Genomic DNA, 54490 nt, shown 5'->3' with positions numbered 1-54490 from the left:
GCCTATGCCCACCCACCACCCGAATCACTCGGCCAGGAGCTGCTGTCGCCCCCGAAGCTGTCGGCCGGGAGCCGCTGTCGCTGCGAAGCTGTCGCCTCGGTCGCAAACCCCGCCCCAAAACCCCTACGGCCTTGTCACTCCCCGTCGTACCCTGGGAGTCGCGAGGCCGCCCTCAGCTGTGCGGCCGTGACGAGGAGGAACCGCAGGCCTTCAGCGCCGGCCCATGACTCAATCATCGACAGCTCACACCCCCGCGCATGAGCAGGCGAGAGCACAGTTCACTGTCCCCGCCCAGCACCCCATGGTCACCGTCCTGGGGTCCGGCGACTCCCTCCTGCGCGTGATCGAGAAGGCTTTCCCGGCGGCCGACATCCACGTCCGGGGCAACGAGATCAGCGCGGTCGGCGACCAGAAGGACGTCGCCCTCATTTCGCGCGTGTTCGACGAGATGATGCTGGTGCTCCGCACCGGGCAGCCGATGACGGAGGACGCAGTGGAACGCTCGATCGCCATGCTCAAGGCGAGCGACAACGGCGAGAGCGACGGCCAGGAGACCCCCGCCGAGGTGCTCACGCAGAACATCCTGTCCTCGCGCGGCCGCACGATCCGCCCCAAGACGCTCAACCAGAAGCGCTACGTCGACGCCATCGACAAGCACACCATCGTGTTCGGCATCGGCCCCGCGGGCACCGGCAAGACGTACCTGGCGATGGCCAAGGCCGTGCAGGCCCTGCAGTCCAAGCAGGTCAACCGCATCATCCTGACCCGCCCCGCGGTCGAGGCCGGAGAGCGCCTCGGCTTCCTGCCGGGCACCCTCTACGAGAAGATCGACCCCTACCTGCGCCCGCTCTACGACGCGCTGCACGACATGCTCGACCCGGACTCGATCCCGCGCCTGATGGCGGCGGGGACGATCGAGGTCGCGCCGCTGGCATACATGAGGGGCAGGGCGCAACCGCTCTTCACCAAAGTCCTCACACCGGACGGCTGGCGCCCCATCGGGGACCTTCAGGTCGGTGACCTGGTCATCGGGTCCAACGGCGAGCCGACACCGGTCCTCGGCGTCTATCCACAGGGCGAGCGGGACATCTACCGGGTCACGGCCCAGGACGGTTCCTGGACGCTGTGCTGCGGTGAGCACCTGTGGACGGTCCGCACCGCCGCCGACAAGCGCCGCGGCAAGCCATGGCGGGTCCTGGAGACCCGGGAGATGATCGGCAACCTGCGGGCGGCTCACGCTCGCCGGTACGAACTGCCGATGCTCACCGCGCCGGTCCAGCTGCCGGAGCGAGACGTCCCCATGGACCCGTACGCCCTGGGACTGCTGCTCGGTGACGGCTGCCTCACCGGCTCCACGACCCCCTCCTTCGCGACCGAGGATCCGGAACTGGCCGACGCTCTGGAGGCCTCGCTGCCCGGTGTCGCCGTGCGGCACAAGCGCGGACCGGACTACGTTCTCAACCGGATCAAGTCCCCGGGCGACGTGATCACCCTGGAGAACCCCGTCACGCGTGCCCTGCGTGAACTGGACCTGCTGCGTACTCGCTCGCACTCCAAGTTCGTCCCGGACGGCTACCTGTACAACTCGGCTGAGGTACGGCTGGCGGTCCTCCAGGGCCTGCTGGACTCCGATGGCGGCCCGGTGACGCAGAAGCACCGCACCTGCCGGATCCAGTACACGACGACGTCGGCTCTGCTCCGCGACGACGTCATCGCCCTGGTGCAGTCGCTGGGCGGTGTGGCGTACACCCGCCGCAGGGCCGCCGAGGGGCGCAGGCCCGGCCTCGCCAGGGGGCGGGAGGTCCGATACCGGTACGACGCTCATGTCATCGACATCCGCCTCCCCGAAGGCATCGAACCCTTCCGCCTCCCCCGTAAGCGCGACAAGTACCTCGCTGCCGGAGGCGGCGGGCGCCCGATGCGGTTCATCGACAGCATCGAGCCCGCAGGCCGGGAGGAGACCGTCTGTATCCAGGTGGCGGCCGAGGACTCGTTGTACGTCACGCAGGACCACCTGCTGACGCACAACACGCTCAACGACGCCTTCATCATCCTGGACGAGGCCCAGAACACGAGCCCCGAGCAGATGAAGATGTTCCTCACCCGCCTCGGCTTCGAGTCGAAGATCGTGATCACGGGTGACGTCACGCAGGTCGACCTGCCGGACGGGACGAAGAGCGGGCTGCGGCAGGTGCAGGACATCCTGGAAGGCTTGGAGGACGTGCACTTCTCCCGGCTCTCCTCCCAGGACGTCGTCCGGCACAAGCTGGTGGGCCGTATCGTCGACGCGTACGAGAAGTACGACACCACGCACGGCACCCAGAACGGCGCGCACAAGAGCCGCGGCAAGTCCGGGCACAAGGGGAAGTAGACACACACAGCACCATGTCGATCGACGTCAACAACGAGTCAGGCACCGAGGTCGACGAGCAGGCGGTCCTCGACATCGCCCGCTACGCGCTCGCTCGGATGCGCATCCACCCGCTCTCCGAGCTCTCGGTGATCGTCGTGGACGCCGACGCCATGGAGCAGCTCCACATCCAGTGGATGGACCTCCCGGGTCCGACGGACGTCATGTCCTTCCCGATGGACGAGCTGCGCCCGCCCTCCAAGGACGACGACGAGCCGCCCCAGGGGCTGCTCGGCGACATCGTGCTGTGCCCCGAGGTCGCGCAGAAGCAGGGCGAGGAAGCCGACACGCAGCACTCCATGGACGAGGAGCTCCAGTTGCTCACCGTCCACGGCGTGCTGCACCTGCTGGGCTACGACCACGAGGAACCGGACGAGAAGGCCGAGATGTTCGGCCTCCAGGCGGCCATCGTGGACGGCTGGCGCGCGGAGCGGGGCCTGACCGGCCCGTCCCCGGCGCCGACGGTCTCCTGAGCCCGCCGATGAATCCGCAACTCGCCCTGGGCGCCGTCGCCCTGGTCGTAGTGGCCTGGCTCGCCGCCTGTGCGGAGGCGGGCCTCGCGCGCGTCTCCAGCTTCCGCGCCGAGGAGGCCGTGCGCTCCGGCCGCCGCGGCAGCGCCAAGCTCTCCCAGGTCGCCGCCGATCCCACCCGCTACCTCAACGTGGCGCTGCTGGTCCGCGTCGCGTGCGAGATGGCCGCCGCCGCGCTGATCACCTACGGCTGCCTCCAGGCGTTCGACGGCACCACCGAGGCCCTCCTGGTCGCCATCGCGGTCATGGTCCTCGTGTCCTACGTCGCCGTCGGCGTCTCCCCGCGCACCATCGGCCGCCAGCACCCGCTGAACACGGCGACGCTCTCGGCGTACGTCCTGGTGCCGCTGGCCCGGATCATGGGCCCCGTCCCGTCGCTGCTGATCCTCATCGGCAACGCGCTCACGCCCGGCAAGGGCTTCCGCCGCGGACCCTTCGCCTCCGAGGCGGAGCTGCGCGCACTGGTCGACCTCGCCGAGAAGGAGTCCCTCATCGAGGACGAGGAGCGCCGCATGGTGCACTCAGTCTTCGAGCTGGGCGACACCCTCGTCCGCGAGGTCATGGTCCCGCGCACGGACCTGGTGGTCATCGAGCGCTTCAAGACGATCCGCCAGGCCCTCACACTCGCCCTGCGCTCCGGCTTCTCGCGCATCCCGGTCACCGGCGAGAGCGAGGACGACATAGTCGGGATCGTGTATCTGAAGGACCTGGTCCGCAAGACGCACATCAGCCGTGACGCCGAGTCCGAGCAGGTGTCCACGGCCATGCGCCCGGCGTTCTTCGTCCCCGACACCAAGAACGCCGGTGACCTGCTGCGCGAGATGCAGAAGGAACGCAACCACGTCGCCGTCGTCATCGACGAGTACGGCGGCACGGCCGGCATCGTCACCATCGAGGACATCCTCGAAGAGATCGTCGGCGAGATCACCGACGAGTACGACCGTGAACTGCCGCCGGTCGAGGAGCTCGGCGAGGACCGGTTCCGCGTCACGGCCCGCCTCGACATCGGCGACCTGGGCGAGCTGTACGGCCTGGAGGAGTACGACGACGAGGATGTCGAGACGGTCGGCGGCCTGCTGGCCAAGGCGCTGGGTCGCGTCCCCATCGCGGGAGCCTCCTCCGTGGTGGACCTGCCCGACGGCCGGGTGCTGCGCCTGACCGCGGAGGCCGCCGCCGGCCGCCGGAACAAGATCGTGACGGTGCTGGCGGAGCCGGTGGACGCGGCGGCCCCGCCTTCGAAGGCGGAGAAGCCGGCGTGACCCCGCAGGAACTGCGTGCGTTCTGCCTGTCCTTCAACGCGGCGGTGGAGGACTTCCCGTTCAGCCCGGAGATCTCGGTCTTCAAGGTGCGGGGGAAGCTCTTCGCCCTGTCGTACCTGGACGCGCGCCCCCTGAGGGCCAACCTCAAGTGCGACCCGGAGGAGGCGATCCGGCTGCGCCGCGAGCACGAGGGCCTCATCGTCCCCGGCTGGCACATGAACAAGCGCCACTGGAACACGGTCACGGTCGACGGCGAACTCCCGGACGGACTGGTCCGGGAGCTCATCGAGGACTCGTACGACCTGGTCGTGGCGGGCCTGCCCCGAGCGGACCGCCTGTGCCTCGACCGCCCATGACGCTTCCGTATGCTCGGATCATGACCGACAGCAGCGCGCTCGACCCCGAGGACCGCAAGATCGTCACCCTGGCCCGTGCCGCGCGGGCCCGCAACGGCGTGCCCGAGGGCGCTGCCGTACGGGACGAGACCGGACGCACCTATGTCGCGGGCACCGTGGCCCTCGACTCCCTGAAGCTCAGTGCCCTGCGGACGGCGGTGGCGATGGCGGTCGCCTCGGGCGCGCGGTCGCTGGAGGCGGCGGCGGTCGTGACCGAGGCGCAGACCGCGTCCGCGGAGGACCGGGCGGCGGTGCGTGACCTCGGCGGTGCGGAGACGCCCGTGCTGGTGGCGGGGTTCGACGGTGTCGTCCGGCTGACGGTCAGGGCGGGCTGAGGCCCCGGGGCCTGCGCCCCACGGACCCTCATCGGCCCGAACGGCCCGGCCCTCAAGCGCCGGACGGCCTGGACCGCGAGCGCCGGTCGGCCTGGACCGCGAGCGCCGGTCGGCCCGGTCCTCAAGTGCCGAACGGCCTGGACTTCAAGCGCCGGACGGCCTCGTCCTCAAGCGCCGGACGGCCTGGTCGGTGGCCGGCCGGCCCGGTCCACTGTCACCACTGGCCGAACTTCGCTGTAACCGCCGGTAATTAGGCCAGTTTTCAACCTTGCCGCCCCCTGCCCCAGGCGCATCAATGGAACCGTAAGTTCCGACGGACCGTCAGGTTCGGCTCTCGCGCAGCGTGCCCGCACTCACCTGCCGAGCGGTCCCCCCACACGGAAACGGAGCCGGAATCCCATGAGATGCAAGCGAATCGGAGCAGGCGCGGCACTGGCGGCCGGGGCCCTCGCGGTCACCGGGCTCGCCTTCGCCCCCGCAGCCCTCGCCGTCACCCCCCAGACGGCGACGATCAGCGCGGACTGCGGCAGCTTCGGCAGCGGCGAGGCCACACTCACGGCCACGCAGAACGGCACCGCCGCCACCCTCACCGTCAAGTCCTCCGCCATCACGGCGCCCATCGCGCTGGGAGAGGACTCGATCACGTCCGCCCTCACCCTGGTGAAGAGCGGCGGCGGCACCGTCGACTTCACCGGCACGGAGAACCCGGCGATGGCCGCCGGCGCCCCCGTCGAGGTCGGCCCCCTCAGCGGCACCGTGGCCTCCGGCGACAGCCTCGATGCCTTCGGCGGCTCGCTGAGGATGACCGTCTTCGGCATCACCATCACCTGCACGGCGAGCGGGCCGCAGTCACCGGGCCCCTTCGTGTTCGACTGAGAACGAAAGGCGACGCGGCCCCGGCGTCAGAGCGCGTCGGGGCCGCGCTCGCCCGTCCGCACGCGCACGACCGTGTCCACCGGCAGCGCCCACACCTTGCCGTCCCCGATCTTGCCCGTGTGCGCGGCCTTCACGACCGCGTCGATGACGGTGTCGGCCTCCGCGTCCTCGACGACGACCTCGATCCGGACCTTGGGCACCAGGTCGACCTGGTACTCGGCGCCTCGGTACACCTCGGTGTGGCCGCGTTGCCGGCCGTAGCCGCTGGCCTCGCTGACGGTCAGGCCGTGCACGCCGAGTGCCCGCAGGGCGTTCTTGACCTCGTCGAGGCGGTACGGCTTGACGATCGCGGTGATGAGCTTCATGCCTGGGGGGTGACCTTCCGGGCGTGGGGGACGACGGAGGAGGAGACCGGGGCACCGTGGCCCAGGACCCCGTGATCGTAGGCCGTCTCCGCGCGCGCCGTAAGGTCCGGGCCGGTCCGCTCCCGCTCCTCGTTCGACCGTCCACGTCCGATCCGGTATCCCGGGGCGTGGAGGACCCCGCTGCCGCATTCCCGGACCACGGACACGGTCCGTGCGCGCCGGATACGGAGCGAAAGCGGGAGACCGGGAAACCCACGAGGCACGTCCGGTGCGGGGCGGCTCCGTGGATCAGGGACAATGGGCGCCATGAGCGTTCGTACCCAGTCATCCGAAGAGCCGGCCGGAGCTGTCCACAGGGCTGGCTTCGCCTGCTTCGTGGGCCGTCCCAACGCGGGCAAGTCCACCCTCACGAATGCTCTGGTCGGCCAGAAGGTGGCGATCACGGCGAACCAGCCGCAGACGACGCGGCACACCGTACGGGGCATCGTGCACCGCCCGGACGCCCAGCTGATCCTGGTCGACACCCCGGGCCTGCACAAGCCGCGCACGCTGCTGGGTGAGCGGCTCAACGACATCGTGCGCACGACGTGGGCCGAGGTCGACGTGATCGGCTTCTGTCTGCCGGCGAACGAGAAGCTCGGCCCCGGTGACCGTTTCATCGCCAAGGAACTGGCGTCCATCAAGAAGACGCCGAAGATCGCGATCGTCACGAAGACCGACCTGGTGGACGGCAAGACGCTCGCCGAGCAGCTCATCGCGATCGACCAGCTCGGTCAGGAACTGGGCTTCGAGTGGGCGGAGATCGTCCCGGTCTCCGCGGTCGGCGACAAGCAGGTGGGCCTGCTGGCCGACCTGATCGTCCCGCTCCTGCCCGAGGGCCCGGCCCTCTACCCCGAGGGCGACCTGACCGACGAGCCGGAGCAGGTCATGATCGCGGAGCTGATCCGCGAGGCCGCGCTTGAAGGCGTCCGCGACGAGCTGCCGCACTCCATCGCGGTCGTCGTCGAGGAGATGCTCCCGCGCGAGGACCGCCCCGCCGACAAGCCCCTCCTCGACATCCACGCCTTCGTCTACATCGAGCGCCCCAGCCAGAAGGGCATCATCATCGGCCCCAAGGGCAAACGCCTGAAGGAGGTCGGCATCAAGTCCCGCAAGCAGATCGAGGCCCTGCTGGGCACGCCCGTGTTCCTGGACCTGCATGTGAAGGTCGCGAAGGACTGGCAGCGGGATCCGCGGCAGTTGCGCAAGCTGGGGTTCTGAGGGCCTCACCGCCTATAACGGCGACCCGAGGCTCGCCCACACCGCGTTGCCGCCCGTGAGGGTCGAGCGGGTGATGCCCCAGCTGTCGGCTATCTCCCGTACGAGCAGCAGGCCGCGGCCGTTCTCGTCATCGGGGCCGGGGCAGCGGTCGGGGATGCCGCGGCCCGTGAGGTCGCCGTCGTGCACCTCCAGCCGGAAGCGCGCGTCCGTCATCAGCTGGACCCCGCACAGGATCCGCTCGCTGAGCGTGTGCAGCACGGCGTTGGTCACCAGCTCGGACACGAGCAGCACCGCGTTCGCGCACGCCTCCTCGGGCACCCGCCACGCGGCCAGCCGCGCGCGCATGGCATGACGGGCGACTCTGACACTGGTCCGCTGCGGCGGCAGCTCCAGCCAGTCGGTGCGGTCCGGGCGCACCGCGTCCAGGAACCGGGGAGTGGATGTCGTGTGGGGGGACACGGCGATCGCCTTCCGTGGGGGGTGGGCGAAGTCAAGGAAGGGGCGAGCGGACAACGGACCGGCCGGCTGTGGGGGTTGGTGCTTCCGGAACCCTGGTCACACAAGTAACTATGCGCGGAGAGCAGTTCACGCTGCAACCATCTCCCTGATAATTTCAGATGGACGGTATCGCCCAGGCCCAACGATTCGATGAATCGTTCAAGTCCTCGCAAAACCAGCGGCGGTGACGACCCCTCAGGAGGCACGGCGTGAGCGACCCGCGACCAGGAACCGGCGCCGGTGCCCCCACCGTCCTGCGCATGATCCTGGGCCGCCGGCTCCAGGAGGCCCGGCAGCACGCGGGCCTGTCCCTCGACGACGCCGCCAAGGCCCTGCGCGTCACCCCGCTGACCATCCGCCGTCTGGAGAAGGCCGAGGTCGGCCTGAAGATCCTCTACGTCGAGAAACTGCTGGAGACCTACGGGGCCGGCCGGCAGGAGATCGACGAGTTCGTCACCCTGGCCGAGCGGGCCAACGAGCCCGGCTGGTGGCACCCGTACCGCGATGTGATGCCGTCCTGGTTCACGGCCTACGTGAGCCTGGAGACCGGCGCCAGAACGCTGCGCACCTACGAGCCGCACTACGTCACGGGCCTGCTCCAGACGCCCGGCTACGCCCGTGCCGTGCTGCGCGGCGGCTTCCCGAACGACAGCGAGGACGACCTCGACCGGCGCGTGGAGCTCAGGCTGCGCCGCCAGGGCCTGCTCACCAAGCCGGACGCGCCCACCCTGTGGGTGGTGATGGAGGAGGCCGTACTGCACCGGGTGGCGGGCGGTCCCGAGGTGATGCGGGACCAGATCGACCGCCTCCTGGAGGCGTCCGAGCTGGAGCACGTCAGCGTCGACATCGTGCCGTTCGCCGCGGGTGCCCACGTCGGGGCGTGCGCGCCCTTCACCTACTTCCGGTTCGAGGAGCGGGAGCTGCCCGACATCGTCTACAGCGAGATCCTCTCCGCGTCCGTCTACCTCGACCAGCGCGCGGACGTCGTGGCCCATCTGGAGGCGCACAACCGGCTGTCGCTGAAGACCTCGTCCGCGGACAGCAAGGCGCTGCTGAACCGCATGCGGAAGGAGTACTCATGACCGTCACCGAGGGTGCCGTGTACAACGGCATGCCCGCGTCGGACCTCGGCGAGCAGGGCTGGGAACGTCCGTGGAGCGGCCCCAACGGGGGTCAGTGCGTGGAGACGAAGCAGCTCACCGACGGCCGCGTGGCCGTGCGCCAGTCGGCCGATCCCGCCGGTCCCGCGCTGATCTACACGCCCGAGGAGATCACCGCGTTCGTCACGGGGGTCAAGCAGGGCCTCGCCGACCATCTGACGGCCCGCTGAAGCCCTGGCGGACCGACTCGCACCACCACCCCCACCGAGAGGCACCCCTCATGAGCACCTCGCACGCCGCGCGGGACATCGACACCAGCAGGCCGCACTCCGCCCGCATGTACGACTACTACCTCGGCGGCAAGGACCACTTCGACGTCGACAAGCAGGCGGCCGAGCGGGTCGCCGAGGCCTACCCCGCCATATTCGTGTGCGCCCGAGAGAACCGGGCCTTCATGCACCGCGCCACCCGGGTCCTCGCCCGGGAGCACGGCATCCGCCAGTGGCTGGACATCGGCACCGGCATCCCCACCGAGCCCAACCTGCACCAGGTCGCCCAGTCCGTGGTCCCGGACGCCCGGGTGGTCTACGCCGACAACGACCCGCTCGTCCTCAAGTACGCCGAGCGTCTGATGCGCAGCACCTCCGAGGGCCGCACCACGTACATCGAGGCGGACGTCAACGACCCGCAGTCGCTGCTGAACGCGCCCCAACTGGCCGACATCCTGGACCTGGACCGCCCGGTGGCGCTGTCCCTGAACGCCCTGATGCACTTCGTCACCGACGCCCAGGACCCGTACGGCATCGTGCGCCGCCTGCTGGACGTGCTGCCCTCGGGCAGCGCCCTGGCACTGAGCCACTGCACGCCCGACTTCGACCCGGCTACCTGGCAGAAGGTCACCGACATCTACACCTCGGCCGGTACGCCGGTGCGGTTCCGCTCGCGCCAGGACGTCGCCCGCTTCTTCGACGGCCTGGACCTGCTGGAGCCGGGCGTCGCGGTCGGCCACCGCTGGCGCCCGGACGCCGTGCAGGGCGACGCCCCGACGGACGCCGAGGTCAGCCTCTGGACCGGGGTGGGCATCAAGCCGTAGCCGTCTGCCCCCGCAGCAGCTCCCGGTACCAGTGGTACGACGCCTTCGGGGTCCGCTCCAGCGTGCCGAAGTCGACGTGGACCAGGCCGAAGCGGCGTGCGTAGCCCTCCGCCCACTCGAAGTTGTCGAGCAGGGACCACACGAAGTAGCCGCGCACGTCGACGCCGGCCTCCACGGCCCGGTGCAGCGCCCGGATGTGGCCGTCCAGGTAGGCGATGCGGTCCTGGTCGTCGACGCCCGGGTACGAACATCCGTTCTCGGTGATGACGACGGGCGGGAGCCGGTCGCCGTAGCGGTCGCGGAAGGTGGTGAGGAGCTCGCTGAGGCCCTCGGGCACGACCGGCCAGCCGAAGTCCGTGACCGGCCGGCCCTCGATCTCCCGGACGGAGAAGGGGAGTTCGGCGGGCATGGTGACCCCGCCGAACTCGATCTCCGCGCCCTGGGGGGCACCCACCCTGGTCGGGGCGTAGTAGTTGATCCCGTACCAGTCCAGCGGCTCGGCGATCACCTTGAGGTCGGCCTCGACGTCCCCGGGCATCAGCTCGCCGATGCCGTCCGGGTACCGGCCCAGCAGCAGCGGGTCCGCGAACAGGCGGTTCAGCAGCAGGTCGTAGAAGTCCGCCGCCTCCACGTCCGCCGCCTCCTGCGACGCCGCCCAGGTCGGCCCGTGCGAGTTGGCGACGCCGATGTCCGTGGCGCCCGCGGCGCGCAGGGCCCGGACGGCCAGGCCGTGGGCGAGCAGCTGGTGGTGGGCGACCGGCAGCGCGTCGAACAGCAGCCGCTTCCCCGGTGCGTGCACGCCCAGGGCGTGGCCCAGCAGGGTGTGCTCGGCGGGCTCGTTCAGGGTGATCCACTTCGTCACACGGTCGCCGAGGCGGCCGGCCACCAGGGACACGTACTCGGCGAAGCGCTCGGCGGTGTCCCGCTCCAGCCAGTCCAGCTCCGCCGGCAGGTCCCAGTGGAACAGGGTCGGCACCGGGCGGACGCCCGCCGCGCACAGGTCGTCCACCAGCCGGTCGTAGAAGTCCAGGCCCTTCCCGGAGCGCACCCGCGGCCAGGAGACCGAGAAGCGGTAGGCGTTCACGCCCAGGCCGGCCAGGAGCGCCACGTCCTCGCGGTGGCGGTGGACGTGGTCGCAGGCCACATCCGCCGTCGAGCCGTCCTTCACCCGCCCCGGCGTGGCCGTGAAGGCGTCCCACACGGACGGCTCGCGTTCGTCCGCGCCGCCCTCGATCTGGTGCGCCGAGGTGGACACGCCCCAGAGGAAGCCGGCCGGGAAGCGGGGGATCGGGTTGCCTGCGTCAGTCGCCATGCGCTGGATCATCCGTACCGGCGGTAACGGAAGTCAACGGCCGGGCGGGAAGGAGCCGTCAGGCCCCTTCCTTCAGCACCCGCGAGATCAGCTTCCGCTGCTCGTCCGTCAGCCGGGGATCCGCGCAGTACACCGTCCTCCCGTCCACGGTGAGCTGGTAGCTGAACCCGTCCGGGACCCCGACCGGAGGCGTGCTGCGGCCGGCGGCGACTGCCTGCTCGGCCAGCGCGTGCCACTCGGAGGCATCGGAGCGGCCCGAGGTGTCCACCTCGGCATGCCGCTCGATGCCCGCGAAACCGCCCGTGCGCCGCACCTGAATACGCATGACACCTGTCTAGTACGGAACTACAGGGTCCGCACCCCGACCTGCTCCCAGCCCTTCGACACGGCGTCCAGTTCCTCCCCGTCGCCGAAGCGTTCCCGGGCGGCCTTGACGGTGAGCGTGGCGAAGTCGGTGAACATCGCGTCCTGCCTCAGCTCGCCGCCGGTCAGCACGTCGTACCAGACCTGCCCGGCCCGCTCCCAGGCGTGGCCGCCGAGGGCCGTGGCCGCGAGGTGGAAGGCGTGGTTCGGGATGCCCGAGTTGATGTGGACACCGCCGTTGTCGCGGCCCGTGCGCACGAAGTCGTCCATCGTCGCCGGCTGCGGGTCCTTGCCGAGGACGTCGTCGTCGTACGCCGTGCCCGGCTCCTTCATGGAGCGCAGCGCCGTGCCCGTCACCCGGGGGGCGAGCAGGCCCGCGCCGATCAGCCAGTCGGCCTCGGCGGCGGTCTGGCCCAGGGTGTACTGCTTGATCAGGGCGCCGAAGACATCCGACAGGGACTCGTTGAGCGCGCCGGGCTGGCCGAAGTAGGTGAGGTTGGCCGTGTACTGCGTGACGCCGTGCGCGAGTTCGTGGCCGATGACGTCGATCGGGATCGTGAAGTCGAGGAAGATCTCCCCGTCCCCGTCGCCGAAGACCATCTGCTCGCCGTTCCAGAACGCGTTGTTGTAGTCGCGGTCGTAGTGCACCGTCGCGTTCAGCGGGAGGCCGTTCCCGTCGATCGAGTCGCGCCGGTAGGCCTGGAGGAACAGCTCGAAGGTGGCGCCGAGACCGGCGTAGGCGCGGTTGACGGTGGCGTCCTTGCCGGGCTTGTCGCCCTCGCCGCGGACCTTGTGGCCGGGCAGGTCGGTGCCGTGCCGGGCGTCGTGGACGGTGCGCTGCGGCCTGCCGTCGGCGACCGCGGCGGCGGCGGTCGCGCCGATGACCGTGGTGAGGCGGCGCTGGGTGCGCTCGAAGGCGTCACGCTGCAGGGTGCGGCGGGCGGGACGGGCGAGTGCGGGGTCCTCGGCCTGGGCGAGCCGGTCGAGGACATGAGGCGGAACGATGGTGCAGAAGACGGGCTCGAAGCCCCCGTGGGTCGTCATGCCCGGCACCCTTGCACTGCGTGACGGAACTGTCACTAGTCGCCACCATGATTGGTGAAATACCGGGACACAGGCCCTCACGCTCCGTGGTGGGTGCTATGGGGAAGTGGCGTAGCGCACTTTTTGTCCCCTATGTGCGCCCGGTCCCGCATACTGATACGACCCCACGCGCCGGGAGAGGCTCCACTAGCATGCTGCGCATCATGCGTTTCGGGCTGCTTCTCCTTAGCTGCCGCGGCGAGGGCCTGTAGAGGCCGACTCCCTCCCCGCGGAGCTTGGTGCTGCGTCGTCGGCCGTCCTTCCGGACACCCTCTGAGGAGCCCTAAGCATCATGGCGAACCGCCAGCAGCCCAGTTCCATGCCGACCCACAAGTACGGCCGCTACGAGCAGGTCGACATCCCGGACCGCACCTGGCCGGAGCAGCGCATCACCACCGCCCCCCGCTGGCTCTCCACCGACCTGCGCGACGGCAACCAGGCCCTGATCGACCCCATGTCGCCCGCCCGCAAGCGCGCCATGTTCGACCTGCTGGTGAAGATGGGCTACAAGGAAATCGAGGTCGGCTTCCCGGCCTCCGGCCAGACCGACTTCGACTTCGTGCGCTCCATCATCGAGGAGCCCGGGGCCATCCCCGACGACGTCACCATCTCCGTACTGACCCAGGCCCGCGAGGACCTGATCGAGCGCACGGTGGAGTCGCTGAAGGGCGCCAAGCGCGCGACCGTCCACCTGTACAACGCCACCGCGCCGGTCTTCCGCCGGGTCGTCTTCCGCGGCTCCAAGGACGACATCAAGCAGATCGCCGTCGACGGCACGCGCCTGGTCATGGAGTACGCGGAGAAGCTGCTGGGTCCCGAGACCGAGTTCGGTTACCAGTACAGCCCCGAGATCTTCACCGACACCGAGCTGGACTTCGCCCTGGAGGTCTGCGAGGCGGTGATGGACGTCTGGCAGCCCGGCCCGGGCCGCGAGATCATCCTGAATCTGCCGGCGACCGTCGAGCGCTCCACGCCCTCCACGCACGCCGACCGCTTCGAGTGGATGGGCCGCAACCTCTCCCGCCGCGAGCACGTCTGCCTGTCGATCCACCCCCACAACGACCGCGGCACCGCCGTCGCAGCCGCCGAGCTGGCCCTGATGGCCGGCGCCGACCGCGTCGAGGGCTGCCTGTTCGGGCAGGGCGAGCGCACCGGCAACGTCGACCTGGTCACCCTGGGCATGAACCTCTTCTCGCAGGGCGTCGACCCGCAGATCGACTTCTCCGACATCGACGAGATCCGTCGCACGTGGGAGTACTGCAACCAGATGGAGGTCCACCCGCGCCACCCGTACGTGGGCGACCTGGTCTACACGTCCTTCTCCGGCTCCCACCAGGACGCCATCAAGAAGGGCTTCGACGCCATGGAGGCCGACGCCGCCGCCAAGGGCGTCACCGTCGACGACATCGAGTGGGCCGTCCCCTACCTGCCCATCGACCCCAAGGACGTCGGCCGCTCCTACGAGGCGGTCATCCGGGTCAACTCGCAGTCCGGCAAGGGCGGTATCGCCTACGTCCTCAAGGACGGCCACAGTCTGGACCTGCCGCGCCGTATGCAGGTCGAGTTCTCCAAGGTCATCCAGGCCAAGACGGACGCCGAGGGCGGCGAGGTCACACCGAAGGACATCTGGTCGGTCTTCCAGGACGAGTACCTGCCCAACCCCGAGAACCCGTGGGGCCGGATCCAGGTCAAGAACAACCAGTCGACGACCGACACCGACGGCGTGGACACACTGAAGGTGGAGGCCACACTGGACGGCCAGGACACCGTCCTGACCGGTTCCGGCAACGGTCCGATCTCGGCCTTCTTCGACGCCCTGCAGTCCGTCGGCATCGACGTACGCCTGCTGGACTACCAGGAGCACACGATGAGCGAGGGCGCCTCCGCGCAGGCCGCCTCCTACATCGAATGCGCGATCGGCGACAAGGTCCTGTGGGGGATCGGAATCGACGCGAACACGACGCGGGCCTCGCTGAAGGCGGTCGTCTCGGCCGTCAACCGCGCGGCTCGCTGACCAGCCGTACGGGTCGGCGGCCCGGGGCCGTTCGCGGCCGCCGCAGGCGCTCCGTCCGCCGACGTCCGGCGGGCGGAGCCCCGTCGCATACCGGCCATTGTCTGTGGAGGTCACGGAAAGGTCTCCTCCGGGGTGCTGACTCCACGTCTCCGATGTGGCTAACATCACGCAAGCACGGCGGCGTTGCCGTGCGGCGTGACGGAGGTGCGACGTGCTGCCAGGACGGGGACGAAACGGCCGTGCCGCCAGGCTTTCTCACATCCTGGGCACCCGCACCGCGTGGACGGCCGCCGGTGACGGCGAGTTCTTCTGCCCCGGCTGCGGCGGCGACCGCAACTACCAGCGGCTGACCGGACAGCGCCGCTTCACCCTGCTCGGCCTGCCCGTGCTGCCGCGCGGCGAGACCGGCCCGGTCGTGGAGTGCGCGGCCTGCCGCCGCCACTTCGGCATGGACGTCCTCGACCATCCGACCACCATCCGCTTCTCCGCGATGCTCCGCGACGCCGTACACACCGTCGCCCTCGCCTTGCTGGCCGCGGGCGGCGCCGGATCCCGCACGGCACTGGAGGCCGCCGTGCTCGCCGTGCGCGCGGCCGGCTTCGACGACTGCACGGAGGAGCAGCTGGCCGCGCTCGTCGAGGCGCTGGAGGCCGACACCGGCCGGATCACCGGCGAACCCTGCGGGGCCGGGCTGGCCATAGAGCTGCACGAGGCGCTGGACCCGCTCGCCCCGCACCTCGCCACCGTCGGCCGCGAGTCGATCCTGCTCCAAGGTGCCCGCATCGCCCTGGCGGACGGGCCGTACACCCCCGCCGAGCGGGATGTGCTGGCGACGGTGGGGGCGGCGCTCACCATCTGCTCCGACGACGTCACCCGGCTGCTGGCTGAGGCCGCGCGCATGCCCTCGTAGGGTGCCGGCGTTACTCCCCGGGGAGTAACACGCGCACCGGACCACCCCTCGCAGTAGGCCCCGACTCGACCTCACGCCCGACGAACCGGCACCCGCCCGGCGGGAGTCTGGAGACCGATCCAGACACCGACCGGAGGGAGCCGGACCCATGGGGGCCGTAAGGACGCGTACCGGGCGGAAGCGGGCCGTGCCCTGGGTGGTGGTCGGGCTGTGGCTCGCCGCACTCGTGCTGGTCGGGCCGCTCGCCGGCAAGTTCGCCGACATCCAGCAGAACCGCGCCGTCGACTACCTGCCCGACAGCGCCGACTCGACCCAGGTGGCGCGGATCCAGGACGAGTTGCCGGGCGGTGAGGCTACCGACCTGGTGCTCGTCTACCACCGGGACGGCGGCCTGACCGACGCCGACCGGCGCACCGCCGACGAGCAGATCACCGAGGTGAGCGGCGCCTACGACCTGACGGGAGAGCCGCGGGGTATCCCCTCGAAGGACGGCTCCACCCTGATGTACCCGGTCACCAGCACCCAGCCGGGCCAGGACGAGAAGGCCCGCGACGCCTTCGTCGACGGGGTGCGGGACATCGCCGACGGCGAGGGCGGACTGAGCGTCGAGGTCGGCGGGCCCGGCGCGCTGAACACCGACATGAACAAGGTGTTCGAGACGCTCGACGCCACACTGCTGCTCGCCACCCTCGCCGTCGTCACCGTGCTGCTCATCCTCATCTACCGCAGCCCCTTCCTGTGGCTGGTGCCGCTCGCCGTGGCGGGGGTCGCCGCCGCCGTGGCGATGGCCGCCGGGTACGGGCTGCACGAACTGTTCGACGTCACCGTCACCGGCCAGAGCGGCGGCGTGATGACCGTGCTGGTCCTCGGCGCCGGCACCGACTACGCGCTGCTCCTCATCTCCCGCTACCGCGAGGAACTGCGGCGTCACGAGCGGCCGTACGACGCAATGCGCGCCGCCCTGCGCGGCTGCGGGCCGGCGATCCTCGCCTCCTCGGGGACCGTCGCGGCCGGGCTGCTGTGTCTGCTCGCCGCGGACCTCAACAGCAGCAGCGGCATGGGGCCGGTCGGCACCATCGGGGTGCTCGCCGCGCTGGTCGCCATGACGACCCTGCTGCCGGCCGTTCTCGTGCTGCTGGGACGGCGGGTGTTCTGGCCGCTGATCCCGGCGTTCGGGAGTGAGCCGAAGGCCCGGCGGTCGCTGTTCGCCGCGATGGGCACCTCGGCGACACGGCGGCCCGTGACCGTGCTCGTCACAGGGGGCGTCCTGCTCGGAGCGCTCGCGCTCGGCACGCTGAATCTGTCCGGGTCCATCAAGCAGGAGGACTCCTTCACCGAGCGGCCCGAGTCCATCACCGCCATGCAGACGCTGGCACGGGAGTATCCCGAGCGCAGCAGCCGGCCCCTGACCGTCATCGCGCCCGGGGAGCGGGCCGAGGCGGTGGGCGAGCGGGCCCGGGCGACCGAGGGGGTCGCCGAGGTGATTCCCGGGCGGAGCGGGGCGGGATGGACCGAGATCGCCGTCTTCACCACGGCGGTGCCGGAGACCCCGGCCGAGACCCGCACCATCGAGGCGCTGCGGGCCGGGGTCGACTCCGAGGGCGCGTACGTCGGCGGGCCCAGCGCACAGCTGATCGACCTGGCCGAGAGCGAGGCACGGGACCGGAAGCTGATCGTGCCGCTGGTACTCGGTGCGGTGTTCGTCATCCTGGTCGGGCTGTTGCGCAGTCTCGTCGCGCCGTTGCTGCTGCTGACGGCGGTGGTCGCGGTGTGGGGAGCGGCGCTCGGCATCGGGGGGCTGGTGTTCGAGCCCGTCCTCGGGTTCGGCGGGAACGACCCCGGACTCGGGCTGCTGTCCTTCGTGTTCCTGGTCGCCCTCGGCGTGGACTACGGGATCTTCCTGATGCACCGGATGCGGGAGGAGTCCGTGCGCGGGGCCGAGCCGGAGGCCGCGGCGCTCACCGCCCTGCGGACGACCGGCGGGGTCATCGCCTCGGCGGGAGTGGTGCTCGCGGCGACGTTCGCGGTGCTGACGACGCTGCCGATGGTGGGGCTGGTGGAACTCGGGTTCGTCATCGCGGTGGGAGTGCTGCTGGACACCTTCCTGGTGCGTACGTACCTGGTGACCACGGCGAGTGTGCTGCTCAAGCGGCGGATGTGGTGGCCGGGCAGGCTCTCCCGCGCACCGCGGCAAACGGCCCCACCGCCGGAGCGGAAGCCCATGACCGCGAACGCCCCCTGACCGACCCACGGCGTCCCTCCTCTCCCGGAGGGACGCCTTCCGCACCGAGGATGACACCTGTGCAGGCATCCACCACCACGACGGCGACCTGGTCGCGTCCCGCGGAGCGGATCATGGCCGCGATCAACCGCGATCCGCTGACGGCCCCGCACGCCCTCCGCAACGACGCGGTCCTCGCCCTCCTCGTCGCCGGCTTCTCCGCCGTCCTCGCGCTCCTGGTCGACGACGGCCGCCGGCCCGACGCGCTCGGCTGGGCCCTGCTGCTCACCTCCCACGTGCCGCTCGTGTGGCGCCGCCGCCGTCCGCTGCTCGTCCTGCTCGCCGTGATCGTCTGTGTCTTCCCGTACCACTTCCTCGACTACCCGCACACCGCGGCCACCCAGGCCGCCTACGTCGCCCTCTACACCGTCGCCGTCACCGGCCGGCCGCTGCGCACCGTCCTGGTCGGCATCGGTGTCATCGCCCTGGCGGTGAGCGTGATGCTCACCATCAGCGCCCACGAGGCACTGGGGTTGCTGAAGGCGTCCGGCTGGGTCGTCGCCGTGCTGTTCTGCGGAGTCGACGTGCGCTTCTACCGCCAGTACGTCACCTCCATCGTGGAACGCGCCGAGCGCGCCGAACGCACCCGCGAGGAGGAGGCCCGGCGGCGCGTCGCCGAGGAGCGGCTGCGGATCGCCAGGGACCTGCACGACCTGCTGGCCCACAGCATCACCCTCATCGGCGTGCAGACCTCCGTCGCCGCCCACGTCCTGTCGGCCGACCCCGAGCGGCTCGACCGGGAGACGGTCGCCAAGGCCCTCGACGACATCGCCGAGACCTGTCGCAGCGCCCGCGGTGAACTCCGCACGACGCTGGAGGTGCTGCGCGAGCACAACACCCCCGACGCCCGCGGCCCGCTGCCCGGCCTCGACGGCCTGCCCGACCTGGCGGAGGCCGCGCGGCTCGCCGGTGCCCGGGTCGAGCAGAGCGTACGGATACGGCAGGCACCGCCCGCCGTGGGCGCCGCCGCGTACCGCATCGTGCAGGAGGCCCTGACGAACGCGGTACGGCACGCGGGGCCCGAACCGGCCGTCCACGTCGAACTGGCGGAGCGCCAGGGCGTCCTGCACCTGTCGGTCCGCGACGACGGCACCGGCCCGGCCCCGGGCGGCACCCCGGGCTTCGGGCTCGTCGGAATGCGGGAGCGGGCCCGCAGCGTCGGTGGCACACTCGACGCCGGACCGCGCACCGGGGGCGGGTTCGAGGTCACCGCGGTGCTGCCGCTGGCCACGACGGGGGAGAGGGACGGATGACCATACGGGTGCTGCTCGCGGACGATCAGACCCTGGTGCGGGAGGCGTTCGCGATGCTCGTGGAGTCCGCCCGGGACATGGAGGTCGTCGGCCAGGCCGCCACCGGGCGGCAGGCCGTGGAACTGGCCCGCGACGCACGCGCCGACCTCGTGGTGATGGACATCCGCATGCCCGACCTGGACGGCATCGAGGCGACCCGGCTCATCGCCGCCGACGAGGACCTCGCGGGCGTCCGGGTGCTCGTCCTCACCACCTACGACACCGACGAGAACATCGTCGACGCGCTGCGTGCCGGCGCCTCCGGCTTCCTGGTCAAGGACACCAGGCCGGCCGAACTCCTCGACGCCATCCGCACGGTCGCGGCCGGGGACTCCCTGTTGTCGCCCGGGCCCACGGCACGGCTGATCGAGCGGTTCCTGCGCAGCCCCACCGCTCCGGCGACCGGCGGGCCCGAGTGCCTGTCCGGCCGGGAGCGGGAGGTGCTCGCGCTGGTCGCGCGCGGCCTCAACAACACGGAGATCGGCGACGCGTTGGGCCTGAGCCCGCTCACCGCGAAGACCCACGTCAGCCGCATCATGGGCAAACTGGCGGCACGGGACCGGGCTCAGCTGGTCATCGTCGCCTACGAGTCGGGGATGGTGACACCGGGGAGCGTCTGAAGGGTGCGCTTCAGATCAGCCCGGCCGCCGCGAGGTACTTCCCGACCTGCTCCACCTCGTCCGGTGACAGCGGGATCTGCGGTTCCGCCGTCGCCGGGCAGTCGATCACGCCGCGCAGGTGCAGCGCGGTCTTGAAGGCGCCGATCGCCGAGGAGTTCGGGCCCATCCGGGCCGGGGCGCCGACGTTCACCATGCCGAACAGCGCGCACAGGCGCTCCTGTTCGGCCCGGGCCGCCTCCCAGTCCCCGGCGCGGCACAGGCCGTCCAGGCGGACGTAGCCGTGCGGATCGACGTTGCCCAGGCCCGGCACCGTGCCGTCCGCGCCGATCGCGAGAGCCGCGTCGACGATCAGCTCGGATCCGGTCAGCACGCTGAAGCCGGCGATGCCCCGGAGTTCCCGGGCGCCGGTCACGACCCGGCGGAAGGCGGCGAGGTCACCGCTGGAGTCCTTGAGCCCGGCCACGACACCGTCCGCGGCCAGCTCCAGGACCACGTCGGCCGGCAGCTTCGTGTGGACGGCGACGGGAAGGTCGTAGGCGATCACCGGGACCGGGCTCGCCGCGGCGACCGCGCGGTAGTGGCGGGCGATCTCCGCCGGGTGGGTGCGGGTGTAGAACGGGGCGGTGACGACGACCGCGTCCGCGCCCGCCGCCGTCACGGACGCCACGTGGTCCAGGACCCGGGGCGTCGTCATGTCGATCGCCCCGGCCAGTACCGGGAGCTGCCCGCCCACATGCCCCGTCACCGACTCGACTACCAGCCGGCGCTGCCGGTCCGGCAGAAACGCGGCCTCCGAGGTCGAGCCGAGCACGAACAGTCCGTGCACTCCGCCCGCCACCAGATGGTCGACGAGCCCGATCAGCGAGGGGACGTCCACCTCGCCGTCCGGTGTCAGGGGCGTGCAGACGGGCGGGATGACACCGGTCAGCGGGGTGAACGTCATGGGGCCTCCATCGGGTTGCGCCGGTGGACGAGGTCACGGGTCGACTCGTCCTCCCGGACAGGATGGTGGCACCGAAGCGGTGTGCGGGCGCCGACGCGGCGGAGATTCCCGGCGTCTGCTCCGCGCCCGTCCAGTCCGCCGTCCGGCAGCGGCTGCGGAACGGGCAGCCGCCCGGCGGCCGGGGTCTCCTCCACGATCCGGCCCGGGTACGAGGTGATCACCCGGTCGCTCGTCCGCCGTACCGTCCGGAGGCCGGACCGGCACCGCGTACGGCACGGGTTGACGGGCTGTCAGGGAAAGTCCGCCACCGGGCGGGCGCACGCGGAGCATGATGAGGGGTGTGAGCCAACAGTGGAGCGAGAGTGATGCCGGTACCCTGCGACTGCCCTCGGGCCGGCTGGTACGAGGCCGGGGCCTGCGGCATCCGCTGGACCCCGAGGCGCCCCTGCCCTCCTACGGCGTCTACCTGCTCGGCCGGCGGCCGCCCGAGGTCCCCTGGGACTCCGCCTGGATCCGCTGGCCCGACTTCCGCCTCCCGGCGGAGCGGGCGGCCGCCCGCGCGGTGCTGGCCGGCGTGTGGGAGCGGGCCGCCGGGGAGCGGGTGGAGATCGCCTGCGGCGGCGGACGCGGCCGCACGGGCACGGCCCTGGCCTGCCTGGCGGTGCTGGACGGCGTGCCGGCACAGGAGGCGGTGGAATACGTCCGCCGGCACTACGACCGGCATGCCGTGGAGACGCCCTGGCAGCGGCGGTACGTACGCCGGTTCGGCGAGGGGCGAACCTGATGAACCCGACGTGACGGAGCACTACCAGTCGCAGTACACATCCCGGCCGGGGCGCTCGCCCGTCGCCAGGAAGCGGGAGACCGTGGCGTCGCCACAGGCGTTGCCGTTGGCCAGATAGGCCTCATGGCCGGTGGAGTTCACGGTGACCATGACCGCCCGGTCGCCGAGGGCCCGCCGCAGTTTCCGGGCGCCCGCGAGCGGGGATGCGACATCCCGCTCGTTCTGCACGAGAAGGATGTTGGAGGGGCCGCGGTCGGTGACCCGTACGGCCGGCTCCTTCGGCTCGTACGGCCACGCGGCGCACACCATCGGTCCGCGTGGCATGCCCGCGGTCAGCGGATACGCGGCCCGGCTCGCGGCGACGCCCTTCTGGTACGCCGCGGCCGAGTCGGGCCAGTCGACGTCGTTGCAGATGGTGCCGACGCCGACCGCGGCGAGGTTCTGCAGGACCGACTCGGGCGGGTTCTCGGGCGCGGGCGGCACGGTGCCCGCGCGGGCGGCCCGGATGGTCTTGGCCAGGGTCGGGTAGTCGTCGGGGTCGTAGAGGCTGGACAGCATGATCTGGCGGAGGGCGTTGCCGTCCAGCCGCGGGGGGTGGGCGCCGGGCCAGGGGAGGGGATCGCGGTCCAGCCGGGCGGCGAGCCGCAGGAAGCCGGACCGGACCTCGGCGGGCGTCCGGGCGACCCGGTGCGGATTGCCGGGCCTGGACGCCCACTTGGCGAACTCGGGGAAGTTGTCCTCGACGCCGGTCTCGAAGGCGGCGAGCCAGTTGCGGGTCGCGCGGGTGTGGTCGGGGTCGTTGTTGCTGTCCAGCACGATGCGGTCGGTGCGGTGCGGGAACAACTGGGCGTAGACGGCGCCGACGTAGGTGCCGTACGAGACACCCCACGCGCTGATCCTCTTCTCACCGAGGGCGGCCCGCAGACGGTCCAGGTCGCGGGCCTCGTTGGCGGTGCTGATGTGCCGGATCAGCTCACCACCGTTACGGGCGCAGGCCTCGGCCGTACGCCGGGCGGTGGCCATGTTCGCGTCGACGGAACCGTCCGTGGCCGGCCAGGGCAGACGCTTGGTCATGCTGATGTCGGCGGGGTCGAGCTCGCAGTCGACGGAGGTGGAGGGCGCCATCCCGCGCGGTGCGAACCCGACGAGGTCGTAGGCGTCCCGCACCTTCCGCGGCAGCTTCTGCCCCTTGCCGGAGGGGTCGCCGAGACTGTCCCCGCCGGGACCGCCCGGGATGAGTAACAGCGCGCCCCGCCGCGCGGACGGCTTCTCAGCGGGGATCCGGGAGACGGCGATCCGGATCTCCGGGCTGTCCGGGTCGGAATAGTCCATGGGGACGTCGAGCGTGGCGCACTGCTGTCCGGGGTCGAGGCCGGGGCCGGAGCACCGGGTCCAGTCGAGGGAGTCGGGTGCGGCGGCGGATGCCCCGCCGGGCCCGGCGAATCCGAGTATCGCACCGGCGGCGACGGCCAGCGCCACATGTTTCGTGATCTGCTTCATGCCGAACAGCCTGGCGGACTTCGGCGGACAGCCACATCCGGGTAACTCCCGGTAATTCGGGGGGATTACCTCAGGGTGGCGGTAAGGGCCGAAGCTCTGGGGCCGGCCCCCGGCGGTCGCAGCATGAAGATGTCGATCGCGTCCTGCGTCTCCACCGTGAAGCCGTGCCGTTCGTAGAGATGGCGGGCCGGGCTGCCCTGGAGGACGTTCAGCCGGACGAGGTGGCCGGAGGCGTCCGTCCCGCTCAGAAGGGTTCGCAGGACCGCGGAGCCCAGACCCCGGCCCTGGAGCGCCGGGGCGAGGTAGAAGTGCTCCAGCCAGTGGCCGGTTTCGGACGGGCGCAGTGTGACGCTGCCGGCGAAAGCGCCGGCGGCCGTGATGACCGACGTGTGCCGGGCGGAGAAGCCGTCCCGCAGGCGCTGCCTGACCCGGTGCCCGTCGTAACGGCCCAACCGCTCCAGGTCCGGGCGCATCACCACGGCCCGTAGTTCCGCTATGGCCTCGACGTCCGCCGGCCGCGCGGGGCGCATGCCCCATTCCGGCTGCGGAATCCCCTGTGATTTTTCCACCGTTGGATTGTCTCAATGGACCGCGGCATACCGCTCGTCGCCACCGGCCTCCCGCAATGCGTTTCCCGTCCGGGCGTTTTGCGGCACGCCGCACCGAACCCCTTTGTGTCGCGCCGCAGTTGTACGGCACAGACCCTTCCCGAGTATAGACGCGGAGCGTGACCGGAAAGATGCGAAGAGTGAAACCGTGAAAGGAGGGGGAGCACGGTGGAGGCACGACACTCGGCGCTTCGCGCCGAAGAAGCGGAGGACGTGGTGAAAGAATTGCGGGCAGAACTCGTCAAGGCCGGAATTACCCCGCCCTCGCCGGGGCTTGGCCCGGTGAGTTTTGTGCGGGAAGCGCCCTGCCCGCTCATCAAGGGGAGCCGATGTGCAGGGGACGCCGCCCGGCGGCACGCGGCGGTGCCGCGATGAAGCCTCCGGTCGGCGCGTATGTCGTGGACACCCGCATCGGCCGCATCGGCATCGTGATGGGGCATGAGGGGCCCTACGTGCAGCTGAGGCCGTACGGGGGTGGCAGGGAGTGGGACGCCGACCCCGGATCCGTCCGGCACGCCACCCCGGCCGAGCGGCTGCGCGCTGCGACCGCGTACGCCAACGCCCGCAGCAGGGGCGAGGTCCCTTGACGTGACGACCCTGCCAGAATGGCTCCATGAGTCTGTTCCGCGACGACGGCATCGTGCTGCGCACCCAGAAACTGGGTGAGGCGGACCGGATCATCACGCTGCTCACGCGCGGTCACGGACGGGTACGCGCGGTGGCCCGGGGCGTGCGCCGGACGAAGTCGAAGTTCGGTGCGCGTCTCGAACCCTTCTCCCACGTCGACGTGCAGTTCTTCGCCAAGGGGAGTGAGCTCGTCGGCCGGGGGCTGCCGCTGTGCACGCAGAGCGAGACCATCGCGCCGTACGGTGGCGGGATCGTCAGCGACTACGCGCGGTACACGTCCGGCACCGTCATGCTGGAGACCGCCGAGCGGTTCACCGACCACGAGGGGGAGCCGGCCGTGCAGCAGTACCTGCTGCTGGTCGGAGGCCTGCGGACCCTGGCCCGCGGGGAGCACGCGCCGCACCTCGTGCTCGACGCGTTCCTGCTCCGCTCCCTCGCCGTCAACGGGTACGCCCCGAGCTTCACCGACTGCGCGAAGTGCGGGATGCCCGGGCCCAACCGGTTCTTCTCCGTCGCGTCGGGCGGTTCCGTCTGCGTGGACTGCCGGGTGCCCGGCAGCGTCGTACCCTCGCCCCAGGCCCTGGAGCTCCTCGGCGCCCTTCTTACGGGAGACTGGGAGACCGCGGACGCGTGCGAGGCGCGCTACGTCCGGGAGGGCAGCGGGCTGGTGTCCGCGTATCTGCACTGGCACATGGAGCGCGGACTGCGCTCCCTGCGCTACGTCGAGAAGTAGCGCGAGCAGCGCACAACAGAGCAAGCGAGCACGAGGAGACGAGAAACACATGGCCGTACGCGGGATCCTGGGGCGCCAGCGCCGGGAGTACAGGACGCCGGAGCCGCACCCGTCCGGCGCGCGGCCCCCGAAGGTCCCCGGGGAGTTCGTACCGCAGCATGTGGCGATCGTCATGGACGGCAACGGCCGCTGGGCCAAGGACCGGGGCCTGCCGCGCACCGAAGGGCACAAGGTCGGCGCCGAGCGCGTGCTGGACGTGCTCCAGGGGGCCATCGAGATGGGCGTGGGCGCCATCTCCCTGTACGCCTTCTCCACCGAGAACTGGAAGCGCTCGCCCGACGAGGTGCGCTTCCTGATGAACTTCAACCGGGACTTCATCCGCAAGACCCGCGACCAGCTCGACGAGCTGGGCATCCGGGTGCGCTGGGTGGGCCGTATGCCCAAGCTGTGGCGCTCGGTCGCCAAGGAGCTCCAGGTCGCCCAGGAACAGACCAAGGGCAACGACCGGCTGACCCTTTATTTCTGCATGAACTACGGGGGCCGGGCCGAGATCGCCGACGCCGCCAAGGCCATGGCGGAGGACGTGAAGAGCGGCAGGCTCGACCCGTCAAAGGTCAGTGAGAAGACCTTCGCGAAGTACATGTACTACCCGGACATGCCGGACGTGGACCTGTTCCTGCGGCCCAGCGGTGAGCAGCGCACCTCGAACTACCTGATCTGGCAGAGCGCCTACGCCGAGATGGTCTTCCAGGACGTGCTGTGGCCGGACTTCGACCGGCGTGACCTGTGGCGTGCCTGCCTGGAGTACGCCTCACGCGACCGCCGCTTCGGCGGGGCCGTCCCGAACGAGGAACTGCTGGCCGTGGAGGGCGAGCAGCCGTAACGCGCGAGCGGCCCGGCATCGCCTCCGGTGACAGCCGGGCCGCCTCAGCTGCTGAAAACGAGGCCGACGGGCACCTGCCTCAGGGGCGCGGGGAACTGCGCGAACACCCCCACGCACCCGCAGCCGGCCACGAAGCCTGCCCCAGGGGCGCGGGGAACTGCGCGACCAGCCACGGATTCGGCCGCAGCCGTCAAACCGCGCCACCCCCACGGCGATCACCGGCTCAACCGCCGGAGGCCCCCGCACAGTCCGCACACGTCCCGAAGATCTCCACCGTATGGGCCACGTTCACAAACCCGTGCTCCGCCGCGATGGCCTCCGCCCACCTCTCCACGGCCGGTCCCTCGACCTCGACGGCCTTGCCGCAGCCGCGGCACACGAGGTGGTGGTGATGGTCGTCGGTGGAGCATCGGCGGTAGACGGACTCGCCGTCGGCGGTCCGCAGGACGTCGACCTCACCGGCGTCGGCGAGGGACTGCAGGGTGCGGTAGACCGTGGTGAGCCCGACCGAGTCGCCCTTGTGCTTGAGCATGTCGTGCAGTTCCTGCGCGCTGCGGAACTCGTCGACCTCCTGCAGGGCCGCCGCCACAGCGGCCCGCTGCTTGGTGGCGCGGCCCTTAACGGACGGTCCAGCGGTCGTCACCGTTGCCTCCTCACGTCTGCCTTGCCCGGGCCATTGTGCCAGCCCGGGGCGGGGGCGGTCAGACGCCGACCTCGTCGGCCGCCGCCCGGCTGCCCGGGATCGCGCACTCGGCGGGGTCGGCCGTCGTGTCCCCGCCCGCCGTGCCGCGGGCGCGGCGGCGGGCCAGCGGGGCGGCGAGCGCCGTCAGCACGATGAACGCGCCGATGGTCAGCAGCACGATCGTCGCGCCGGGCGGCACGTCCTGGTAGTACGAGGTGACCGTGCCGCCGATCGTCACGCTCACACCGATGGCCATGGCGATGGCGAACGTCGCGGCGAAGCTCCGGCCGATCTGCTGGGCGGCCGCCACGGGCACCACCATCAGCGCGCTGACCAGCAGCAGCCCGACCACACGCATCGCCACCGTCACCGTGACGGCCGCGGTGATGGCCGTCAGCAGGTTCAGCACGCGCACCGGCAGGCCCGTCACCCGGGCGAACTCCTCGTCCTGGCTGACCGCGAACAGCTGCCGGCGCAGGCCGAGGGTGACCAGGACGACGAAGGCGGCCAGAACGCAGATCGCCGTGACGTCCGAGTCGGACACCGTCGACAGTGAGCCGAACAGGTACGACGTCAGGTTGGCGTTGGAGCCCGTCGGCGCGAGGTTGATGAACATCACACCCCCGGCCATGCCGCCGTAGAACAGCATCGCGAGGGCGATGTCGCCGCGGGTCTTGCCGTACCAGCGGATCAGTTCCATGAGGACCGCGCCGAGGACGGAGACGAGGGTCGCCATCCACACCGGGGACCAGGTCAGCAGGAAGCCGAGGCCGACGCCGGTCATCGCCACGTGGCCGATGCCGTCGCCCATCAGGGCCTGACGGCGCTGGACGAGGTAGATCCCCACGGCGGGGGCGGTGATGCCGACCAGGACGGCGGCGAGCAGGGCCCGCTGCATGAAGGCGTAGTCGAGGAAATCCATCAGCTCAGCAGTCCCGTGCGGAAGGGTTCGGAGCCCGCCGGCGCGTGCGGGTGTACGTGGTCGTGGCCGGGCAGGGCGTGCTGCCCGACGGCCATCGGGGGCGGGCCGTCATGGACGACGCAGCCGTCGCGCAGGACGACCGCCCGGTCGATGAGGGGCTCCAACGGGCCCAGTTCGTGCAGCACGAGCAGCACGGTCGTGCCCTGGGAGACCTGCTCGCGCAGGGTGTGCGCGAGGACCTCCTGGCTGCCCAGGTCGACGCCGGCCATCGGCTCGTCCATGATCAGCAGCTCGGGTTCGGATGCCAGCGCGCGAGCGATGAGGACGCGCTGGTGCTGGCCGCCGGAGAGGGCGTCGACCGAGTCCTTGGCCCGGTCGGCCATGCCGACGAGGTCCAGGGCACGGCGTACGGCGGCGTGGTCGGCCTTGCGCAGGACGCCGAAGCGGGCCCGGGACAGGCGGCCGGAGGAGACCACCTCGGTCACCGTGGCGGGCACGCCGCCCGCGGCCGTGGTGCGCTGCGGGACGTAGCCCACGCGATGCCAGTCGCGGAACCGCCTGCGGTCCGCGCCGAACAGCCGGATCTCGCCGGCGCCGGTCTGCACCTGGCCGATGATGCTGCGCACGGCCGTGGACTTGCCCGAGCCGTTCGCGCCGAGCAGCGCGACGACCTCGCCGCGCCGCACGGTCAGGTCGATGCCGCGCAGCACGGGGCGCGAGCCCAGGTCCGCGCGGACCCCGCGCAGGGATACGACGGGCTCGGTCATGCCGTCCTCCGATGGGTGTGTCACTTGGCTCCCAGGGCCGTCCGCAGGGCCTTGAGGTTGGCTTCCATGACCTGGAAGTAGTCGTCGCCGCGGGACTTGTCGGTGATGCCCTCCAGCGGATCGAGGACGTCCGTCTTCAGGTTGGCGTCCCGGGCCAGGGTCTTCGCGGTCTTGTCGGACACCAGTGTCTCGTAGAAGACGGTGGTGACGCCGTCGGCCTTGGCCTCCTGTTGGAGCTCCCTGACCCGGGCGCCGCTGGGCTCGCTCTCGGGGTCGATGCCGGAGATCGCCTCCTGGGTGAGGCCGTAGCGCTCGGCGAGGTAGCCGAAGGCGGCGTGGTTGGTGAAGAAGACCTTGGACCGGGAGTTCTTCAGGCCGTTCTCGAAGTCGCTGTCCAGGCCCTTCAGCTTCGTGACCAGGGCCGCGGTGTTCTTCTTGTAGTCGGCGGCGTGGTCGGGGTCGGCCTTCTCGAAGGCCTTGCCGACGCCCTGGGCGATCTCGGCGTACTTCACCGGGTCGAGCCAGACGTGCGGGTCGCGGCCGTGTTCCTCCTCCTCGGAGTGGCCTTCCTCCTCGGCGTGGCCCTCCTCGCCCTCGTGGGTGTGGCCACCGGTGCCGTGGTCCTCCAGGTGGGTCAGGCCGGCCGCGTCGATCTTGGTCTTGATGCCCGTCTGGCCGACGGCCTCGTCGACGGCGGGCTGGAGGCCCTTGAGGTAGAGCGCCGCGTCGGCCTCCTCCAGCTGCGCGCGCTGCTTGGTGCTGATCTCCAGATCGTGCGGCTCCTGGCCGGGCTCGGTCAGGCTGGTGACATTCGCGTGGTCGCCGCCGATCTGCTCGGCGAGGAACGCCATCGGGTAGAACGACGCGACGACGTCGAACTTGTCCGTGTTGCCCGAGGCCGCGCTGTCGCTGGAGCAGGCGGTCAGGGCGCCGAGGCCGAGAGCGGAGACCAGGGCGGCGGGTATGAGGCGTCGTCGTACGTTCATGACACTCATTTTCAGCAAATATGGAAACCGTTGTCAATAAACGGTCTGAACAGCAGGGGTCCGGAGCGGCCCCGCGGCGGCCGAAGGGGGAGCGATTTGATTGAGGGGGCGCCCCCGCCGGTAACCTGAAGCATTCGCTGGAAGCACCTGGCTTCGCCCGCCCGTCACCCCTGATCGAGGCGCTTCGCGCCGCACCGTCAGTAACCGTCGTCGTAATGAAGAGAGCACCGTGGCCGCCGACAAGATCGACACCATCGTCAGCCTGAGCAAGCGCCGGGGCTTCGTATTCCCCTGCAGTGAGATCTACGGCGGCCAGCGCGCCGCTTGGGACTACGGCCCCCTGGGTGTCGAGCTCAAGGAGAACCTCAAGCGCCAGTGGTGGCGCTACATGGTGACGTCGCGCGAGGACGTCGTGGGCATCGACTCGTCCGTGATCCTGGCCCCCGAGGTCTGGGTCGCCTCCGGCCACGTCGCCACCTTCACGGACCCGCTGACCGAGTGCACCTCCTGCCACAAGCGGTTCCGCGCGGACCACCTCGAGGAGGCCTACGAGGAGAAGAAGGGCCGCGCCCCGGAGAACGGCCTCCTCGACGTCAACTGCCCCAACTGCGGCAACAAGGGCCAGTTCACCGAGCCCAAGCAGTTCTCGGGCCTGCTGTCCACCCACCTCGGCCCCACGCAGGACTCCGGCTCCGTCGCCTACCTGCGCCCCGAGACCGCCCAGGGCATCTTCACCAACTTCTCGCAGGTGCAGACCACATCGCGCCGCAAGCCGCCGTTCGGCATCGCCCAGATGGGCAAGTCCTTCCGCAACGAGATCACGCCCGGCAACTTCATCTTCCGCACCCGCGAGTTCGAGCAGATGGAGATGGAGTTCTTCGTCAAGCCGGGCGAGGACGAGACGTGGCAGGAGTACTGGATGGAGCAGCGCTGGAACTGGTACACCGGTCTCGGCCTGCGCGAGGAGAACATGCGGTGGTACGAGCACCCGAAGGAGAAGCTCTCCCACTACTCCAAGCGCACCGCCGACATCGAGTACCGCTTCCAGTTCGGCGGCAGTGAGTGGGGCGAGCTCGAAGGTGTCGCCAACCGCACCGACTACGACCTCGGCGCCCACTCCAAGGCCTCCGGCCAGGACCTCACCTACTTCGACCAGGAAGCCGGCGAGCGCTGGACGCCGTACGTCATCGAGCCCGCGGCCGGTGTCGGCCGGGCGATGCTGGCGTTCCTGCTGGACGCCTACATCGAGGACGAGGCCCCCAACGCCAAGGGCAAGATGGAGAAGCGCACCGTGCTGCGCCTCGACCACCGCCTCGCCCCGGTGAAGGTCGCGGTGCTGCCGCTGTCCCGCAACCCGGAGCTCTCCCCGAAGGCCAAGGGCCTCGCCCAGGCGCTCCGCCAGAACTGGAACATCGAGTTCGACGACGCCGGCGCCATCGGCCGCCGCTACCGCCGCCAGGACGAGATCGGCACGCCGTTCTGCGTGACCGTCGACTTCGACACCCTGGAGGACAACGCGGTCACCGTCCGCGAGCGCGACTCGATGAAGCAGGAGCGCGTCTCCCTCGACCAGATCGAGGGCTACCTGGCGGCCCGCCTCATCGGCTGCTGATCGCCTCTCGCCACGTCGCGGTGCCGGGTTCCTCCACGGAGGGGCCCGGCACCGCCGCGTCTCACAGGTCCAGGTCGACGTAGACCGCCGCGTGGTCCGAGGCGCGGTTCCACTTCGAGGTGACGGTGTCGAAGGACTTGATCGTGGACGGCGCCCAGATGCCGCGCCGCTCGACCTCCACATGCTGCACCTGCTCCCACAGCGGCGGCGGCAGCAGCACGTAGTCGAGCTTCTGGCTCTCGGAGCTGCCCGTGCCGTGGGTGCCCGGGGCGCCCCGGTAGGACGGGTGGCTCATCACGTCCCGCAGGCCCGTGCCCAGCAGGGCCCCGATCGCCTCGCTGGACGGCCCGTCGTTGAGATCGCCGGCGACCACCACGTACGGCGAACGCTCCAGGGCGGTCTGGTAGATCGACGCCACCCGCCGGGCCTGGGCGATGCGCAGCTCCGGGTCGTCGCCGCTCTTGCTCTTGAGGTGGTTGCCCAGCAGCCACAGCGGCGTGCCGCCGATCTGGATCTCGTACTCCGGGCAGTCGCGGCTGAAGAGGTACGCGCCCGGGCGGTCCGGGTCCGGGTCGAACAGATGCGACCGCATGGACGTGACCGGATGGCGGCTGAGGATCCCCACGTCGATGCCGCGCGGGTCGTTGCCGTCGATCACCAGGTCGTAGGGGTAGGGCGTCTTCTTCAGGTCGGCGCCCAGCACCTGCTCGTTGAAGCGGTGCAGGGTCGTGCGGTCCTCCACCTCCACCGTGAGGAGGATGTCGGCGTCGACCTCGGCGATCACCCGGCCGGTGTTGTGCACGGCCTCCCAGTCGAGGTCGTCACGGACCAGCTCCACCCAACCCGTCCACCCCGGGCGGCCCTTGGCCACGATCTCGAAGGTGACGTGCTCGCCGCTGCCCTTCGTCCTGAACAGCGAGCCCTGGCCGCGCGTCTCGTTGACGAAGAACGGCCTGTCCTTGCGCGAGTCGTGCGCCCGGTGCTTCTTGAGGAGCGCGGCGATACGGGTCTTGGTGTCGTCGTCGTAGGTCTCCTGCTCCAGGAGGGAGACCAGCTCGGCGTAGTCGTCGAGGATCTCGCGGCGCTGCTTGTCGCCCGGGAGGCGGAAGACCTTGGGGCGGCGGAAGAGGTTCTCCGTGTTGAAGGTGGCGATACGGATCGTCATGGCGCGCTCCCTAGGGCGGCGCAGGAGTTCCGCGCGACCGGTGGGCAGGCGCCGCCGGGGAGACCGCTCGCCGGTACTTCCATTGTCGGAGCGGGTGTGAACCGTGTCGAACGGTGGGGGTGTTGAGGTCGGTGAGGTGTGGGACCGAGGCCGACTTCGCGGCGGTCGTCGGACTGCTGGGGCAGGGACTGCGGCGAACACCGCCGGGGTGTCCGGCAGCACCGGGTGCGCCCCGGCCGGGATGGGCACAGGATGGGAGACGAGGGGGTGGGTCGCCCGCGCGGGGGCGCGAAGAAGGGATGGCGATCGTGGCTCTCACACTGCGCCCGGGCACGCCGGACGACGCCGCGGAGTGCGGAAGGATCTGCTACGAGGCCTTCGCCGGCATCGCCGGGGAGCATGCGTTCCCACCTGACTTCCCGAGCCCCGACGTGGGTGTCGCGGTGATCGAGGGGGCCCTGACGCACCCCGGTTTCTACAGCGTCGTCGCCGAGCTCGACGGGCGGATCGTGGGCAGCAACTTCCTCGACGAACGCTCGCCCGTCGTCGGGGTCGGGCCCGTCACCGTCGACCCCACCGTGCAGAACGCGGGCGTGGGACGCCGCCTGATGCGGGACGTGATGGAGCGGGCCGACGAGCGCGGGGCGCCGGGAATCCGGCTGTTGCAGACCGGCTACCACAACAGGTCGTTCTCGCTGTACGTCGGCCTGGGCTTCGTCCACCGGGCCACGGTCGCCTGCGTCCAGGGCCCGCCGATCGGGCGTGCGCTGCCCGGCTGCACGGTGCGGGAGGCCATGGACGCGGACCTCGGCGCCTGCAATGACGTGTGCCGGCAGGTCCATGGCGTCGACCGTGGCGGGGAGGTCGCCGACGCGCTCAAACAGGGCGCCGCCCGGGTCGTCGAACGCGAGGGCCGCGTCACCGGGTACGCCACCGACCTGGCGTTCTTCGCGCACGCCGTGGGCGAGACCACCCCGGATCTCCAGGCCCTCATCGCGGCGGCCCCGCAGTTCGGCGGCCCGGGCATCCTCGTCCCCGCCGAAGACAGCGTGCTGCTCAGGTGGTGTCTGTCCAACGGCCTCAAGGTCGTGCAGCTGATGAGTCTGATGACCATCGGCCTGTACAACAGGCCCGACGGCGCTTACCTGCCCTCGATCCTCTACTGAGGTGTTCCGGGCCGGCTCACGCCGCTGTCGGATCCACGGTCGCCTGGTGAGCCTCCGCCAGGTGCTCCTCCGCCTTCAGCCAGGGCAGGAACTGGGCACTTCTGGACCAGCCGCAGGTGTCACATCTGATCGTGCGCTGCACGCCCGTCCGGTGCACGCGCACCACGTGCTCCCTGCCGTGCTGGTCCCAGCGGCTGACCTTGCTCGTGTCGATCTGTGTCATGGCGCCCTCCCGCGTCGACAGTTCCGGCGTTCCGGTCTGCTCGCAGCAAGGAGTGTGCAGCAAGACCAACATCAACAGGTTTCCCCGGGGACAAGTTCTCAGACGCGGACGGGCCCGATGTGCGCGGGGCCGCACGGCAACGTGCAGAAATTCAGCGGGAGATGAGTGCCAGAGCCCTGCTATGGTGCGCCGATGTCATCGATCAGGCAGGTCCAGGTCACGTTCGACTGCGCGGAACCTGAGCGTGTAGCCCGCTTCTGGTGCGAGGTTCTGGGGTACGTCGTACCGCCCCCGCCGGAGGGGTTCGCCACGTGGGGTGACTTCCATCGCACGCTGCCGCCCGAGCGCCAGGGGGCGGGGTTCGTCTGCGGTGATCCCTCGGGCGTGGGCCCGCGGCTGTACTTCCAGCGTGTCCCCGAGGGCAAGGTCGTCAAGAACCGGGTGCATCTCGACGTGCGGGTCGGTACCGGGCTCGTGGGCGAGGAGCGCCTCGCCGCGCTCGAAGCCGAGTGCGCGCGACTGAGTGCGCTCGGCGCCACACGCGTGCGCGTGCTGCTCGCCGACGAGTACGACGAGTCGTGCATCGTGATGCAGGACATCGAGGGCAACGAGTTCTGTCTCGACTGAGCGGCCTCCGGGGCGGCGAGGCGGGAGCAGCCGTGAGCGATTTAGATAGTGTGCCTAACTAATGAATCTGGCCGTTTCATTGCACGGCACAATGGAGGGATGTCCACGCCCCTGCAGATCGGTCCGCACGCCGTCCGGCCCCCCGTCGTCCTGGCCCCCATGGCCGGGATCACCAACGCGCCCTTCCGCACCTTGTGCAGGGAGTTCAGCGGCGGCAAGGGCCTGTTCGTCAGCGAGATGATCACCACCAGGGCGCTGGTCGAGCGCAACGAGAAGACCATGCAGCTCATTCACTTCGACGCGAGTGAGCGCCCCCGGTCCATCCAGCTGTACGGCGTGGACCCCGCGACCGTCGGCAAGGCCGTCCGCATGATCGCGGAAGAGGACCTCGCCGACCACATCGACCTGAACTTCGGCTGCCCGGTGCCGAAGGTGACCCGCAAGGGCGGCGGCTCCGCGCTGCCGTACAAGCGCAACCTGCTGCGGGCCATCCTGCGCGAGGCCGTCAGCGGCGCCGGCGATCTGCCGGTCACGATGAAGATGCGCAAGGGCATCGACGACGACCACATCACCTTCCTCGACGCGGGCCGGATCGCCGTCGAGGAGGGCGTCACCGCCATCGCCCTGCACGGCCGCACCGCCGCCCAGCACTACGGCGGCACCGCCGACTGGGAGGCCATCGCCCGGCTGAAGGAGCACGTGCCGGAGATCCCGGTGCTCGGCAACGGCGACATCTGGTCGGCCGAGGACGCCCTGCGGATGGTGCGCGAGACCGGCTGCGACGGTGTCGTCGTGGGCCGTGGCTGCCTCGGGCGGCCGTGGCTGTTCGCCGACCTGGTGGCCGCCTTCGAGGGCCGCCCCCAGGACATCGCCCGCCCCGCCCTGCGCGAGGTCGCCGACGTCATGGTCCGGCACGCCACCCTGCTCGGCGAGTGGATCGGCGACGAGGCCCGGGGCGTGATCGACTTCCGCAAGCACGTCGCCTGGTACCTCAAGGGCTTCGCGGTCGGCTCCGAGATGCGCAAGCGCCTCGCGATCACCTCCTCGCTCCAGGAGCTGCGCTCCGGCCTGGACGAGCTGGACCTCGACCAGCCCTGGCCCGTCGGCGCCGACGGCCCCCGGGGGCGTACGTCCGGCAACAACCGGGTGGTGCTGCCGGACGGCTGGCTGAAGGACCCGTACGACTGCGCCGGGGTCGGCGAGGACGCCGAACTGGACACCTCCGGCGGCTGATTCAGCCCTTGGAGGGGCGGGGCGTGGAGCCGAACGCCTTCAGGAAGCGGTCGCGGAAGGAGTCCATCCGCCACACGGGCGCGTCCCGGCCGGGCTTGAGGCCTTCCGTCCAGTTCCAGCCGGCGACCTTGTCCAGGACCTTCGGGTCCTTCGCGACGATCGACACCGGCACGTCCCGGGAGGCGCCGTTCCCGCTGACCCGGGCGATCGGCTGGTGGTCGCCGAGGAAGACCAGCACGGTGTCGTCGGTGCCGTAGCGCTGCAGCCACTGGGTGAGGCTGGTGAGCGAGTACCGGATGGACCGGCCGTACTCCTCGCGGGACTTGGCGGTGTCGGTGAGGACGTCCGAGGCCTTGTGGCCGGCCCTCTGGATCGCGTCGAAGACCGAGCCGTCGCCGAGTTCGTCCCAGCCGACCATCTTCGGCAGGGGTGCCCAGGGCTGGTGGCTGGAGGTCAGGATGACGAACGACATCAGCGGCTTGTCGCGCTTCTTCCCGTGCACCCGGCGCTGGAACGCCTCCAGCGCGTACTGGTCGGGCATGGTCGACCAGCTGAACTTCGGCCCCTCGTAGCCCAGGTCGTAGGCGTCGTACACCTTGTCCAGGCCGTACCACTTCTCCTCCGGCCAGCCCTTCTGCACGCCCGGCATGACGCCGACCGTGTCCCAGGCGCCGGTCTTCCGGAACGCCTTGGTGAGGGTGAGGTGGTCGCCGGCGCTGACCGTGCGGTAGCGGCGCTGGTTGTCGATCCACAGGCCGGACATGGTCGTGGAGTGGCCGAGCCAGCTGCTGCCGCCGTACGTCGCCGACGTCAGCCAGCCGCTGCGGGCGGCGAAGCCTGCCTTCTCCAGGGCGGCGGTGCTCGTGTCCAGGGTCCGGCCGACGCCGGGAGCCATGACCGGGTCCTCGATCGCGCTGCGGCCGTAGCTCTCGACGAACGTGAAGATCACGTCCTTGCCGCGCAGGTCCGGGAGCAGCTGTCCGGGCGGGGTGTTGCCGAAGGTGTCCGCCTTCGACTGCTTCACGAACGCCGCCTCGTCCCGCAGCGACTGAACCGTCCGCTGCGCGTGCACCCTGAGGGCCCCGGCCCCGCGCTCGGAGGCGATCGGCCCGCCGAACAGGGTCAGGCCCAGCGCGGAGCAGGTGACCCAGACGGTGCCCGCGATCAGGGCTCCCTTGGTCGCCCGTACCCGGTGGCGGGCCAGCACGCTCGCGAGCCGGACCGTCGCCGCCACCATCACGGCCGCCACGAGCAGCACGAGCACGACCGCGCCGACGGCGGCGGCCGTCGCGACGCCCCCGCCCAGCGTGTCCTCGACGTACGCCTGCGCGTCGGGCAGCAGATCCCAGTCGAGCGCGGCGTTGAAGCCCCGGCCCAGGTATTCGTTGAACCCCATGTCGAGCAGGTTCACCATGGTCAGGGCGGTCAGGCCGAGCCCGTACAGCACCGCCGCCACCAGCCGGGGCCGGCGGGGGAGCGCCAGCACGACGACGGCCCCGAGGACCGCCTCGGCCGGGATCCGCGCGAAGCCGGCCGCCTTCAGGGCGGGGAGGGTGTTGGGCATCAGCAGCGCGCCGACGACCAGGACGGCGGCGAGGGCGGTGGTGGTCAGGTGGAGCGCGCGGGCACTTCGGGGGTGCCGGGTGCGCCAGGTGCGCAGGCGGGTGACGCGGTCGAGGGGAGTGCGTGAGGCGGCCGCGGCCGTTGTCTTCCCCTCGTGCTCTCCCCTCTCCCCACCCGCCGGTTCGTCCTCGGCCCCGGGTACGCCGTCACCCGGCTGTGACGACCCGCTGAAGCGTGTGAAGACAGGCACCCGGAGGTCCTTCCCGTTCAAAAATCCGGTGAGGTGGCGGACCCGCGTGGGGGTGCGGGTCCGCCACCGTTCCGTACGGGAGGTCCCTCGGGTGTGTTCAGCCCGCCGGGCCGGCGCTCGGCGAACACCCGGCAAACGGCGGCCCATTACGGCCCGCAGGGGCCCTTGAAAGGACCCCTCAGACCACGCCGACCGCCGTGAGCAGCGCCAACGGGGTCGACGCCGAACGGGATTCACGCACGCACGCGTACGGGTACGGCACCGGCTCCGGGTGGGTGTCGCGGCCGTAGCCCGCGATGACCTCCGGGAGCCGGTGGCCGGTCGCGCCCGCCGCGTCGACCAGACCGCGGGCGATCGCGCGGGCCTCGTCGTGCAGCCCGTAGCGGGCCAGGCCCAGCGCGATCAGCGCGTTGTCGTGCGGCCAGACCGCCGTTCCGGCTGGCGGAGGCGGGGGTGCCGGCGGCCTCCGGCTCGGACGTGCGGGACCTGCTGGCGTCCGGGCACCCGGAGGCGGTCGGGCTCGCCCGCGAGGCCGGGCGCCGGGTCGGGGACGTCCTCGCGACCGTCGTGACCCTGCTCAACCCCGGCGTCTTGATGATCGCCGGGGATCTGGCCGGAACTCCCTTCCTGACGGGCGTGCGCGAGCTGCTGTACCAGCGGGCGCTGCCCCGCTCCACCGCCCGCCTGGACGTGGTGACCGCACGACTGGGCGAGCGGGCCGCCCTGGTCGGAGCCGGTGCGATGGTCGTGGAGCACCTCTACGCACCCGAGCGGGTCGAGGAGCGGCTGCGTGCGCTCGGTGTGTGACGTCCGTTTTGCGGCCCCGTGACGCGTCCGCATGGTGAAATCCCGGCGGCTGTGGCAGCGTGATTCTCGCCACCCCTGATAAGGGTTGCGCTCAGATGAGCGGATCGTGAGCGACTGCACTTCTCCAAAGGGTGGCACTGAGTGCCACCCTTTGATCGTTCATCGAGCGAAATCAAATGTGCGGAAACATCGCTCACATGAGCGCTCGGAGGGTTTCAGGAAGGCTCTTGCGTTCAAGAAGTGAAAACATGTGGCTGTGATCGCTTGCCCAGCCTTGACTTTCAATCCGCTGGCGGACGAGTGGTTACAGGCGCATGACGCACAAGTGGACGTACCCAGACGCCTTTGATCTGGGTATGTTCCTGCCCGTCAGGGCAGCCACCGCGTCCTCGAGGAGTCGAGACCCGTGTCGGAAAACAAAGATCTCCCGGTAGCCGAACAGGCCGCGAGCGTTGAGGGCGTGAAGTTCGTCTACGACTTCACCGAGGGCAACAAGGACCTCAAGGACCTCCTCGGTGGCAAGGGCGCCAACCTCGCCGAGATGACGAACCTCGGTCTTCCGGTCCCGCCCGGCTTCACGATCACCACCGAGGCCTGCAAGGTCTACCTGGACAGTGGCGAGGAGCCGGCGGCACTGCGTGACGAGGTGAGTGCGCACCTCGACGCGCTTCAGGCCCGCATGGGCAAGAAGCTCGGCCAGGCCGACGACCCGCTGCTCGTCTCCGTGCGCTCGGGCGCCAAGTTCTCCATGCCCGGCATGATGGACACCGTCCTCAACATCGGCCTCTCCGACAAGTCCGTGCAGGGCCTGGCCAAGCAGGCCGGCGACGACCGGTTCGCGTGGGACTCCTACCGCCGCCTCATCCAGATGTTCGGCAAGACCGTCCTGGGTGTCGACGGCGAACTGTTCGAGGACGCGCTGGAGGCGGCGAAGACCGCCAAGAAGGTCACGGTCGACACCGAGCTGGAGGCCGCCGACCTCAAGAAGCTCGTCACCAAGTTCAAGAAGATCGTCAAGACCGAGGCCGGCCGGGACTTCCCGCAGGACCCGCGCGAGCAGATGGACCTCGCCATCCACGCGGTCTTCGACTCCTGGAACACCGACCGGGCCAAGCTGTACCGCCGCCAGGAGCGCATCCCGCACGACCTGGGCACGGCCGTCAACGTCTGCTCCATGGTCTTCGGCAACCTCGGCCCCGACTCCGGCACCGGCGTCGCCTTCACCCGCGACCCCGCCTCCGGCCACCAGGGCGTCTACGGCGACTACCTCCAGAACGCGCAGGGCGAGGACGTCGTCGCCGGCATTCGCAACACCGTGCCGCTCGCCGAGCTGGAGTCGATCGACAAGAAGTCGTACGACCAGCTGATGCAGATCATGGAGACGCTGGAGAACCACTACAAGGACCTCTGCGACATCGAGTTCACCATCGAGCGCGGTGTGCTGTGGATGCTCCAGACCCGCGTCGGCAAGCGCACCGCGGGCGCGGCCTTCCGCATCGCGACGCAGCTGGTGGACCAGGGCCTGATCGATGAGGCCGAGGCGCTCACCCGGGTCAACGGCGCCCAGCTCGCGCAGCTGATGTTCCCGCGCTTCGACGAGGACGCGAAGGTCTCGCAGGTCGGCCGGGGCATCGCCGCCTCCCCCGGCGCGGCCGTCGGCAAGGCCGTCTTCGACTCCTACACGGCCGTCAAGTGGTCCCGTTCCGGCGAGAAGGTCATCCTGATCCGCCGTGAGACCAACCCCGACGACCTGGACGGCATGATCGCCGCCGAGGGCATCCTGACCTCCCGCGGCGGCAAGACCTCCCACGCGGCCGTCGTCGCGCGCGGCATGGGCAAGACCTGTGTCTGCGGCGCCGAGGAGCTCGAGGTCGACACCAAGCGCCGGCGGATGACCGTGCCGGGCGGGCACGTAGTCGAGGAGGGCGACGTCGTCTCCATCGACGGCTCCTCCGGCAAGGTCTACCTCGGCGAGGTACCGGTCGTGCCGTCCCCGGTCGTGGAGTACTTCGAGGGCCGCATGCACCCGGGCGCCGACGACGCCGACGAGCTGGTCGAGGCCGTCCACCGCATGATGGCCTTCGCCGACCGCAAGCGCCGCCTGCGGGTGCGCGCCAACGCCGACAACGCCGAGGACGCGCTGCGCGCCCGCCGCTTCGGCGCCCAGGGCATCGGCCTGTGCCGCACCGAGCACATGTTCCTCGGCGACCGGCGCGAACTGGTGGAGCGGCTGATCCTGGCCGACACCGACGCCGAGCGCGAGGAGTCCCTCAAGCAGCTGCTGCCGCTCCAGAAGCAGGACTTCGTGCAGCTCTTCGAGTCGATGGACGGCCTCCCGGTCACCGTCCGCCTGCTCGACCCGCCGCTGCACGAGTTCCTCCCGGACATCACCGAGCTGTCCGTCCGCGTGGCCCTCGCCGAGTCCCGCCAGGAGCCGCACGAGAACGAACTGCGCCTCCTCCAGGCCGTGCACCGGCTGCACGAGCAGAACCCGATGCTGGGTCTGCGCGGTGTGCGTCTCGGCCTGGTCATCCCCGGCCTGTTCACCATGCAGGTCCGGGCCATCGCCGAGGCCGCGGCCGAGCGCAAGGCCGCCAAGGGCGACCCGCGCGCCGAGATCATGATCCCGCTCGTCGGCACGGTCCAGGAGCTGGAGATCGTGCGCGAGGAGGCCGACCAGGTCATCGCCGAGGTCGAGGCGGCCTCGGGTGCGCAGCTGAAGCTGTCCATCGGCACGATGATCGAGCTGCCGCGTGCCGCGCTCACCGCCGGCCAGATCGCCGAGGCCGCGCAGTTCTTCTCCTTCGGCACCAACGACCTGACCCAGACGGTGTGGGGCTTCTCCCGGGACGACGTCGAGGCCTCGTTCTTCACGGCGTACCTGGAGAAGGGCATCTTCGGCGTCTCCCCCTTCGAGACGATCGACAAGGACGGCGTCGGCTCCCTGGTGAAGCTGGCCGCCAAGGCCGGCCGCGAGACCCGCCCCGACCTCAAGCTCGGCGTCTGCGGAGAGCACGGCGGCGACCCGGAGTCGGTCCACTTCTTCCACGAGGTCGGACTCGACTACGTCTCCTGCTCCCCGTTCCGCATCCCGGTGGCCCGCCTGGAAGCGGGCCGGGCGGCGGTCCAGTCACAGGGCAGCGACCACCGTTAGACCCGGCCCGTGCGGGGCCGCTCAAGAACGGCGGTCCGGTCCAAGGGCAGCGACCACCGTTGGGATCCGTTGCCCGTGCGGGGCCACTCAAGAACCCGGAGCCGTCGAGGTCCCCGACCCTCACCGATCGCGGCGGCTCCGGAGCACGAAGAAGAGCGGGGCGGCACCTTGTGCGGAGGTGCCGCCCCCTCGCGTTCCCGCTTACCCGGGGAGCCCTTCCCGCAGGCACACGACCGTGCCGGTCCGGGCCGCCGTCAGCAGTGCGGTGAGGGTGGGCAAGCCGGTCGCCAGCGGCATCGACTCCAAGGCGGCGAGGGCGAAGAGGCCGTGGTGGTCATGTTCCGAGCTGCGCCGGACGGGCTGCCCGGCGGGGATCCGGCCACCGTGGAAGTAGAAGTCGAGCACCGGACCCGTGCCCAGCACATCGGCCCGGTGGTCGTACCCGATGAACCGCAGGTCCCCTTCCAGGCAGATGCCGGTCTCCTCGTGCAGCTCCCGGCGCGCGGCACCGGCGGGGTCCTCGCCGTGGTCGAGCATGCCGCCCGGCAGCCCCCAGAGCCCCGCGGCGGGCTGGCCGTCGGCGTAGCGCAGCAGCAGGAACCGGTCCTCGGCGTCGAGCAGCAGGACGCAGGACGCGACGACGGTCTGCGGCAGTGTCTTGACCCACTCGTCACGCGGCAGCACGCGCTGTACGTCGGTGGCGGGCACGGTCGTGTCCACGGTGATGTTCCTTCCGTCGGCTGGGCAGCCCGGATCGAGCTGCCCGAACGGTGGAACGGCCGGGCCCGCCGATGGTCACCGGCGTGTCCGGCTCAGGTGTCGCAGGCGACCCCGTCGTCGTCCCGGTCCAGGTGGGAGGCGTACCCGGGCTCACCCCGGCGGATGGGGGCGGCACCGGCGGCCCGGACGGCGCTGCAGTTGGCGTAGTACACGTCCCCGCCGCCCCCCGCGTCCTCCGAGCCGGTGTCGTCAAAGCCGCCGCCCGCCGCCGGCTGAGCGGTGACCGTGGTGGTGACCTTGACGGTCTTGGTGGCGGTGACGGTGGGAGCGGGCTCCGGCTCCTCGGCGAGCGGCGTCGCGGTGGCGGTGGCCGTGGTGGTGACCGTGACGGCCGGCTGCGGCTCGGCGGCCGCGGGCTTCGCGTCGCTCCCGGTCTCCCCGCCGCTCGCGCCCATGCCGATGCCGAGGAACAGGGCCAGGCCGAGCGCGGGCAGCACGTAGCGCTTCCGGGCCCAGCGGGGCGCCGGTCTGCCTGGCTGCGGCGCGGGCGGAGCGGGGTACGGGCTTTTGTGCGGGCCGGTGTACGGATTGGTCATGGTCATCCCCCCGGGGCCGGTACGTGAGGGGATGACCGTAGGGCCGGGCGGCCCGACGTGGGGGAGAGGTGACCAATTCGTGATGGTCGTGTGAAGGCGGACCGGGTGGCTACGAGCGGAACGGGCCCGTCACCTCGTACGTGATGCCGCCCGAGGAGCTGCCGCTGGTGCCGCGCTGGCTGGAGAAGTAGAGGCGGGTGCCGTCCGGGGAGAAGGCCGGGCCGGTGATCTCCGAGCCGGACTGGCCGTCGATGCGGAGGAAGGGGGTCACGACGTCGGCCGGTGTGATGACGCAGATGTCCATGGTGCCGCCGTCCTCGGCGACGAAGAGGTCGCCGGAGGCGGAGCCGGTGACGTTGTCGACGCCCGTGAGGGGGGCCGTGCCGCTCGTCACCAGGGAGTCGTCGTAGGCGAGTTCGATGGTCTGGGCGGCGGCGTTGTACTGCCAGACGCGGTTGTCGCCCTTCGTGGTGAACCAGCAGGTGTCGTTCGCGTAGTAACAGCCCTCGCCGCCGTTGAAGCGCTTGGCGCCGGAGACCTGGCTGCGGGTGGCGGTCGCGCCGGAGGGGTCGGGGACCCGGGCCCAGGTGACGGGGCCGTTCGTGCCGCTGCCCGCGACCAGGACCTCCAGCGTGCCGGAGGAGAGGTCGCCCCAGGTCGTCGGGCGGAAGCGGTAGAAGCAGCCGTCGGTCACGTCCTCCGTCAGGTAGACCACCCGGCGGACCGGGTCGGCCGCCGCCGCCTCGTGCTTGAAGCGGCCCATCGCGTCCCGGCGCACCGCCGCCTTCGCGCCCCACGGGTCCGTCTCGTAGACGTACCCCCGGTCCACCTCCTCGCAGGACAGCCAGGTGTTCCACGGCGTCTTGCCGCCCGCGCAGTTCTGGCGGGTGCCGGAGAGGATGCGGTACGCGCCGGTGATTGCGCCCGTCGAGGAGAATCTCACCGCGCCCGCGCCGCCCGACGGGTTGATTTCGGAGTTGGAGACATAGATCCAGCCCGTGCCGTCGGCGTAACAGGCGCCGCCGTCCGGGGCGTTGTGCCAGGTGTACGACGTGGTTCCGACCCGCTGGCCCGACCGGGCGATCACCCGGCTGGTGAAGCCGCTGGGGAGTCTGATGCCGTTGGCGTCCGGGGCGCCCAGCGGCCCGTAGGGGCCGGTGCCGGGCTGGGCCGGGGCCGCGTACGCGGCGCCGCGCCACAGGGTTCCGCCCAGGGCGGCCGAGGTGCCGCCGAGGACGGCCGCACGCAGGAGGCTACGACGTTCCACTCTCACTCCAAGGGGTGCCGTACCGCCCCGCCGTCGGTCGACGGCAGGGGTCGTGCGTGGGGGGAGGCGGAAAGGACGCTAAGGGGGCCGGGTTGACGGCGCATGGCCAACTCGTGGCCGCGGGGCGGCACGCTGTGTGCCGCCTGTCCTGCGGCGGACGGCGGACACCCCTGCGCCGGCAACGCCGGAGCCTCCCGTCCCGGACTCCTCGGGCGGTCGCCGCCCAGGCCGGGGCCACCCCCGCCCGGCGATCGCGCGGACGGCAGCCGGATCACCACGTCCAGGCCGCCGGTCGCACCGTCTCCCTGGCCCACCGCCGACGCCGAGTGGTTCTACCCCGGCGCCCGACCCCTCCCGGAGGAGCAGGCGCGTACGCCCCTCGTGGGCTGACCCGCTCATGCGGGACATGCCGCGGTGGCGTGCACGCCCGAGCAGGCGTGCACGCCACCGCGTCCGTACCGGGGCAGGGTCAGCCGCAGCTGCCCGAGATCCACCGGTGGGAGCGGACCTTGTAGGTGCCGGCCAGGTTGCCGCCGTGCTGCTGCCGGGTGCAGCCGACACGGTCGGAGTAGTTGGCGCCCCGGTAGTACGCGACACCGCTGGAGGAGCTGGTGCCGGCGTTCCACACCGACTTCACGTTGGTCGTGGCGGCCCAGGAGCACCGAATGGAACCACTCTGCCAGTCGGGGTCGGCCACGTCCCAGGAGCACTTGCTGCCGGTGAAGTTGGCGCCGGTCCAGAAGCAGATGTGCCCGGACGCGCAGTCCACCGCGGCCGGAGCGGCCGGAGCGGCCGGTGCCGCCGAAGCGGAGCTCGGCACGGCAAGGGCGGTGACGGCGGCGGCGCTGACGGCGAGCACGGCGAGCAGCGGGTTCGCACGAGAGTTCCGGCGTACGGAAAGGCGCATGGGCCTGGTCTCCTCGGAGATCTGGGGACGGTGGTGCGGACGGCCCGACGCTGGCAAGGCATGACCGGGCCGGGCAAGGACTGCGGGGCCCGCTGGGACGCCGGGATGCCGGGAGAGCGCGCACCTGGCGCGTTCCGGAACCGTTGGGACGGCCATGGGACGCCTTTGGTGGCACAGTGTCGGCAGAGACGCCCGACCAGCGTCCTGTGGGGATTCCGAGGGGGGAAGGGCCTTGTCCGCATGCCCGGAAACGGAGCGGTTCGCCGCGCTGTTGCGTTCGTTGAAGAGCCGGTCCGGCCTGAGTTACGAGGCTCTCGCCAGGAAGTCCGGACTGGCCGGCTCGACACTGCACCGCTACTGCCGGGGCACGTCGGTGCCCCAGGACTACGGCAGCGTGCACCGGCTGGCCACGGTCTGCGGCGCGGCCCCGGACGAACTGCGCACCCTGCACCGCCTGTGGGCACTTGCGGACGCGGCGCGTGCCGCCGCGGCCGGTGCGGAGGCCGGGGCGGCGGAACGGGGAGCCGTGTCGGAGGCCGCGGGGGGTACGGAACCGGACGCGACACAGGAAGCCGCACGGGACGCGACACAGGAAGCCGAGCCAAAAGCCGTACCAGCAGGGGAACCGGAAGCAGACGCGCCCACCAAGGCCGCCTCAGCTCCAGCACAGGGCCCGGCCCCAGCCCCGGCGCAACGCCCGGACCGAACCCCGGCGCAACGCCCGGCCCTCGCCCCGGACGACGACCGGGCGCCGGAGCACCAAGCCCCCGGCACCGGCACCGGTGCCGTATCCCGGCCCGCGCGGCGGCCGCGCCGGAACCGGCTGCGCGCCACCGTCGTCGTCGCGGCGGCCCTCGCCGCCGTCACGGTCTCGGCCTGGGCGCTGTCGAGCGGCCGGTCGTCCTCCGGCGACGGTGAAGGAAACGGGGCCGCCGGCGGCCGGAGTACCGGCGAGGTCCGGCCGTTGTTCTCGGCCGGCTGCCCGCCCGTGATCGCGATGGGCGAGCACGACGAGTGCGTGCGGGAGGTGCAGCGTCTGCTGCACGCCAAGGGCGCGGACATCGGCGTGGACGGGGACTTCGGCCCGCAGACCCTGCGCCGGGTCACCGCCTTCCAGGTGCTCGCCGGACTGCAGCCCAACGGGGTCGTCGCGGAGCCGACCAAGAAGGCGCTGTACACCTCGCGCGTCCGGATGAGGGTGTGGTCGCCGCAGAAGGTGCGGCAGCGGGTCCGGGAGGTGTTTCCCGAAGTGCCGGACAAGGCGGTGGCCATCGCCGACTGCCAGTCCTTCCTCGACCCGCTGCACATCCTCCCCAACACCAACGGCACCCGGAACTGGGGCCTGTTCCAGATCTCCGACGCCCGGCTGCGCGAACTGGGCGGCACGCCGCGTGCGGCTCTGGACCCGGAGTGGAACATCCAGGCGGCCCGGAAGCTGTGGAGCCGGGACCGCGACTTCGGCGACTGGCCGCACTGCGAACGCGCGGCCGACGCACCCCGCTCCCCGGCACCGAAACGGACGTGATCAGTACGCGACGGACACGATCCGGCGGCTCAGTGGACGGGACGCCGCGCTCCAGGCAGCACTCAGGCTGCCCTGGTCGCGCGGCTACGAGACGTCCGGTCAAAACCGTTCGGTCAAAAACCGTTCGGTCAAAAACCGCTGCTACGAGGTCCGCACCTTGTAGGCCGTCACCCGTACCGCCTCGTCGTCCAGGCACTGCCCGGACGCCAGGTCGAAGCGCTGCTTCAGCAGGGGCGAGGCGACGAACGGGCGGCCCTGGTGGGTGCCGGTCAGGCCGCGGGAGAGGACCGCCGCGCCGGTGAAGGGGTCGCGGTTGTCGATGGCGAACAGGTCGCCGGAGCGGTCGCGGAAGACCGCGGCCTGCCGGCCGTCCGGCAGCAGTGCGGCCACCCCGCGGCCCGGGAGCAGCGTGCTCAGTTCGCAGACCGTGAACCAGTCGTCTGCCAGGGCGAGTTCGATCTTGAGGTCGGTGGTCTCCAGTGCCAGGGTCATCGCTGGGCGCTTCCTTCCAGTACGTCGGCGGGTCGCATGCCGATGGACAGCAGCGGCAGGTCGGGCTTCATCTGGTCGCGCTCGGGCACGAAGGCGACGACCGGGTCCGGGGTGTCCGGGGCGTTCACGAAGGACACGAACCGGGACAGCTTCTCGGGGTCGTTGATGGTCTCGGCCCACTCGTCGCGGTAGTGCGCGACGTGCGCCTGCATCAGCTTCTCCAGCTCGTCGCAGATGCCGAGCGAGTCGTGGACGACCACGTCCCGTACGTGGTCCAGGCCGCCGGGGATCCGGTCCAGCCAGGTCGAGGTGCGCTCCAGCCGGTCGGCCGTGCGGATGTAGAACATCAGGAACCGGTCGATCAGACGGACCAGTTCGGCGTCCGACAGGTCCTGCGCGAGCAGGTCCGCGTGGCGCGGGGTCGCGCCGCCGTTGCCGCCGACGTACAGGTTCCAGCCGTTGGCCGTGGCGATCACGCCGAAGTCCTTCGACTGGGCCTCGGCGCACTCGCGCTGGCAGCCGGAGACCGCCGACTTCAGCTTGTGCGGGGAGCGCAGCCCCCGGTAGCGCAGCTCCAGGTCGATCGCCATCCGTACCGAGTCCTGGACGCCGTAGCGGCACCAGGTCTGCCCGACGCAGGACTTCACCGTGCGCAGCGACTTGCCGTAGGCGTGTCCGGACTCGAAGCCGGCGTCCACCAGCCGGGCCCAGATCACGGGTAGTTGCTCGACGCGCGCCCCGAACATGTCGATCCGCTGGCCACCGGTGATCTTCGTGTAGAGGCCGAAGTCGCGGGCGATCTCGCCGATCACGATCAGCTTCTCCGGGGCGATCTCACCGCCGGGGATCCGCGGCACGACCGAGTACGAGCCGTTCTTCTGCAGGTTGGCCAGGAAGTGGTCGTTGGTGTCCTGCAGCGCCGCCTGCTCGCCGTCCAGGACGTAACCGCTCGCGCCGATCGTGGGAGCGAGGGAGGCGATGATCGAGCCGACGGCCGGCTTGCAGACCTCGCAGCCGTCACCGCCCCGGGCCCCCTCGCGGCCGTGACGGTCCAGCAGGTCCTGGTAGGTGGTGATACGCAGGGCGCGGACGATCTCGTACAGCTCCTCGCGGGTCTGCGCGAAGCAGCCGCACAGGCCCTTGTCGACCTCGACGCCGCTCGCCTCCAGCTCGGCGTTGACGAGCTGGCCGAGGACCTTGACGCAGGAGCCGCAGCCGGTGCCGGCCTTGGTGCACTTCTTCACCTCGGGCACGGTCGTGCACTGGTGGTCGGTGACCGCGCCGCGGATCGCGCCCTTGGAGACGTTGTGGCAGGAGCAGATGATCGCGTCGTCCGGCAGGGCGGAAGGGCCGAGCTGGACGGACTCACCGGCGCCGGCCGGCAGCACCAGCGACTCGGGCGCGACCGGCGGGACCGAGCCGGTGAACGCCTTCAGCGTGCCGTACGCCTCCGCGTCTCCGACCAGGATGCCGCCGAGCAGCGTGCCGTCGCGGCCGATGACCAGCTTCTTGTACAGGCCCGCGCGGGAGTCGGAGTAGACGACGTCCAGGCAGTCCTCGGCGGTGCCGTGCGCGTCGCCGAAGGACGCCACGTCCACGCCGAGCAGCTTCAGCTTGGTGGACAGGTCGGCACCGGTGAAGGACGCCTCGTCCGAGGCGATCGTGGCCGCCGCCGTCTCCGCCTGCTCGTAGCCAGGCGCCACCAGGCCGTACACCCGGCCGTCGGAGGCCAGCGCGCACTCGCCGATCGCGAAGACGTGCGGGTCGGCGACCGTACGGCACTGCTCGTCGACCGTGATGCCGCCGCGCTCGCCGACCGTCAGACCGCAGTCGCGGGCCAGCTGGTCGCGGGGGCGGACACCGGCGGAGAACACCACCAGGTCGGCGGCGAGTTCGGAGCCGTCGGACAGCTTCATGCCGGTCACGGCGCCGTCCTCGCCCACGACGATCTCCTGCGTGCCGACGCCCGTGTGGACGCTCAGGCCCATCTCCTCGATGGTGCGCAGCAGTGCGGCGCCGCCGCCGTCGTCCACCTGGACGGGCATCAGCCGGGGCGCGAACTCCACGATGTGGGAGGTGAGTCCGAGACCCTTGAGGGCCCCGGCCGCCTCCAGGCCGAGCAGACCGCCGCCGACCACGGCACCCGTCGTCGCGTTCTTGGCGTACTCCTCGATCGCGAGCAGGTCCTCGATGGTGCGGTAGACGAAACAGCCCTCGGCGTCCTTGCCCGGGACCGGCGGGACGAACGGGTAGGAGCCGGTGGCCAGGACGAGGACGTCGTAGTCGAAGACCTCGCCGGACCTGGCGGTGACCTTGCGGGCCTCGCGGTCGACGGCGATCGCCGGGTCACCGACATACAGCTCGATGCCGTGCGTCTCGATGAACTCCATGTCCGTCATGGACAGGTCCTCGGGAGTCTTCCCCGAGAAGTACGACGTGAGCGCCACACGGTCGTAGGCCGGACGAGGCTCCTCGCAGAGCACGACCACGCGGTGCGTGGCGGTCAGGCCGCGCTCGGCGAGCGCCTCGAGGAAGCGCTGGCCGACCATGCCGTGGCCGACGAGCACGATCGTGGGGGTGGCCTCCGTGGCCTCCGGGGTGGCGGTCATCAGGAGCCTCCATCGTTGGTGAGCAGGTGGAGCAGCGGGCCGCCGTCGGAGGGGAGCGGCTCTGCTCCCTCCCAGGCGCGGGCGAGCGCGCCGACGGTGCCGAGTTCGCCGACGAGGACCCCGCCGACCAGGCGGTCGTCGCGGACGACGACCTTGCGGTAGGTGCCGCGGGTGGCATCGGTGAGCTGGACGACGTCGTCGCCCGGGAGCGCCTCGGTCTCACCGAACGCGGCGAGGTCGAAGGGGCTGTCGTGCCCGTTCAGCGTCAGCCGGGTCAGGGAACGGGTGCCGGTGTAGCGGGCGTTCGCGTCACCGGCGAGCAGCTCCGCGAGCGCGTCGGCCTGTTCGAGCGCGGGAGTGGCGAGGCCGTACAGGACGCCGTCGTGCTGGGCGCAGTCGCCGATCGCGTGGATGTACGGGTCGGAGGTGCGCAGCTCGTCGTCGACGACGACGCCCTTGCGGACGTCGAGACCGGCCGTCTTGGCGAGGCCCACCCGCGGGTGCACACCGCAGGCGATGACCACGAGATCGGCGTCGAGCGCGTATCCGTCGGCCATCTCCACGGAGCGCACGGCGCCGCCGACGCAGCGCACGTCCCGGACGCGGCACTCGGTGTGCACCTCCACGCCCAGGTCGGTCAGGTGCCGCTTGACGAGCTTGGAGGCGGCCGGGTCGAGCTGGCGCTCCATCAGCCGCTCGGACTGCTGGGCGAGCACGACCTGGGCGCCGCGCCGGGCGAGTGCCCGGGCGGCGGAGACTCCGAGGAGCCCGCCGCCGATGACGACCGCCTTCGCCCCCGGGCGGACCGCCTTGGACAGGCCCAGGCAGTCGTCCATGGTGCGGAACGCGTGGATGCCCTCGGGCAGTTCACGGTCCTCGGTGAACAGGCCGCGCAGCGGCGGCAGCACCGGGTTGGAGCCGGTGGCGAGGACGAGGCGGTCGTATGCGATCACGGACCCGTCCGCACAGGCGACGGTCCGCCCCGCGCGGTCGATGCCGGAGATCCGGCCGCGCCTGACCCGCGCGGGCGCCGGCAGGGCGATCACCTCGGGGCTGTACCGTCCGGCCAGCACCTCGGCGAGCAGCACCCGGTTGTACGGCCGGTGCTCCTCCTCGCCGATCAGCAGTGCGGGCGTGCCGAGCTCACCGAGCCGCCGGGCGAGCCGTACGCCCGCCAGGCCGGTGCCGATCACCACCACACGCTCATTCGAGGTCATGCACTTGAGCGTGCGGTGCCGGTGTTACCCGGCAGCATCACCTCTGTTTCCCGCGGGGAACGCTGCCCTCAGCGGGCAGGGGTGGTGGATGTGAGGGTTCCCGACGTTCGCCGGCGGCGGCTGTGAGCAGCGCCGCACCGGCCTCGCACCGGTCCCGCATAGGGTCGCGACCATGCCCGGCATATCGCTGACCGTGATCGTCCTGCTCTGCGCCCTCGCGACCTTCGCCTGGCAGGGCGCGGTCCTGTGGCAGCCGGCCGCCCCGATGGCCGTCTTCAATCCGTCTGGCGTACGAGCAGTGGATCGCCTGGCTAAGGTCTGTCGTTGTTCGCTCGCAGGGCCAGCAGCTCGATCATCCCCGTGCCGTCCTCCTCCCCGTGGCCCTGCGCGAGCCTGCGCTCCATCAGCTTCATGTACGGCGTCAGCAGCTCCGGGCTGACCCGCTGCTCCCCGGCCGTGCGCAGCAGGGTGGCGTTGCCCGCGACTTGCATCGCGAGGTTGGAGACGACGTTCCGGGTGTAGTCGCCGCTCTGGATCTGGTCGGCGCTCTGGTGCACGGCCGGGGCCATCGCGGTGAGCCAGTCCGCGAGCAGTGGCGCGAAGTCCTTGGGCGTGATGTCGTCCGGGCGGATCAGCGCGAAGGCGTGGGTGATGCCCGCGAACATGCCGCTCATCGCGCTCAGCAGGGCCACGTCGTAGAGGGCGGCGAACCCGGGGTCGGCTCCGACGTAGCGGGGGCCGGCCGGGACGGCGAGGGTGTCGCGGTGCTCCTCGAACAGCTCTGGTGAGCCGCTGTAGAGGACGTAACCGCCGGAGTCCGGGACGCCGATCATCGGCGGGACGGCCATGATCCCGGCGTCCAGGAAGCGCGCGCCGCGCGCCTCGGCCCAGGCGGCGCGCGTCCGGCCCTCGCCGGGGGTGCCGGTGGTCAGGTTCACCAGATCCCGCCCGGCGAGAGCGGTCCCGTCGAGGGCGTCGCCCACGGAGGCGTCGTCGAGCAGGCAGACGATGACGAGCCGGTTCGCGGCCACGGCCTCGGCGGCGCTCCGGGCGACGACGGCGCCCTCGGCGGCGAGGGCCTCCGCGCGGGCGGGCGTGCGGTTCCAGATGGTCACCTCGTGCCCGGCGGCGAGCCAGGCCCGGGCGAGGGCGGTGCCCATTGCACCGGTGCCGAGAAGAGTGAGAGGGGTACGAGGGGTACGGGGAGCAACTGGGTTGTCGGTCATGGCGCTTAGGCTCGTCGCAGGGGGAGCGCCTGCTCAAGTACGTACTTTGGAGTGGGTGGTTACCCCGGGGGGAAGGGTCCAGGCAGCGAAGGGGAGGAGACCGGGCATGGGGACGACGGGACGGCGGCCGGGTGCGTACGTCTGCGGGATCGACGCGGCGATGGACCTGATCGGCGGCAAGTGGAAGGTGCTGATCCTCTGGGCGCTGAACGAGCGGCCCCGCCGCTTCGGCGAGCTGCGCCGGGAGCTGCCGGGCGTCACCGAGAAGGTGCTCGCCTCGCACCTCAGGGAGATGGAGGGCGACGGCCTGGTGCACCGTGAGGCGTATGACGAGGTGCCGCCGCGTGTGGAGTACTCGCTGACGCCCCGGGGCGTGTCCCTGAACGAGGCACTGGAACCACTGGGGGCGTGGGGGAGGGCCAACGTCCTGGGCGTGTCACCGGCTCCCGGTCAGATGCGCGAAGACGACGACGTTCCCCTGGTATCCGGTGCCGCGTGAGTAGGTGCCGCCGCAGGTGATGACCCGCAACTCGGGGCGGCGGGCCGCGCCGTAGACCTTCTCGTCGGGGAAGTCCTTCGCGGCGTGGACCTCGACGGCGTCCACGGTGAACACCGCGACCCTGCCGTCCCGCCGGTCCACCTCGATCGTGCTGCCCCTGGCCAGGGCGCCGAGGTCGTAGAACACGGCGGGGCCGTCGGCGTTGTCGACGTGTCCGGCGACGATCGCCGTGCCCCGCTCTCCGGGGGTCGTGCCGGCCTCGTACCAGCCGGCGAGGTTCTTCTCCGCGGCGGGCGGTACGTCGAGACTGCCGGTCTTCGTCAGGCCCAGCCCGGTCAGCGGCGCGTTCACCCGGATCGCCGGGATGCGGATGCGGTCGGGCGGCGAGGGCGGCAGCGCGGGCACGGCGGGCGGCTCACCGGCCCGGCCGTCCAGCCCGGCCCGGGCCTGCGCGGCGGACGGCTGCGGCGGGGCGTGCGTCCCGGCGCCGTCGCGCAGCAGCCACACCCCGGAGCACAGGGCGAACACCGTGACGGCGGCCATGGCGGCGTTCGCGGGATCGCGGAAGCCGCTGCCGATCCTGGGGAACCTGCGCATACCCACCCTTTTCTGATGCCCGGTCCCGTGCCCCCCTCCGGGCCGCGAGGGGCGTCCGACCCGGAGGGGGAGGGGACATGCGGTACCGGCGACGGACAGCGGAGGGTGTCCGTCAGATCCCGTCGCCTCTCGCCCGGCGATGCAGGAGCCAGGTACCGCCCGCGGCGGCGACGGCGAGAGCCGCCACACCGGCCGCGGTCTGCACGGGGTCGGGGCCCAGAGCGCCGCCGACCCCCGTCTTCACACTGCCCCGGGGATGGGCCTGTTCGCGCACCGGCGTCAGCGTGACCACCAGGTCCCCGGTGATCCGCCGGCCGCTCCCGGTGCAGGTCGCGGTGATCTCGTACGTTCCCGGCTGCGCGCTCGGCGGCACCCGGAACCGCCCGGTCGCGTCCGGCCCGTGCGCGTCCGGCGCCAGGCTGAGGGAACCGGCCCCGACCGCGCCGGCGTCACCCGTCGCCGAGCCGCCGTCGCCGCAGGCTGCCGTGCGTACCGTGACCTGCCCGCCGGGCACGACCGAGGCCGGGGACATCTCCAGCCCACCGGCGGACACGCCGTACGCGGGGGCGGCGGCGAGGGCCGCGGCGGCGACGGCGAGCGCGGTACCGGTCAGCGGCGGGGTGGTACGTCGCATCGGTGCTCCTTCGAGCGGTTCGGTCTGCGCCTGCCCTTCCGAGGTAACGGGCAGCTGGACGACCGCGCTTGCTGAAGGAGCGTCAGGATTGTGGTGAATGGGTGTCAGGCGTGGGTGAACCGGGTGCCGTCGACGGCCGTTTCGGCAGGTCACGGGCATCCGGCGGACGAGGTGCGGAAAAGCGTGGAGCGCGCGTGTGAACGGGTGACCCGGGTGTGCGCGGCCGACGCTTGACCTCAGGTTTGGTTGAGGTACGAGGCTGTGCGGCATGAAGACAACCGCTACCGATCCGGCCGCCCTGCCCCGGACCGCCCCCGACCCGCTCCGGCTGACCCTCGTCGTGGGCAGCAACCGGCACGGCCGCTTCGGCCCCGTCGTCGCCGACTGGCTCCTCGGCCGCATCCGGGACCGGGACGACCTGGTCGCCGAGGTCGTGGACGTCGCCGGGGCCGCGCTGCCCATGTCCCTCGAACCGACCCCGGAGGCGACCGCCGCGCTGTCCGGCATCACACCGAAGTTGGCCCGTGCCGACGCGTTCGTGGTCCTGACCCCCGAGTACAACCACTCCTTCCCGGCGGGCCTGAAGAACCTCGTCGACTGGCACTTCACCGAATGGCAGGCCAAGCCCGTCGGGCTCGTCTCCTACGGCGGTCTGGCCGGTGGCCTGCGCGCCGCGGAGCATCTACGTCAGGTCTTCGCGGAGCTCCACGCCGTGACGGTCCGCGACACCGTCTCCTTCCACAACGCCGGCGCCTCCTTCGACGACCAGGGCGCCTTGCGCGACCCGTCCGGGCCGGACGCGGCGGCGAAGGCCATGCTGGACCAACTGGTGTGGTGGGGCCGGGCGTTGCGGGAGGCCAGGGAGAGGCGACCGTACGGGGGCTGAGCCGGCCTCAGCCGTACCCGAACCTCACGCCGGACGGGCCGGGGTGAGCGGGCCCGGGCCCGCTCACCCCGAACCCCTCACACC

Annotated in this window: 53 protein-coding genes and 3 pseudogenes; 28 read left to right on the top strand and 28 right to left on the bottom strand. The window is 71.2% G+C overall.

The features are described from left to right. Positions 1-301: 301 nt before the first annotated feature. The 6 genes from C1J00_RS02670 (at position 302) to C1J00_RS02645 (ending at position 5805) form a co-directional block, all read left to right on the top strand. Complete coding sequence (locus tag C1J00_RS02670) at positions 302-2371, top strand: PhoH family protein (RefSeq protein ID WP_245936154.1); 2070 nt, start codon at positions 302-304, stop codon at positions 2369-2371. 14 nt (positions 2372-2385) lie between these two features. After that, positions 2386-2883 carry an rRNA maturation RNase YbeY gene (ybeY, locus tag C1J00_RS02665; protein ID WP_102907408.1) on the top strand — a complete coding sequence of 166 codons (498 nt, stop codon included), beginning with the start codon at positions 2386-2388 and terminating at the stop codon, positions 2881-2883. Positions 2884-2891: 8 nt separating this feature from the next. Next, positions 2892-4199, top strand: a complete 1308-nt coding sequence (locus C1J00_RS02660) for a hemolysin family protein (protein ID WP_102907407.1) — start codon at positions 2892-2894, stop codon at positions 4197-4199. Beyond that, positions 4196-4555, top strand: coding sequence for an MmcQ/YjbR family DNA-binding protein (locus C1J00_RS02655; RefSeq protein WP_102907406.1), 360 nt, complete (start codon positions 4196-4198; stop codon positions 4553-4555). The genes C1J00_RS02660 and C1J00_RS02655 overlap by 4 nt, the downstream gene beginning before the upstream one ends. A gap of 20 nt (positions 4556-4575) precedes the next feature. Continuing rightward, a complete protein-coding gene (locus tag C1J00_RS02650) occupies positions 4576-4929 on the top strand; it encodes a cytidine deaminase-like protein (protein WP_102907405.1) in 354 nt (117 codons plus the stop codon). Positions 4930-5328: 399 nt separating this feature from the next. Next, positions 5329-5805, top strand: coding sequence for a hypothetical protein (locus C1J00_RS02645; protein WP_102907404.1), 477 nt, complete (start codon positions 5329-5331; stop codon positions 5803-5805). Positions 5806-5831: 26 nt separating this feature from the next. Here the strand turns inward: C1J00_RS02645 and C1J00_RS02640 are convergent, their stop codons facing one another. Together C1J00_RS02640 and C1J00_RS46315 are read right to left on the bottom strand one after the other, a co-directional pair. Then, the gene (locus C1J00_RS02640; protein WP_102907403.1) at positions 5832-6170 is read right to left on the bottom strand and encodes a P-II family nitrogen regulator; all 339 of its coding nucleotides are present in this window, start codon (positions 6168-6170) and stop codon (positions 5832-5834) included. Continuing rightward, a pseudogene (locus C1J00_RS46315) lies at positions 6167-6310 on the bottom strand (ammonium transporter); the annotation flags it as partial. The gene C1J00_RS02640 and the pseudogene C1J00_RS46315, both read right to left, overlap by 4 nt. A 157-nt stretch (positions 6311-6467) precedes the next feature. Between C1J00_RS46315 and era the strand changes: the two are divergent. Next, entirely contained in the window at positions 6468-7430 is a 963-nt protein-coding gene (gene era / locus C1J00_RS02630) for a GTPase Era (RefSeq protein ID WP_180989372.1), read from the top strand. Positions 7431-7442: 12 nt separating this feature from the next. Here era and C1J00_RS02625 read toward each other — a convergent pair whose 3' ends face one another. Beyond that, positions 7443-7889 carry an ATP-binding protein gene (locus tag C1J00_RS02625; RefSeq protein WP_102907402.1) on the bottom strand — a complete coding sequence of 149 codons (447 nt, stop codon included), beginning with the start codon at positions 7887-7889 and terminating at the stop codon, positions 7443-7445. 248 nt (positions 7890-8137) lie between these two features. On the opposite strand from C1J00_RS02625, the gene C1J00_RS02620 reads away from it, so the two are divergent. From C1J00_RS02620 to C1J00_RS02610, 3 genes are read left to right on the top strand one after another with little or no spacing between them, the layout of a single operon-like run. After that, on the top strand, positions 8138-9010 hold the full coding sequence (locus C1J00_RS02620; RefSeq protein WP_102907401.1) for a Sco1979 family transcriptional regulator: 873 nt from the start codon (positions 8138-8140) through the stop codon (positions 9008-9010). Beyond that, a complete protein-coding gene (locus C1J00_RS02615) occupies positions 9007-9258 on the top strand; it encodes a DUF397 domain-containing protein (RefSeq protein WP_102907400.1) in 252 nt (83 codons plus the stop codon). Before C1J00_RS02620 ends, C1J00_RS02615 begins: the two co-directional genes overlap by 4 nt. Before the next feature lie 50 nt (positions 9259-9308). Beyond that, positions 9309-10121, top strand: coding sequence for an SAM-dependent methyltransferase (locus tag C1J00_RS02610; RefSeq protein ID WP_102907399.1), 813 nt, complete (start codon positions 9309-9311; stop codon positions 10119-10121). Here C1J00_RS02610 and C1J00_RS02605 read toward each other — a convergent pair. Genes C1J00_RS02605 through C1J00_RS02595 form a run of 3 tightly spaced genes read right to left on the bottom strand, consistent with a single transcriptional unit; the run spans position 10111 to position 12840 of the window. After that, positions 10111-11433, bottom strand: coding sequence for a GH1 family beta-glucosidase (locus tag C1J00_RS02605; RefSeq protein WP_102907413.1), 1323 nt, complete (start codon positions 11431-11433; stop codon positions 10111-10113). The two genes, C1J00_RS02610 and C1J00_RS02605, sit on opposite strands and share 11 nt — an antisense overlap. Positions 11434-11491: 58 nt before the next feature. After that, positions 11492-11758, bottom strand: coding sequence for a protealysin inhibitor emfourin (locus tag C1J00_RS02600; protein WP_102907398.1), 267 nt, complete (start codon positions 11756-11758; stop codon positions 11492-11494). Between the two features lie 20 nt (positions 11759-11778). Beyond that, positions 11779-12840, bottom strand: coding sequence for a M4 family metallopeptidase (locus C1J00_RS02595; protein ID WP_102907397.1), 1062 nt, complete (start codon positions 12838-12840; stop codon positions 11779-11781). Positions 12841-13171: 331 nt separating this feature from the next. Here C1J00_RS02595 and leuA point away from each other — a divergent pair, with 331 nt between their 5' ends. The 5 genes from leuA to C1J00_RS02570 all read left to right on the top strand — a co-directional run bounded on the left by leuA (position 13172) and on the right by C1J00_RS02570 (position 19996). Beyond that, the gene (gene leuA, locus C1J00_RS02590) at positions 13172-14893 is read left to right on the top strand and encodes a 2-isopropylmalate synthase (RefSeq protein WP_102907396.1); all 1722 of its coding nucleotides are present in this window, start codon (positions 13172-13174) and stop codon (positions 14891-14893) included. Between the two features lie 211 nt (positions 14894-15104). Then, complete coding sequence (locus C1J00_RS02585) at positions 15105-15803, top strand: TerB family tellurite resistance protein (RefSeq protein ID WP_102907395.1); 699 nt, start codon at positions 15105-15107, stop codon at positions 15801-15803. Between the two features lie 148 nt (positions 15804-15951). Further along, on the top strand, positions 15952-18045 hold the full coding sequence (locus tag C1J00_RS02580; protein WP_102907394.1) for an MMPL family transporter: 2094 nt from the start codon (positions 15952-15954) through the stop codon (positions 18043-18045). 50 nt (positions 18046-18095) lie between these two features. Continuing rightward, complete coding sequence (locus C1J00_RS02575) at positions 18096-19337, top strand: sensor histidine kinase (protein ID WP_102907393.1); 1242 nt, start codon at positions 18096-18098, stop codon at positions 19335-19337. Next, positions 19334-19996 (top strand): response regulator transcription factor, encoded by a 663-nt coding sequence (locus C1J00_RS02570; protein ID WP_102907392.1) that lies wholly within the window; start codon positions 19334-19336, stop codon positions 19994-19996. Before C1J00_RS02575 ends, C1J00_RS02570 begins: the two co-directional genes overlap by 4 nt. A 10-nt stretch (positions 19997-20006) precedes the next feature. Here the strand turns inward: C1J00_RS02570 and C1J00_RS02565 are convergent, their stop codons facing one another. Next, positions 20007-20939, bottom strand: a complete 933-nt coding sequence (locus C1J00_RS02565) for a dihydrodipicolinate synthase family protein (RefSeq protein WP_102907391.1) — start codon at positions 20937-20939, stop codon at positions 20007-20009. Beyond that, positions 20936-21160, bottom strand: a complete 225-nt coding sequence (locus tag C1J00_RS02560; RefSeq protein WP_342751647.1) for a hypothetical protein — start codon at positions 21158-21160, stop codon at positions 20936-20938. Before C1J00_RS02560 ends, C1J00_RS02565 begins: the two co-directional genes overlap by 4 nt. Positions 21161-21270: 110 nt before the next feature. On the opposite strand from C1J00_RS02560, the gene C1J00_RS02555 reads away from it, so the two are divergent. Then, on the top strand, positions 21271-21723 hold the full coding sequence (locus tag C1J00_RS02555) for a protein-tyrosine phosphatase family protein (RefSeq protein ID WP_102907412.1): 453 nt from the start codon (positions 21271-21273) through the stop codon (positions 21721-21723). Between the two features lie 21 nt (positions 21724-21744). Here the strand turns inward: C1J00_RS02555 and C1J00_RS02550 are convergent, their stop codons facing one another. Both C1J00_RS02550 and C1J00_RS02545 read right to left on the bottom strand, forming a co-directional pair. Next, positions 21745-23223, bottom strand: a complete 1479-nt coding sequence (locus tag C1J00_RS02550; protein WP_102907390.1) for an alpha/beta hydrolase — start codon at positions 23221-23223, stop codon at positions 21745-21747. Positions 23224-23288: 65 nt separating this feature from the next. Continuing rightward, the gene (locus tag C1J00_RS02545) at positions 23289-23753 is read right to left on the bottom strand and encodes a GNAT family N-acetyltransferase (protein WP_102907389.1); all 465 of its coding nucleotides are present in this window, start codon (positions 23751-23753) and stop codon (positions 23289-23291) included. Positions 23754-24202: 449 nt separating this feature from the next. On the opposite strand from C1J00_RS02545, the gene C1J00_RS02535 reads away from it, so the two are divergent. Genes C1J00_RS02535 through C1J00_RS02525 form a run of 3 tightly spaced genes read left to right on the top strand, consistent with a single transcriptional unit; the run spans position 24203 to position 26074 of the window. After that, positions 24203-24418, top strand: coding sequence for a hypothetical protein (locus C1J00_RS02535; protein ID WP_102907387.1), 216 nt, complete (start codon positions 24203-24205; stop codon positions 24416-24418). A 26-nt stretch (positions 24419-24444) separates the two neighbouring features. Then, the gene (gene recO / locus C1J00_RS02530; RefSeq protein ID WP_102907386.1) at positions 24445-25191 is read left to right on the top strand and encodes a DNA repair protein RecO; all 747 of its coding nucleotides are present in this window, start codon (positions 24445-24447) and stop codon (positions 25189-25191) included. A 49-nt stretch (positions 25192-25240) separates the two neighbouring features. Continuing rightward, positions 25241-26074 carry an isoprenyl transferase gene (locus tag C1J00_RS02525; RefSeq protein WP_102907385.1) on the top strand — a complete coding sequence of 278 codons (834 nt, stop codon included), beginning with the start codon at positions 25241-25243 and terminating at the stop codon, positions 26072-26074. Positions 26075-26297: 223 nt separating this feature from the next. On the opposite strand, the gene C1J00_RS02520 is transcribed toward C1J00_RS02525, so the two are convergent. Genes C1J00_RS02520 through C1J00_RS02505 form a run of 4 tightly spaced genes read right to left on the bottom strand, consistent with a single transcriptional unit; the run spans position 26298 to position 29431 of the window. Then, positions 26298-26717 carry a Fur family transcriptional regulator gene (locus C1J00_RS02520; RefSeq protein WP_102907384.1) on the bottom strand — a complete coding sequence of 140 codons (420 nt, stop codon included), beginning with the start codon at positions 26715-26717 and terminating at the stop codon, positions 26298-26300. Positions 26718-26775: 58 nt separating this feature from the next. Beyond that, a complete protein-coding gene (locus C1J00_RS02515) occupies positions 26776-27678 on the bottom strand; it encodes a metal ABC transporter permease (protein WP_102907383.1) in 903 nt (300 codons plus the stop codon). After that, positions 27678-28445: a metal ABC transporter ATP-binding protein gene (locus C1J00_RS02510; RefSeq protein WP_102907382.1), complete on the bottom strand. Its 768-nt coding sequence runs from the start codon at positions 28443-28445 to the stop codon at positions 27678-27680. Before C1J00_RS02510 ends, C1J00_RS02515 begins: the two co-directional genes overlap by 1 nt. 20 nt (positions 28446-28465) lie before the next feature. Then, a complete protein-coding gene (locus tag C1J00_RS02505; protein ID WP_102907381.1) occupies positions 28466-29431 on the bottom strand; it encodes a metal ABC transporter substrate-binding protein in 966 nt (321 codons plus the stop codon). Between the two features lie 229 nt (positions 29432-29660). Between C1J00_RS02505 and C1J00_RS02500 the strand changes: the two genes are divergently transcribed. Next, positions 29661-31043 (top strand): glycine--tRNA ligase, encoded by a 1383-nt coding sequence (locus C1J00_RS02500; protein ID WP_102907380.1) that lies wholly within the window; start codon positions 29661-29663, stop codon positions 31041-31043. Positions 31044-31104: 61 nt separating this feature from the next. On the opposite strand, the gene C1J00_RS02495 is transcribed toward C1J00_RS02500, so the two are convergent. Then, positions 31105-32208 carry an endonuclease/exonuclease/phosphatase family protein gene (locus C1J00_RS02495; protein WP_102907379.1) on the bottom strand — a complete coding sequence of 368 codons (1104 nt, stop codon included), beginning with the start codon at positions 32206-32208 and terminating at the stop codon, positions 31105-31107. Between the two features lie 299 nt (positions 32209-32507). On the opposite strand from C1J00_RS02495, the gene C1J00_RS02490 reads away from it, so the two are divergent. Continuing rightward, a complete protein-coding gene (locus C1J00_RS02490) occupies positions 32508-33374 on the top strand; it encodes a GNAT family N-acetyltransferase (RefSeq protein ID WP_102907378.1) in 867 nt (288 codons plus the stop codon). Positions 33375-33390: 16 nt separating this feature from the next. On the opposite strand, the gene C1J00_RS02485 is transcribed toward C1J00_RS02490, so the two are convergent. After that, a complete protein-coding gene (locus tag C1J00_RS02485; RefSeq protein WP_102907411.1) occupies positions 33391-33597 on the bottom strand; it encodes a hypothetical protein in 207 nt (68 codons plus the stop codon). Positions 33598-33789: 192 nt separating this feature from the next. Here C1J00_RS02485 and C1J00_RS02480 point away from each other — a divergent pair, with 192 nt between their 5' ends. Beyond that, the gene (locus C1J00_RS02480) at positions 33790-34224 is read left to right on the top strand and encodes a VOC family protein (RefSeq protein ID WP_102907377.1); all 435 of its coding nucleotides are present in this window, start codon (positions 33790-33792) and stop codon (positions 34222-34224) included. 99 nt (positions 34225-34323) lie between these two features. Next, a complete protein-coding gene (gene dusB, locus C1J00_RS02475) occupies positions 34324-35457 on the top strand; it encodes a tRNA dihydrouridine synthase DusB (protein ID WP_102907376.1) in 1134 nt (377 codons plus the stop codon). A 1-nt stretch (position 35458) separates the two neighbouring features. Here the strand turns inward: dusB and C1J00_RS02470 are convergent, their stop codons facing one another. Together C1J00_RS02470 and C1J00_RS46310 are read right to left on the bottom strand one after the other, a co-directional pair. Then, positions 35459-37270: a sulfatase-like hydrolase/transferase gene (locus tag C1J00_RS02470; RefSeq protein ID WP_102907375.1), complete on the bottom strand. Its 1812-nt coding sequence runs from the start codon at positions 37268-37270 to the stop codon at positions 35459-35461. A 178-nt stretch (positions 37271-37448) separates the two neighbouring features. Then, positions 37449-37700: pseudogene (locus tag C1J00_RS46310) on the bottom strand (glycogen debranching N-terminal domain-containing protein); the annotation flags it as partial. A gap of 5 nt (positions 37701-37705) precedes the next feature. Here C1J00_RS46310 and C1J00_RS02460 point away from each other — a divergent pair. Together C1J00_RS02460 and ppdK are read left to right on the top strand one after the other, a co-directional pair. Beyond that, positions 37706-38077, top strand: a pseudogene (locus tag C1J00_RS02460) (ROK family protein); the annotation flags it as partial. Between the two features lie 406 nt (positions 38078-38483). Continuing rightward, the gene (gene ppdK, locus C1J00_RS02455) at positions 38484-41231 is read left to right on the top strand and encodes a pyruvate, phosphate dikinase (protein WP_439333375.1); all 2748 of its coding nucleotides are present in this window, start codon (positions 38484-38486) and stop codon (positions 41229-41231) included. 201 nt (positions 41232-41432) lie between these two features. On the opposite strand, the gene C1J00_RS02450 is transcribed toward ppdK, so the two are convergent. The 4 genes from C1J00_RS02450 to C1J00_RS02430 form a co-directional block, all read right to left on the bottom strand. Then, on the bottom strand, positions 41433-41951 hold the full coding sequence (locus C1J00_RS02450) for an NUDIX hydrolase (protein WP_102907374.1): 519 nt from the start codon (positions 41949-41951) through the stop codon (positions 41433-41435). 92 nt (positions 41952-42043) lie between these two features. After that, on the bottom strand, positions 42044-42547 hold the full coding sequence (locus tag C1J00_RS02445) for an excalibur calcium-binding domain-containing protein (RefSeq protein WP_245936153.1): 504 nt from the start codon (positions 42545-42547) through the stop codon (positions 42044-42046). A gap of 109 nt (positions 42548-42656) precedes the next feature. After that, positions 42657-43814 carry an alkaline phosphatase PhoX gene (locus C1J00_RS02440; RefSeq protein ID WP_102907372.1) on the bottom strand — a complete coding sequence of 386 codons (1158 nt, stop codon included), beginning with the start codon at positions 43812-43814 and terminating at the stop codon, positions 42657-42659. A 469-nt stretch (positions 43815-44283) separates the two neighbouring features. Continuing rightward, the gene (locus C1J00_RS02430) at positions 44284-44721 is read right to left on the bottom strand and encodes a peptidase inhibitor family I36 protein (protein WP_102907370.1); all 438 of its coding nucleotides are present in this window, start codon (positions 44719-44721) and stop codon (positions 44284-44286) included. A 232-nt stretch (positions 44722-44953) separates the two neighbouring features. Here C1J00_RS02430 and C1J00_RS02425 point away from each other — a divergent pair, with 232 nt between their 5' ends. After that, complete coding sequence (locus tag C1J00_RS02425) at positions 44954-46246, top strand: helix-turn-helix domain-containing protein (RefSeq protein WP_245936152.1); 1293 nt, start codon at positions 44954-44956, stop codon at positions 46244-46246. A 141-nt stretch (positions 46247-46387) separates the two neighbouring features. On the opposite strand, the gene nirD is transcribed toward C1J00_RS02425, so the two are convergent. The 4 genes from nirD to C1J00_RS02405 form a co-directional block, all read right to left on the bottom strand. Further along, positions 46388-46738: a nitrite reductase small subunit NirD gene (gene nirD, locus C1J00_RS02420; protein ID WP_102907368.1), complete on the bottom strand. Its 351-nt coding sequence runs from the start codon at positions 46736-46738 to the stop codon at positions 46388-46390. Further along, complete coding sequence (nirB, locus tag C1J00_RS02415; RefSeq protein ID WP_102907367.1) at positions 46735-49347, bottom strand: nitrite reductase large subunit NirB; 2613 nt, start codon at positions 49345-49347, stop codon at positions 46735-46737. Before nirB ends, nirD begins: the two co-directional genes overlap by 4 nt. After that, on the bottom strand, positions 49347-50564 hold the full coding sequence (locus tag C1J00_RS02410) for an NAD(P)/FAD-dependent oxidoreductase (RefSeq protein ID WP_102907366.1): 1218 nt from the start codon (positions 50562-50564) through the stop codon (positions 49347-49349). The genes nirB and C1J00_RS02410 overlap by 1 nt, the downstream gene beginning before the upstream one ends. A 311-nt stretch (positions 50565-50875) precedes the next feature. Next, positions 50876-51790 carry an NAD(P)-dependent oxidoreductase gene (locus C1J00_RS02405; RefSeq protein WP_102907365.1) on the bottom strand — a complete coding sequence of 305 codons (915 nt, stop codon included), beginning with the start codon at positions 51788-51790 and terminating at the stop codon, positions 50876-50878. A gap of 106 nt (positions 51791-51896) precedes the next feature. On the opposite strand from C1J00_RS02405, the gene C1J00_RS02400 reads away from it, so the two are divergent. Continuing rightward, positions 51897-52289, top strand: coding sequence for a winged helix-turn-helix transcriptional regulator (locus tag C1J00_RS02400; RefSeq protein WP_102907364.1), 393 nt, complete (start codon positions 51897-51899; stop codon positions 52287-52289). On the opposite strand, the gene C1J00_RS02395 is transcribed toward C1J00_RS02400, so the two are convergent. Both C1J00_RS02395 and C1J00_RS02390 read right to left on the bottom strand, forming a co-directional pair. After that, the gene (locus C1J00_RS02395; RefSeq protein WP_102907363.1) at positions 52227-52886 is read right to left on the bottom strand and encodes a class F sortase; all 660 of its coding nucleotides are present in this window, start codon (positions 52884-52886) and stop codon (positions 52227-52229) included. The genes C1J00_RS02400 and C1J00_RS02395 overlap by 63 nt on opposite strands. A 112-nt stretch (positions 52887-52998) precedes the next feature. Continuing rightward, on the bottom strand, positions 52999-53520 hold the full coding sequence (locus C1J00_RS02390) for a GVDTG sorting domain-containing protein (protein ID WP_102907362.1): 522 nt from the start codon (positions 53518-53520) through the stop codon (positions 52999-53001). A 268-nt stretch (positions 53521-53788) separates the two neighbouring features. Between C1J00_RS02390 and C1J00_RS02385 the strand changes: the two genes are divergently transcribed. Continuing rightward, positions 53789-54406 (top strand): NADPH-dependent FMN reductase, encoded by a 618-nt coding sequence (locus C1J00_RS02385; protein WP_102907361.1) that lies wholly within the window; start codon positions 53789-53791, stop codon positions 54404-54406. Positions 54407-54490 lie beyond the last annotated feature (84 nt).

This window comes from Streptomyces cahuitamycinicus (assembly GCF_002891435.1).
Classification (GTDB): domain Bacteria; phylum Actinomycetota; class Actinomycetes; order Streptomycetales; family Streptomycetaceae; genus Streptomyces; species Streptomyces cahuitamycinicus.
Note: the sequence above shows the minus strand (reverse complement) of the source record. Positions and strands in the feature narration are given on the sequence as shown.

Bases quoted from the DNA above. Each gene is read 5' to 3' on its own strand.
- C1J00_RS02525 (WP_102907385.1), top strand. From the start codon at position 25,241: ATGGCCGTACGCGGGATCCTGGGGCGCCAGCGCCGGGAGTACAGGACG.
- C1J00_RS02490 (WP_102907378.1), top strand. From the start codon at position 32,508: ATGGCGATCGTGGCTCTCACACTGCGCCCGGGCACGCCGGACGACGCC.
- C1J00_RS02405 (WP_102907365.1), bottom strand. From the start codon at position 51,790: ATGACCGACAACCCAGTTGCTCCCCGTACCCCTCGTACCCCTCTCACT.
- C1J00_RS02385 (WP_102907361.1), top strand. From the start codon at position 53,789: ATGAAGACAACCGCTACCGATCCGGCCGCCCTGCCCCGGACCGCCCCC.
- C1J00_RS02495 (WP_102907379.1), bottom strand. From the start codon at position 32,208: ATGACGATCCGTATCGCCACCTTCAACACGGAGAACCTCTTCCGCCGC.
- C1J00_RS02650 (WP_102907405.1), top strand. From the start codon at position 4,576: ATGACCGACAGCAGCGCGCTCGACCCCGAGGACCGCAAGATCGTCACC.
- C1J00_RS02610 (WP_102907399.1), top strand. From the start codon at position 9,309: ATGAGCACCTCGCACGCCGCGCGGGACATCGACACCAGCAGGCCGCAC.
- C1J00_RS02505 (WP_102907381.1), bottom strand. From the start codon at position 29,431: ATGAACGTACGACGACGCCTCATACCCGCCGCCCTGGTCTCCGCTCTC.
- C1J00_RS02605 (WP_102907413.1), bottom strand. From the start codon at position 11,433: ATGGCGACTGACGCAGGCAACCCGATCCCCCGCTTCCCGGCCGGCTTC.
- era (WP_180989372.1), top strand. From the start codon at position 6,468: ATGGGCGCCATGAGCGTTCGTACCCAGTCATCCGAAGAGCCGGCCGGA.
- leuA (WP_102907396.1), top strand. From the start codon at position 13,172: ATGGCGAACCGCCAGCAGCCCAGTTCCATGCCGACCCACAAGTACGGC.
- ybeY (WP_102907408.1), top strand. From the start codon at position 2,386: ATGTCGATCGACGTCAACAACGAGTCAGGCACCGAGGTCGACGAGCAG.
- C1J00_RS02400 (WP_102907364.1), top strand. From the start codon at position 51,897: ATGGGGACGACGGGACGGCGGCCGGGTGCGTACGTCTGCGGGATCGAC.
- C1J00_RS02550 (WP_102907390.1), bottom strand. From the start codon at position 23,223: ATGAAGCAGATCACGAAACATGTGGCGCTGGCCGTCGCCGCCGGTGCG.
- C1J00_RS02480 (WP_102907377.1), top strand. From the start codon at position 33,790: ATGTCATCGATCAGGCAGGTCCAGGTCACGTTCGACTGCGCGGAACCT.
- C1J00_RS02595 (WP_102907397.1), bottom strand. From the start codon at position 12,840: ATGACGACCCACGGGGGCTTCGAGCCCGTCTTCTGCACCATCGTTCCG.
- C1J00_RS02555 (WP_102907412.1), top strand. From the start codon at position 21,271: ATGAGGGGTGTGAGCCAACAGTGGAGCGAGAGTGATGCCGGTACCCTG.
- nirB (WP_102907367.1), bottom strand. From the start codon at position 49,347: ATGACCGCCACCCCGGAGGCCACGGAGGCCACCCCCACGATCGTGCTC.
- nirD (WP_102907368.1), bottom strand. From the start codon at position 46,738: ATGACCCTGGCACTGGAGACCACCGACCTCAAGATCGAACTCGCCCTG.
- C1J00_RS02615 (WP_102907400.1), top strand. From the start codon at position 9,007: ATGACCGTCACCGAGGGTGCCGTGTACAACGGCATGCCCGCGTCGGAC.
- C1J00_RS02575 (WP_102907393.1), top strand. From the start codon at position 18,096: ATGACACCTGTGCAGGCATCCACCACCACGACGGCGACCTGGTCGCGT.
- C1J00_RS02535 (WP_102907387.1), top strand. From the start codon at position 24,203: ATGAAGCCTCCGGTCGGCGCGTATGTCGTGGACACCCGCATCGGCCGC.
- C1J00_RS02640 (WP_102907403.1), bottom strand. From the start codon at position 6,170: ATGAAGCTCATCACCGCGATCGTCAAGCCGTACCGCCTCGACGAGGTC.
- C1J00_RS02445 (WP_245936153.1), bottom strand. From the start codon at position 42,547: ATGACCAATCCGTACACCGGCCCGCACAAAAGCCCGTACCCCGCTCCG.
- C1J00_RS02485 (WP_102907411.1), bottom strand. From the start codon at position 33,597: ATGACACAGATCGACACGAGCAAGGTCAGCCGCTGGGACCAGCACGGC.
- C1J00_RS02570 (WP_102907392.1), top strand. From the start codon at position 19,334: ATGACCATACGGGTGCTGCTCGCGGACGATCAGACCCTGGTGCGGGAG.
- C1J00_RS02390 (WP_102907362.1), bottom strand. From the start codon at position 53,520: ATGCGACGTACCACCCCGCCGCTGACCGGTACCGCGCTCGCCGTCGCC.
- C1J00_RS02395 (WP_102907363.1), bottom strand. From the start codon at position 52,886: ATGCGCAGGTTCCCCAGGATCGGCAGCGGCTTCCGCGATCCCGCGAAC.
- C1J00_RS02670 (WP_245936154.1), top strand. From the start codon at position 302: ATGGTCACCGTCCTGGGGTCCGGCGACTCCCTCCTGCGCGTGATCGAG.
- dusB (WP_102907376.1), top strand. From the start codon at position 34,324: ATGTCCACGCCCCTGCAGATCGGTCCGCACGCCGTCCGGCCCCCCGTC.
- C1J00_RS02545 (WP_102907389.1), bottom strand. From the start codon at position 23,753: ATGCGCCCCGCGCGGCCGGCGGACGTCGAGGCCATAGCGGAACTACGG.
- recO (WP_102907386.1), top strand. From the start codon at position 24,445: ATGAGTCTGTTCCGCGACGACGGCATCGTGCTGCGCACCCAGAAACTG.
- C1J00_RS02515 (WP_102907383.1), bottom strand. From the start codon at position 27,678: ATGGATTTCCTCGACTACGCCTTCATGCAGCGGGCCCTGCTCGCCGCC.
- C1J00_RS02660 (WP_102907407.1), top strand. From the start codon at position 2,892: ATGAATCCGCAACTCGCCCTGGGCGCCGTCGCCCTGGTCGTAGTGGCC.
- C1J00_RS02510 (WP_102907382.1), bottom strand. From the start codon at position 28,445: ATGACCGAGCCCGTCGTATCCCTGCGCGGGGTCCGCGCGGACCTGGGC.
- C1J00_RS02600 (WP_102907398.1), bottom strand. From the start codon at position 11,758: ATGCGTATTCAGGTGCGGCGCACGGGCGGTTTCGCGGGCATCGAGCGG.
- C1J00_RS02410 (WP_102907366.1), bottom strand. From the start codon at position 50,564: ATGACCTCGAATGAGCGTGTGGTGGTGATCGGCACCGGCCTGGCGGGC.
- C1J00_RS02645 (WP_102907404.1), top strand. From the start codon at position 5,329: ATGAGATGCAAGCGAATCGGAGCAGGCGCGGCACTGGCGGCCGGGGCC.
- C1J00_RS02580 (WP_102907394.1), top strand. From the start codon at position 15,952: ATGGGGGCCGTAAGGACGCGTACCGGGCGGAAGCGGGCCGTGCCCTGG.
- C1J00_RS02565 (WP_102907391.1), bottom strand. From the start codon at position 20,939: ATGACGTTCACCCCGCTGACCGGTGTCATCCCGCCCGTCTGCACGCCC.
- C1J00_RS02430 (WP_102907370.1), bottom strand. From the start codon at position 44,721: ATGCGCCTTTCCGTACGCCGGAACTCTCGTGCGAACCCGCTGCTCGCC.